Origin of the sequence: Methylobacterium bullatum, assembly GCF_014845095.1 — a bacterium.
GTDB lineage: Bacteria > Pseudomonadota > Alphaproteobacteria > Rhizobiales > Beijerinckiaceae > Methylobacterium > Methylobacterium bullatum.
In genome coordinates this window covers 1-46,336 of record NZ_NKUG01000079.1, presented here as the reverse complement: position 1 = coordinate 46,336, position 46,336 = coordinate 1, and the positions used below count along the sequence as shown (strand labels likewise).

Here is a 46,336-nt window from a genome sequence, read left to right as displayed (position 1 = left end):
GAGAGGGGACGGCGGGCGGGTGCGGTTTCCGGCATGGAAGACGCGTGCCAGGGGACGAGCCCGACGGCAAGCCTTCAGAGCATCGGAACGGGTATGCGCTCCTGTCCCGACCGGGTACTCGCGCGGGACGCGCTTCCGCCGATCAGAGGTCGATCGACATCGACGACAGAGCCGAGCTCTGTGACATTAATGCCATAGGATATATTCCCTCACGCCGTCTGTCTGCCTTCGTACCTAGCGGATACCACCACCTTCGGTAGAATGCAGGTGAAAGCAGTTAGGGGCGGGAAGTGGAAAATCCTTGTAATCGCAGCCCTAATTGTGTTGATCCCAGCTTTCATTGCTCAGAAAAAAGGGCAGTCGTTCGCGCTGTGGTGGTTCTACGGTGCGGCCCTCTTTATTGTTGCGTTGCCTCATGCGCTTATTATGAAACCTGCCGAGGGGAGCGAAGAGGCCAACAAGCAGAAAGCACTTGAATTGGCCAGCAAGGGGTTCACCCCTGTGCGTGAGTCAGCAGTGGACTTTGCCGCCGATGGTGTGATTGGCAGCACGCCCTACCGGAATGAGCCAGACGGTGGCGTGGTGGCAATCGTCAATGGCCGAACGATTAAATTCAAAAACCGTGAGGACTTAGAGACCATGCTTCGAGGAGCGGTCTCGTGAAGAAATCGCTCGCCACCCTCACTATTATGGCTGTCGCGCTTGTCATCGCTGCACAGTTCGTCACGATCTTCGTCATCCAGCCTATCGGCGCCATACCTGAAGGGCGAACCGTCATCATCTCACGGTTAACGAATCTAAACTTCATCGACAGCCCAGATGCATTCTGCGAGCGGGAAATGGGGAGTGTGAACCTCCTATGCCGAGGCATGGTCGCCGGTAGGGTAGCGAGCCAAGCAACCATCATTGCCCGACTGCCCTACTCTTCAATGCTGTACGGCATCAGCACCGGCGGAAAATCCTACGATCGTTAGAGAAGCTGTATAGGTCCAGTAATTCGCCCCCGTCACGTTCAGCACATTGGCGCGGAACTTTGTCCCGCGCTCTTCCAACAAGGCCGAGTAGCGGAGTCCGAAACCGAGACGCGCTCAATCCGGCAAGGTCTGAGCATTCGCCGTAGCGAGCAGTTGCCGCCCCGTGTGGATGCCAGCGCCATTCAGGGTCAGAACCGAGCCCCAGGGGAGATCCCGCTCCGCTCGAGACCGAGTTGCACGTCGGGTTGTGCTGATCGGACGATTGCTCACGGCTATCCGGGTCGCGAGCCCTCGCAAACGGGATGCTACCCTGCCCGAGAATCGCAGGTCGCCCCCTACATGGCCCGTCACGCCGCCGTTTCACCTTTCTCCACCTCCGTCCGCTGCGCCTTCTGGTGCAGCAGGTTGAGGATCAGCGCCGTCCAGCCGGTCTGGTGGGAGGCGCCGAGGCCGCGGCCGGTATCGCCGTCGAAGAACTCGTGGAACAGCAGGGCGTCTTCGGCGCCGGGGGCCGAGGCGATGGGCGGGCGATCGCCGAAGGCCGGCCGCTTACCGTCCTCGCCCTTGGCAAAGAGGGAGATCAGGCGGTCGGTGAGGGCGTCCGCGATGGCGTTGAGGGTCAGGAACGTGCCCGATCCGGTGGGATATTCCACCAGGAAGTCGTCCCCGTAATAGGAATGGAACCGCCGCAGCGCCTCGACGACGAGGTAGTTGACCGGCATCCAGACCGGGCCGCGCCAGTTCGAATTGCCGCCGAACATGTTCGATGTGGAATCGGCCGGGTCGTAGCGCACCGTGAACGCGTCGCCGAACCCGTTGAGGGAATAGGGCCGCTCCAGATGCGCCTTCGACAGGGAGCGGACGCCGTGGTCCGAGAGGAACTCGGCCTCGTCGAGCATGCGCCGCAGCAGCGCCTTCATCCGGTGCCCGCGCAGGAGCGACAGCAGCTTGCGGTCGCCGACGCCGCCTTCGTCCCAGCGCGAGACGAGGCAGGCAAGGTGGGGGCGGTTCTCGAGGAGCCAGTTCAGGCGCCGGGCGAAATCCGGCAGCCGCTGCAGCACCGAGGGCTCGATCACCTCGACGGCGAAGAGCGGCACCAGCCCCACCACGGAGCGGACCCGCAACGGCAGCATCCCGCCGCCGGGAATGTCGACCTCGTCGTAGTAGAACTCGTCCTCCTCGTCCCACAGGCCGAAGCCCTCGCCGCCCATGTCGGTCATCGCCTCGGCGATGAGGAGGAAATGCTCGAAGAACTTCGAGGCGGTGCTCTCGTAGACGTCGTTGTGGAGCGCGAGTTCGAGGGCGATGCGCATCATGTTGAGCGAATACATCGCCATCCAGGCGGTGCCGTCGGCCTGATGGATGCGGCCGAAGCCGGGGGGCGGGCGCGACCGGTCGAACACGCCGACATTGTCGAGGCCGAGGAAGCCGCCCTGGAAGACGTTGCGGCCGTCGGCGTCCTTGCGGTTCACCCACCAAGTGAAGTTGATCAGGAGCTTGTGGAAGACGCCCTCCAGAAAGGCGAGGTCGCCGCGCCCGCCGCGCCGGTCACGGTCGATCTCGAACACCCGGTAGGTGGCCCAGGCATGGACCGGCGGGTTGGCGTCGCCGAACTCCCATTCGTAGGCCGGGAGTTGGCCGTTGGGGTGCATGTACCATTCGCGGGTGAGGAGCAGGAGCTGCTTCTTGGCGAAATCCGGGTCGAGCAGCGCCAGAGGCAGGCAGTGGAAGGCGAGGTCCCAGGCCGCGAACCAGGGATATTCCCACTTGTCCGGCATCGAGAGCACGTCGGACCCGGCGAAATGACGCCAGTGGATGTTGCGCCCGCCGTCGCGCTCGCGCGGCGGGGCCGGCTGGAGCGGGTCACCCTTCAGCCAAAGCCGCACGTCGTAACAATAGAGCTGCTTCGACCAGATCAACCCGGCGGCGGCCTGGCGGAAGATGGCGCGCGAATCCGAGTCCGCGATGCCGTCCTGAAGGGCGTCGTAGAAGGCGTCCGCCTCGGCGATCCGGCGCAGCAGGATGGCGCCCTCGTGGTCGACCGGACGGGGCCGCGACCCCGCCGACAGCCTGAGGTTCACCCGCCGGGTTTCGCCGGGCTCGAGGCGGAAGGCGTAATGCAGGCCGAGCTTGGTCCCGCCATCCCGCCGCACGGCGGATTCGTCGCCCCCGACGATGGCCGCGTGGAGCCCGTCCTTGAACGGGCCGGCTGCATCGGGCTGCCAGCCATGCAGGCGCAGGTTGGTGTCGTTCTCGCAGAACAGCACCTCCGGCTCGCCGTCATGGGAGAGCCGGTATCGGCCGAGGCGCGGATGCTCGCAGGCGATGCTCCCATCGGGCTGGACCGCCATCTTGGGGCGCGATTCCGCCGGTCCCTCGCGCCACGACCAGATGTTGCGGAACCAGAGCTGCGGCACGAGGCGCAGATCGGCCGCCTCCGGGCCACGGTTGGTCGCCGTGATCACCGCATGGATGTCGTCGATCTCCTCCTTGGCGTATTCCACGGTGACGTCGAAGAAGCGGTCCTCGGCGAAGGCGCCCGTGTCCTCGATCTCGTATTCCGGCTGGTCCCGGCCCCGGCGCAGACCCTCGCGGACGAGCTCGTCATAGGGATAGGCGGCCTGCGGATAGCGGTAGAGGAACTTCAGGTAGGCATGGCTCGGGGTCGCGTCGAGGTAGTGATAGACCTCCTTGACGTCCTCGCCGTGGTTGCCCTCCTCGTTGGTCAGGCCGAAGAGCCGTTCCTTCAGGATATGGTCGCGGCCGTTCCACAGGGCGAGGGACAGGCACATCTGCCCACGCTCGTCGCAGATGCCGGCGAGCCCGTCCTCGCCCCAGCGATAGGCGCGCGAGCGTGCCTCCTCATGCGTCAGCGAGCGCCAGGCATTGCCGTCGCGGCTGTAATCCTCCCGCACCGTCCCCCATTGGCGCTCGGCGAGATACGGCCCCCACAGGGACCATGCGCGCTCGCCCCGCGCCTGCTCGGCGATGCGGCGCCGCTCGGCCCAGGCGTCGAGCTCGCTCACGCCGATTCCCCTCGTGCCGGACCACGCTGGACGCAGGCGCCGAACGGACATGACCGGCGCGCGGCGGGCAACGGCCGGCAAGGACGGGGGATCGTGCGGCGGGGAATTGTGCGGCAAGGAATCGTGCAGCAAGACGTGGAGGGCGACTTTTGGGCGGTCATCGGTCCCGATGGGCTTTGGCTCAGTGGGAGCCGAGATGCACCATTAGCGCCAAGCGCCGATATGTCTTGGAGGAACATGCCGCCAGGGGCGGTCCTCGACCGGCCGCCGGAGAACGGTCACGCGGGCGTCACGGAATGGTGCGCGTGATCCGCCGCGAAATCCGGCGGCGGCGGGCCGAGCACTCTGCTAGCCTGCGCCACCGCCACGACAGCCTGATTCCGGTGCCATGACCAGACCACGCACGAACACGGCCCGCACGCTCGGGCTCATCGCCCTCCTCGCCCTCGCGCCCGCTCACGCGCTGGCACAATCGGCGACGAATCTGGAAGCTGTGCGCGGGCTGGCGCCGGTGAGCGCCCTGGCGGCGACGGCGGAGGGCAAGGCGGCGCTGGCGGCGAACCTCACGGTCACCGGCGACATCCAGATGGGGCGGCACGACCAGCCGCTGCTGCTGCCCTTTCCCGAGCAGCAGCGCCTCGCCCTGCGCGATTGCTTCATCACCGACGGCAACGCCGCGCAGCTCGCCGACGGCCTCGGCACCGCCCTCGGGGAGGCCTATCAGGCCAAGGCGCGCTACGAGGACTTCAAGACCTTCACCAGCGTCTCTGGCAGCATCGCCCGCCTGATCGGCTACACCAACAACATCACCAAGTCGGATTCGAATGCGGGGAAGTACTTCTTCGCCAATGCGACGACGAATGGGGAGGCCCCCGTCTCCGAACCCGCCCGCGCCATCCTGACCAGGATCGGCGGTACGACGGATGTCTTCGGCAAGGCCTATGGCCGTCCCGCCGGGACGCCGGGTGCCGACGCCTTCGGCAATTCGCGCCCGTTCCAGACCGAGCCGAGCCTTCTCGCCTATCGCGGCGAGGATTATTTCGGCGCCGCCTCGCACAGCATCGACTGGCTGCGGGGGCCGAAGCAGAACCTGACGGACAGCCCGTCCTATCCGAGCGGCCACACCACCTACGGCTATACGGAATCCCTGCTCCTCGCCCTGCTGGTGCCCGAGCGCTACCAGCAGATGATCGCGCGCGGGGCCGAGTACGGCAACAACCGCATCGTGGTCGGCGCCCATTACGCCATGGACGTGCTCGGAGGCCGGAGCGTCGCGCTCCACGCCGTCGCCCATCTGCTGGCCAACGACCCCGCCTATGTGGGCCAGACCCGCGCGAACCCGGCCATCGACAACGAGATGAGCCGCGCCACCGACGGCGCGGTGACGATCACCGATTATCCCGAGGCCCTGAAGGCGGCCCGCGCGGAACTCCAGGCCGTCCTTCGCGAGGGCTGCGGCGACACGGTGGCCGCCTGCGCCGCCGCCGACCGGAGCCGGTTCAAGGATGCCGCCGCCAACGGGGCCTTCTACGCCTCCACCCAGACCTACGGCCTGCCGGTGGTGCATCGGGACCGGTCGGGCCAGGCGGTGGATGTCGCGCGGGTCGCGCCGGAGGCCGGACATCTCCTCACCGCCGCCTTTCCGGCGGTGACGCTCGCCGAGGCCAACGCCATCCTCACCGACACCCTCGGCCCGGCCGGCGGCTTCCTCGACGACGGCTCGGTCTTCGGCCTGTATTCCCGGCTCGACCTCTACGCGGCCGGGGGCAAGGCGGCGGCCCTCGCCGCCACCCGGCGGTCCGCCGCCCCGTAGCACTCACCGCGCCGGCGCATGGGGTGGCGGACGACGGGCCGCGCATCCTCACTCGGACACGCGCTTGACCATGTGGACGATGCGGGAATGGCCGGACTCAGCGTCGGGATTTCGCAGCTCACGCATTCCCGGCGCCCGGCCGGTGGTCAGGAAGACCAGGACCGTCAACGCGAGGACCCATTTGGCGGACATCGCCCTTTTCCTTCTCGGGGGAGAGAGGAAGGCTCTACGCCGGGAGGCGGGCCGACGGGTTGCGCCGGCGCACATCCACGCGAACGCGCCCTGGTGGGTGCTTCGACATGACGAGGGGACGGTACGGGCCGTCGTCTCGCGGACGTTCAGGCTTTCTTAGCCGTGCCACGGGAGAATGGCCCATCATCAGCCTGCCGCGAGGGCCTCGTCCGTGCTCGACTTCATCCTCTACATCAGCGCTTCGGTCTGTGCCGTGGGATGCCTGGGGCTCTGGGTGCTGCGCGAGCCGCCGGTCTCCTATCCGCGGGTGGAATGGGACGACGACGTCATCGGCTGATCGCGGCCCCGCCCCGGACGTCCACTGCGTCGTTCCGCGCGATGGCGTCACCGGGACGGCTGAGGCAGCACTTTCGTCGCGAGCGACGCCCGATCGTGAGGGCGGAACGGGGACCCTTCGGATGCGCGACGGCCGCCCCCCAGATGGGTTAGGGAGCCGACCGCAGTCTCGACCGTTGGGCTCCCTCGAGCCCGGATGAACGCGGCGGCCGGATGGGAACGGGCGGTATGGAGGACGACATCGACCGGTTGCGGCGGCGCGAAGCCGATCTCGAAGCCGAGATCGCGCGGCTGAAGGCGGAGATCGCGTCCGGCATCCATTCCCCGGAGAGCGGCCAGAAGACCTCGGCGGCGGGGCCGGAACTGCTGTTCACGGCGGCGGAGAAGACCCGCATGCCGCAGATCATCACCGACCCGAACCAGCCCGACAATCCCATCGTCTTCGCCAACCGCGCCTTCCAGGACCTGTGCGGCTACTCGGCGGAGGAACTCGTCGGGCACAATTGCCGGTTCCTGCAGGGGCCGGGAACCGACCCGGCCGACGTGGCGCGCCTGCGCGACGCCATCGCGGCGCGGCGCGACGTGGTGGTCGAGATCATCAACTATCACCGCGACGGGACGCCGTTCCGCAACGAACTCTATGTCAGCCCCGTCTTCGACCGGGACGGGCGCCTGCGCTACTTCTTCGGCAGCCAGCTCGACGTCACCCGCTTCCGCACCGAGGAGGGCAAGCTCGCCGAGAGCGAGGCCCGCTACCGGACGCTGTTCGACGCCATCGATGCCGGGTTCTGCATCGTCGAGATGCGGTTCGACGCCACGGGCCGCGCCATCGACTACCGCTTCATCGAGGTCAATCCCGCCTTCGAACGGCAGGCCGGCCTCGGCGACGTCGAGGGCCGCTGGGTCAGCGAGGTCATTCCCGGCATCGAACCCCGCTGGCTCGACACCTATGGCGAGGTCGCCCTGTCCGGCGAACCCGTCCGGTTCGAGAGCGGGGCGGTGACGCTGGGCCGCTGGTTCGACGTGCACGCCCTGCGCATCGGGGAGCCGGTCCAGCGGCGCGTCGCCATCCTGTTCAACGACATCACCGACCGGCGCGAAGCCGAGACCGTGCTGAGGACGACGGCCCGCGAGCGCACCACGGAGCGGGACCTCGTCTGGCGCGCGAGCCGCGACCTCCTCGTGATCTGCGGCTTCGACGGTATCTACCGGTCGGTCAATCCGGCCTGGAGCGAGATGCTGGGCTGGCCCGCCGAGGCCCTGGTCGGCGCGCGGTTCGACGCTTTCGTGCATCCCGAAGACCGCAAGGCGGCCGAGCAGGCCATGGACCGGTTGCGGAGCGGCGCCATCCTGGACAACCTCGACATCCGGCAGATGGCGGCCGATGGCAGCGAGCGCTGGATTTCCTGGAACGCGATTCCCCAGGGCGACCATTTCTACGCCGCCGGCCGCGACGTGACCGAGCGCAAGGCCCTGGAGGAGCAGCTCCGCCAATCGCAGAAGCTCGAAGCCGTGGGCCAGCTCACCGGCGGTGTCGCCCACGACTTCAACAACCTCCTGACCGTGATCCGGTCCTCCACCGACCTCCTGCGCCGTCCCGACCTGCCGGAGGAGCGCCGGCGGCGCTATGTCGACGCCATCTCGGATACGGTGACCCGCGCGGCCAAGCTCACCGGCCAGCTCCTGGCCTTCGCCCGTCGGCAATCCCTGACGCCAGAGGTCTTCGACGTCGCCAAGGGCGTGGCCTCCGTGGCCGACATGGTCGGCACGCTCACGGGCGCGCGCATCCAGGTCGTGACCCAGATCGAGACCGGCCGGGACGATGCGGGACAGCCGCTGGCCTGCCTCATCGACGCCGATCCGAGCCAGTTCGACACGGCCCTCGTCAACATGGTCGTCAACGCCCGCGACGCCATGGACGGCGAAGGCCGGCTGACCATCCGGGTTCGCCGCGCGTCGATCATCCCGGCCGTCCGGGCGCATCCCCGCATCCGGGGGGATTTCGTCGCCGTCTCCGTCGCCGATACCGGCTCGGGCATCGCGCCGGAGGTCCTCGACCGGATCTTCGAGCCGTTCTTCACCACCAAGGGCGTCGGGCAGGGCACCGGCCTCGGCCTGTCCCAGGTCTTCGGTTTCGCCAAGCAATCGGGCGGCGAGGTCGTGGTGGAAAGCCGCCTCGGCCAGGGCACGACCTTCACCCTCTATCTTCCGCGCGCGGCGGGGGAGGCCGTGGCCGCCGAGCCGGTGCGCGAGCCCCCGCCCCTGGCCGAGCGGCACGGCACCCGCGTGCTCGTGGTGGAGGACAACGCGGAGGTCGGCGCCTTCGCGACCCAGGCCCTGCAGGAACTCGGCTACGTCACGCATTGGGTGACGGATGCGCAGCAGGCCCTCGACGCCCTGGCGCGCGACTCCGCCGGTTTCGAGGTGGTCTTCTCCGACGTGGTCATGCCGGGCATGAACGGCATCGATCTCGGCCACGCGATCCGTCGCACATGGCCGGACCTGCCGATCGTGCTCACCTCGGGCTACAGCCACGTCCTCGCCGAGGAGGGCAGCCATGGGTTCGAGCTCCTGCGCAAACCCTATTCGGTGGCCGACCTGTCGCGCATCCTGCGGCTCGCCGTCTCGCGCTGACGCGGCCCGCCGGGCGGGCGCGACCGGGCGACGCGGCAACCTCTGTTGCAGTGCAACGTTCCCTCCTCATGAAAGCCGGCGCGTGGTCACCGGGGCGATGGGGCACGTCTGTCGTCACCGCACGGCCCGTCATCGCCGCCTCGCCCGGTTCCCGCGCATTCCAGGCCGGCACCGAACGACGCCCGCCCGATACGGACATCCCCATGAGCATCGCCTCCGCCCTCGGCCTGACCTCTTCGAAAAAGGTCCGCTACGCCTTCGTCGCCCTCGGCGACATCACGCAGGAAGCCATGCTGCCCGGCGTGAAGCACACCGGCAATTCGGAGATCGTCGCCTTCGTCACCGGCGACCCGGAGAAGGCGCGCGGCGTCGGCGCGCAATACGGCGTCACCGATACCTACGGCTACGAGGAGTTCGACGCGCTGCTGGCCTCGGGCACGATCGATGCGATCTATCTCGCCACGCCGAACTGGCGCCATGCGGAGTTCGCGGTTCCCGCCCTGAAGGCCGGCATCCATGTCCTCGTGGAGAAGCCGCTGGAAATCTCGGCGGAGAAGTCGAAGGAGATCATCTCGGCCCAGACAGCCTCCGGCGCCAAGCTCATGGTGGCCTACCGGCTGCATTTCGAGCCCTGCACCCTGGCGACCATCGACCTGATCCGGTCCGGCCGGCTCGGTGACCTCCTCACCTTCTCCTCGACCTTCACCCAGATGGTCTCGCCCGAGAACCACCGCGCGACCAGCGGCATCGAAGCGGGCCCGATCTTCGACATGGGTCCGTATCCGATCAACGCCGCCCGCACCATCTTCGGCGACGAGCCGACGGAGGTGGTCTCGGCCGTGGGCATCCGCCACCCCGAAGCCGGTCTCGGCGATTTCGACGATACCGTCGCGGTGACCCTCCGGTTCCCGCAGAACCGCATCGCGCAGTTCGTGCTGTCCTATTACGGCAATACCCTCGACAGCTATTCGGTCGTCGGCACCAAAGGCAGCGTCGAGGTCAACCCGGCCTACATGTACGGCAAGCCTCTGGAGCACACGGTCACCATCGGCGAGGACAAGAGCCACGCCAGCTTCAAGAACACCGACCATTTCGGCGGCGAGCTGAAATACTTTTCGGATTGCATCCTTCATGACCGCGAGCCCGAGCCCGATGGCGAGGAAGGCTTGGCCGATCTTCGTGTGATCGAAGGCATCGTCCGCGCCCTGCAGACCGGGACGTCCCAGACGCTCGAACCCTTCACCCGCACCAAGCGCATCGACACGAAGGCCCAGGAGCAGACGCTCCCGGCACAGAAGGCGCCGGAGCTCGTCAACACGTCGAATCCCGGCAAGGGCAAGGACAAGGTTCCGCTGAACTAGCCCGGCCGTTTCGAGACCGTTCCCGTCCCTCGCTCCACAAGTTCTCGCGATGAATGACCGAGCCCAGGCGGGCACCGACCTCACCGTCGATGCCCGGCGCGTCGACCCGGACGGCACGGAACACCCGATCCAGGACTATGCCGCCCTGGGCGACGGCCGCTCCGTCGTCCTCGTCGGGCCGGACGGCGCGGTGGCATGGTGGTGCGTCCCCGAGATGGATTCGCCGCCCCTGTTCGACCGGCTCCTGGAGCCGGACAGCGGCGGCTATTTCCAGGTTCGCCCCGAGGGGGCGTTCACGATGGAGCGGCGCTACCGCACCGACAGCAACGTGCTGGAGACGATCGTCACCACGGCGACCGGCACGGCCCGGATCACCGAATCCCTCAACAGCAGCCGCGCCGGCCGCCTGCCCTGGTGCGAACTCGCGCGCCGGCTGGAGGGAGTCTCGGGCACGGTGACGTTCCGGATCCGCGCCGTCTTCGGCACGCGCGGCGACTCGCTTTCGCCCTGGCTCCAGCCGAACCCCAACGGCTGCGTCTTCCATGTGGGACCGGTGCTCGGGGTGATCCGCTTCAGCGACAACATCCGCATCCTCGAGGAAGAGGACCGCACCATCGCGGCGACGGTGACGCTGGGGGAGGGGGAGCGCGCGCTGGTGGCGCTTCTGGCCGGTGAGGACGAGCCCCTCGGCATCCCCACCATCGCGGAGATCGACGAGCGCATCGATGTCAGCGACGACGCCTGGCGACACTGGGCGGAGGGCCTGCATTACGACGGCCCGCACCGTTCCGAGGTGCGGCGCAGCGGCCTCGCCCTGAAGCTGCTGCTCTACTCGCCGACCGGGGCCATCGCCGCGGCCGCCACCACCTCCCTGCCCGAACGGATCGGCGGGCCGAAGAACTACGATTACCGCTACGCCTGGATCCGCGACGCCGGCTACACCGTCAACGCCTTCCTGCGCGTCGGCGCGATGCCGGAGGCGAAGGCCGCCTTCTCCTGGCTGATGAAGCATCTCGGCGCGCATGGGGCGCAGGTCTTCTACACCCTGCGCGGGGGAAAGGTGCCGGAGGAGACCTCTCTCGACTTGGCCGGCTATCGCGGGTCGCGCCCGGTCCGGGTCGGCAACGCGGCGGCCCGCCAGCACCAGCACGGGATCTACGGCGACATCTTCGAGACCGCGACCCTGTTCGTCGCCGACGGCAACATCCTCGACCAGAAGAGCGCGACGGTCCTGGCGGACCTCGCCGACGAATGCGCCGACCGCTGGCGCCAGAAGGATGCCGGGATCTGGGAACTGGAAGTCCCGCAGCATTACACGATGTCGAAGATCAGCGCCTGGCAGGCGCTGGCCCGCGCCGTCGAACTGGCGGAGGCCGGCCATATCTCGGCGACCTGCGTGCCGCGCTGGTCGCGGGAGCGGGATCGGATCCAGGCCTGGATCGAGGAGCATTGCTGGTCGCAGACGCGCCGAGCCTATACGTTCTATCCCGGCACCGACCGCCTCGACGCCTCCCTGACCCTGGCGGTCCGGTTCGGCTTCGACGGGCGCGACCGCCTGTCCTCCACCCTCGACGCGATCCGCGAGGAACTCGGGCGCGGCCCGCTTCTCTATCGCTATTCGGGAGCGGAGAGGGAGGAGGGCGCCTTCGTCGCCTGCTCGTTCTGGCTGGTGGAGGCCCTGGCCGAGCTCGGAAGGCAGGACGAGGCCGAGGCGGTCTTCACCGGCACGCTGAGCGCCGTCACCCGGGGCGTCGGCGTGATGAGCGAGATGGTCGATCCCGACACCGGCGACCATCTCGGCAACACACCGCAGGGCCTGAGCCATCTCGCCCTGCTTCACGCGGCCTGTTCCCTGCGTGGCGACCGCGAACGAGACTTGAAAGCGGCCCGATGACCGGCACCACCCTCGATACCCGTTCCGGCGCTCTCAGCCTGCCGGATGCGGCGCCCAGCCGGCATCCCGGCCTCGTCCTCACCGCCCTGGCCATGGGCGGCTTTGCCATCGGTACCACCGAATTCGCCACGATGAGCCTGCTTCCGGCCTTCGCGCCCGATCTCGGCATCGACGCGCCGACCGCCGGCCATGTCATCAGCGCCTACGCCCTCGGCGTGGTCGTCGGCGCGCCGGTCATCGCCGTGCTGGCGGCCACCATGGCCCGACGGACGCTCCTCGTCGGGCTGATGGTTCTGTTCGCGCTGGGCAACGTCCTGTCGGCCCTGGCCCCGAACTATCACGGGATGCTGCTGTTCAGGTTCCTGGCGGGCCTGCCGCACGGGGCCTATTTCGGCGTGGCCGCTCTCGTCGCCGCCTCCCTCGTCCCACGGGAGCGGCGGACCCAGGCGGTCTCGCGGGTGATCCTGGGTCTCACCCTCGCCACGGTGGCCGGGGTGCCCCTCGCCAACGGGATCGGCCAGCTCGTGGGCTGGCGCTGGAGCTTCGGGCTCGTCGCCGTCCTGGCGATGCTGACGGCGGTGGCGGTGCGGGTCTTGGCGCCCCTCGGCCGTCCGGCGTCGGGCGCCAGTGCGCTCCGCGAACTCGGGGCGCTGCGGCGCGGGCAGGTCTGGCTCACCCTGGCCATCGGCGCCATCGGCTTCGGCGGCCTGTTCTCGGTCTATACCTATCTCGCCTCGACGCTCATCGAGGTCACCCATGCCGCGCCGGTGGCGATCCCGCTGGTGCTCGCCGTGTTCGGCCTCGGCCTCACGGCAGGCAACCTCGTTTGCGCCTGGGCCGCCGACCGCGCCCTGATGCCGGCGGCCGGGCTGACCCTGGTCTGGGCGGCGGCGGCTCTCGCCCTCTACCCGTTCGCGGTGGAGAGCGTCTGGACCCTGGCGCCGGTGGTGTTCCTCATCGGTTGCGGCGGCGGCCTCGCCACCATCCTGCAGACGCGCCTGATGGACGTGGCCGAGGACGCACAGACCTTGGCTGCCGCGCTCAACCACTCGGCCTTCAACTTCGCCAACGCGCTGGGTCCGTGGCTCGCCGGCCTCGCCCTCACCGCCGGGTTCGGCCTGCCCTCCACGGGGTGGGTCGGCGTCGCCCTGGCGCTGGGCGGGTTGGCCCTATGGGCGGTCTCCGCCTCCCTGGAACGGCCCCGCGCCGCCTCATCGACGGTCCGGTAGTGGGTCAGTTTGAACGCTGCATGTGATGCTGAGTGCCCTCGTAGCTCAGAATCGCTTGGCAGGCGGCCATCATCGGCTTTGCAAGGCGATCCTCTGCCTCAGCCAGTTGCGCTCGCTTCTGAGACCGGACGTCCGGGTGCCATCTCTCCTCGTAATCTCCCAGGAAGCCGATTCGATCTGCCTCGTCGGACGCGGCGTAGATGGCAGAGAGCGGGCCTGTGGCACCGTTCGTGGCTAGCCAAACAGGTTGCCAAGCATCGACATATCGCAAGATCGCAATAGCCGCGCTCAGCGGCCTGATACGGCCCTCCAAGTATGCGGTAGCGATTTCCGTAGCGCTCAAGAAATCGTTCGCCTTCTCAAACTCACACGCCAACGACACGCAGGGCACCTCGGCGGACAGCATAGGCGAAGAACGCCGAGCCATGCAGGTGGTGCCGAGCAGAAAGCCCGAAGCGGATAGGGCCGCGCCGCCTACGACGTCAGCGGCTGGATATCGAGCTGCATGCCCCGGCCCCTGAGGACGCGGACGAGGCGGCCTTCGAGTTCGTCGTCGAGCCCGTTCACCTGCATGTGCAGGCGGCTTCCCTTCGCCGTGCCCGTCACCCAGAGACGATAGACGAGCCCCTCCTCGCGCAGCTGCGTCAGAAGTCGCTCGGAGCCGATCCGGTTGGCTTCGTCGTTCATGGCAATGAGGCTCGCGTCCATTCAGGTCTCCCTTTCCGAAAAGGACAACGTCCCAGGTGTCTGTTTCGTCCTGATGTCTCGGGTGTCATCTGCGAACGAGGATAACGATCGGGACACGGCGGGCCTTCGGTCATCGACGGGAAGCGTGGTCCAGCGACCCGACCCGACGCCGATGGATGGAGCTTAGCAATGGGCGGGCCGGCGCGGCGGCGGCCCCACATCCGCCGGTCGACCGGAGGCGGGCGCGGCCTCACCCGCGCTGTCCCGCCCGATACGCGGACGACCATGCATGCGCGCAGAATTCGAGAAGCGCTCGCCCGCATCGGCGCAAATTACGGTCCTCGCGAGCCTGTGTTAATCGTTCTTCAGCATGGAAATTGACTGGTCTTTATTGCCCGCGGCTCGATAACCTCCGGCGACGGAGCCGACACGGCGCCTGGAGGCATGAGATGAAGTTCGGATCCGCTATCCTGCTGGGGCTCTTCGCGGCGTCCCCGGCCGCCGAGGCCCTGGCCCAGAGCCCCCGCGACGTGCCGATCACCCAGGATCTGCGCCGCGAGGAACGCATCGAGCGCCGCCTCGACCGGACCATGCCGCCGCCGGTGGACCCCAACGTGTCGCCGGACAATCCGGACGGCGTCGTCGGCTTCGACGGTCCGCCCGGCATGTTCGAGAACGGGGTCGAGAACGGCAGCCCGATCCCCTCCGGATCCCCCGTCGACGACGACGACGATTGAGCGCCGCAGCGGCATCCTCTTTCGCGGGGGCGCGCGCGCGCCGGTCACGGTCCGTGCCCTCCCGTTCGATCGGCGTCCGTGTCCTGTCCCACGGCATCCGTCGTCGCCGCCTGCGAGGCGGATCGCCGGGCAAAGGTCCGCTCCGCCACCTTTCCGAGCGGCTGGCCGCTGTTGCGGATCGACCATGTCGTCGTCGGGCCGGTCCACGGACCACCTGCCCCTCCTCGTCGAACCGGGAATCGGCCCGACCTGAAGCCTCGAACGCCAGGGAGGATGGGGGCGGTCCGACCGCTTGCGGTTTCGCAAGGAGAAACGATCGCCGCGGTTGTATGATGACGATGGCGTGAGGGAGCAAATTACGGCCGTGCGGCTTGTCCCCCCGGCGATGCGATCGGCATCGCCCGTGTTCAGGGATCGATCAGGAATTGCATGGCCGAGGATGTGACGTCGACTGGCTACGAGTGGACGCTGGCGAGCTTCACCGACACCATCCATCGTGGCGGTGTCGCCCTATGGGCCTGGTCACCGACGCGTAGGCTGGCCCAGCTCGATGGGCTCTGCCGCGAGTTCTGGGGAACCTCCGAGTCCGTCGTCCCCATCGACGACCTGTTCGAGCGCGTGAACGCGGAGGACCGCAGCGCGATGATGCGCGACTGGGCGGCGAGCGAGACGGATTCCCACCCCTACAGCTTCGACTTCCGCATCGGCGACGGCCCTCACGCACGCTGGGTCTCCGCCCGCGGCGTGGGTGGGGAGGCCGGTAAGGTCGGCGAATGGGTCCAGGCCATCTTTCTCGACGTCACCCGGCAGAAACGCGCCGAAGAAGCCGAGCACCTCCTGACGGCGGAGCTCGCCCATCGCGTCTCGAACATGTTCTCCGTCGCCCGGGCGCTGACCGCCATCGTCGCCCGGGGCGCCACGTCGACTCCGCACTTCGCCGAGGACCTGTCGCAACGCTTCGGCGTCCTGCACGAAGCCACCACCCTCGCCACGCGGGCACAGGCCGGCGACCACGGCAACGTCAGGCTGCGGACGCTGGCCGAGCGGATCCTGTCCCCCTATCTCGACGGCGGCAACATCGCGATCGACGTCGAGGAGGCCGCCGTGGCGCCTCCCGACAAGGTCAACGACTACGCCATGATCCTGCACGAGCTCGCCACCAACTCGGCCAAGTACGGCGCCCTGTCGGGAGGCGGCACGCTGACGGTGACGGGCCGCGTTGCGGACGGCACGCTGACGCTCGATTGGAACGAGACCTCGGCGTCCTCGGGGGCGGTCGCGTCCGATGGCGGCGGCTTCGGATCCCGCCTGTTGAAACAGACCATCGAGCGCAGCCTCGGCGGAAGCTTCACCCGCCGGATCGACGAGGCCGGTCTCGGCTTCGCGATGCACGTCCCGGTCGCCTGACCGATCATCCGTCCCTCTTCACCTCACCCACCAGGAAACCGGACATGGCCCACGTCCTCGTCATCGGCGCCAGCCAGGGCATCGGCCTGGAAACCGTGAAGGCGGCCCTGGCGGCCGGCCATCGCGTGCGGGCCTTCGCCCGGTCCGCCGCGACCATGTCGCTGTCGGGCCAGGGGCTGGAACGCTTCCCCGGCGACGCCTTGAACGCCGCCGATATCGCATCCGCCCTGGAGGGCATCGACGTCGTGGTGCAGGCGCTGGGCGTGCCGGCGAAGAACCTGCTCGGGCCGGTGACCCTGTTCTCGGCGGCCACCAACGTGCTGGTGCCGGCCATGGAGACAGCCGGCGTGCGGCGCATCCTCTCCGTGACGGGCTTCGGCACCGGCGACAGCCGTGACGCCATCGGCCTGCTGCAACGCATCCCCTTCCGCCTCGTGTTCGGGCGGGCCTATGACGACAAGGACGCCCAGGAGATGCGGATCCGTCGAAGCGGCCTGGACTGGACCTTCGTCCGGCCCGGCGTGCTGACGCCCGGCTCCGCCACGGGACGCTACAGGATCCTGACGGAGCCCGCGTCCTGGCGGAACGGCCTGATCTCCCGGGCCGACGTGGCGCATTTCATCGCCGGCGAGATCGACGGGCGATCCTACGAGCGCAAGGCCGTCGTCCTCATCGGCTAGAGCGCTCTTCGCCGAAGTGGATGGTGGTTTGGGGAGAAAAAGCGCGGCGCAACAACGGTCGCTTGGACGGCGGCGACCGAATTGTGAAAGCGGTCGTCTCCCTGCCGAACCGCTTTTACCAGATTCTCCGAACAGGTGTTGACCCTCCACTCGGTGGAGGCCGTACTCGGGTCGCCATGGGAGCGAAGACGTACACGATAGGCGATCTGGCGCGTCTCACTGGGCAACCGGTCAGACGTATCAGGTTCTACTCCGATAAGGGCCTGCTGCCGCCAGCATTGCGCTCTGCGTCCAACTATCGGTTCTACACCGATGAGGACGTGGCCAAGCTCGATCTCATCCACGCATTACGCGAGGCTGGGGTCAGCCTGGACACGATTGAGCGTCTCTTGGCACGCCGTCTGTCCTTGTCGGACGTACTGCAAACCCGCCTTGACGTCCTCGAAGCGGAGATTGCAGCCATGCAGCGGATGGCCGCAGTTCTTCGTGCTACGCTTCGTGTCCCAAACCCTGCCGATAGTGATCTGAGGAGGATTTGGACCATGAGCAACTTGAGCAACCAGCAGATGACGGTACGGATTGAACGGTTTATCGACCGCATAGCCGCAGGCACTACTCTCGATAGCGAGTGGCGGCGTCAGGTCTTAGAGATGAGTTTGCCTGAGCTGCCCGATGCCCCCACGGTGGAACAGCTGTCTGCCTGGGACGAGCTTGCGGGCTTATTGTCCGACCCCTCGTTCGAGCACGAGGTCCATGAAGGCACGAAGGCTTTCTGGACCGATAACCTCGACGCTGCTGCGTACAAGGTTGCCTCGACCAAAGCGTACGCGGCAGCGCTTAAAGGGATCGTTGACGGGCTGTCGCCGCAGAGTGTTCAGGCTCAGGCCGTCGCCCGTGAGTGGCTGGAAGGATCTGCCCGTGCTCTCGGACGAAAGCCTGATTGTGCATTCCGCGAATGGCATTTCACTCAGTACGACAGGAACGCCGGTCGCTTGGGGCGGTACCGGGAGCTTGTCATCATCCTCCATGGCGACACACCAATTGCCGCGGATCGAAAGGCCTGGGCTTGGCTCAACGACGCGATGAAAAACCTTCAGCTTTCCGACTGAGGTTCTGCGGTCGAAGGTCTGCCTACCGATGGCTAAAACCTGGAAGCAGACCTTCGGCTTTCCACCCACCCCGGACGTGGGTCATCCTTAATTAAGCTGCCGCGAAGCGGACCTTCCGAGGATCTGTGAAGGGTCCAGGCTGTGTAAAAACGTCAGCACGTCGCAACGCAGGAGAGCAATGTTTCATGGCAGCTAGAGAAACATAAGGCCGAATGGCCGCAATAGCGACTTTCGAGGACTGTTGCAGAAAATCGTTCTACTTGTATCGGCCCGAGACGCATTTTCACACAGCCTCGGTCGAAAGCAGCCCCGGCAGCGTGGACCAAACGTCAGATTTTCACCACCAGAGCTGCACCCACCCCAACGCGGTCGCGCGCAGGTCTAGGATCGCGGTTTGCCCCGGAGCGTGATGCGCGTCAGCTCGGACGATGTCCCGAGCCGCAAGGCGAAGCCGGGCCATAGCCCCGTGCCGTTGTTGACGTAGAGCGTCATGGCGCCGACCGCGTAGGGGCCGGAGACGAAGCCGGCATTGGCGCGCGCGACCAGGCGGTCGAGGCCCTGGATCATCCCGCCATGCGTGTGCCCGGAGAGTTGGAGGGCCACCCCCTTGGCGGCCGCCCGCGCCGCATCCTTCGGCTGATGGTCGAGGAGGACGATCGGGGCATCGGACGGCGCACCGGCCAAAGCGGCGTCGAGGTCGTGCACCGGCCGGCCCGAATGCGACGCCGACAGGTCGGTCACGCCCGCGAGGACCAACGCATCGGCGCCGCGCCTCAGGATTGTATGCCGGTTCTCCAGCACGCCCATGCCCAGCTCGGCATAGCGGCGCATCCACCCCGCGTAGTCGAAGAAATACTCGTGGTTGCCGGGGATCACCCAGACCCCGTCCGGGGCACGGAGACCCCGCAACGGTTCGACGTCGGCGCGGCGCGATGCGAGGGCCCCGTCGATCAGGTCGCCGGTGATGACGATGAGATCGACGCCGAGCGCGTTGGATCGCGTCACCACCTCCCGCGCCCAGGCCGCCGGGAACAGGCGGCTGAGATGCAGGTCCGTCAGCTGGAGCAGGGTGAAGCCGTCGAAACCGGCCGGGAGGTTCTCGATCTCGACGGTGACGTCCTTGAGCGGCGGCACCCGCACCGCCTGCTGCACCGCCACCGCCGACAGGAGCATGGCCAGCGCCGCCTCGGTGTAGCGCCAGCCGGCCGGGATCGCCCAGCCTCCGCCGGGCATGACCTTGGAGGCCAGCTCCACGACGTCGAGGGCCAGCTGCATCGCCGCCAGGAGGACGATCGCCCCGAAGGCCCAGTTGAACAGCACGATCAGCAGCCGGGGAAACTCGGGCGCGAAGACCGAGCCGGACGAGAGGCGGCTCCACAGATGGTACTGCGACGCGACGAGCAGCAGGACGGCGACGCCGGCCTTCACGGCGAGCGGCCATGGCAGGGGCCAGAGTACCCTGGTGATGACGTACAGGCAGGGCAAACCGAAGATCAGGTGAAACATGCTCTCGTATCGGCGACGGTGGACGATCGGCACGGAGCCGATCCTGCTCCCGCGTGGAACGAGGCCATATCATCGACCGCGCGGCGCGGGACGCATCGATCCACCTCGCACACGCCATCACGTGCTTCCGAGCACACTCGCTGTCGCCGAAGGGGGCGGGGGATGTCACGTCCGACGGCCCGTTCTCGTCCTGCGACCCGCCCGGGTGGAGGACGCGCGGAAAGAGCCCTCCCGTACGGTCCATCTCCCTCCCGCGGGCGCGCGCCCGCCTCTTGCATGTGCGACAACGGCGCCGAGGCGCCCTGGCTCGAGATGGACCGTTGTCGATCGGGGAGCCGTCGCGGGGAATGGCCCGACATCGGTCCCGCTCTTGCCATGTGTGAATGTCCCGGCGCCGGGGCCATGCCATGGCCCCATCCACATCACACGCGACAGACGCGAAACGAGGCCGGCGGGGAATGCTGAAACAGGGTTCGGATGAGGCAGGATCAGCACGAGGCACGGCACAGATGATGCGGGATGCGACGGCCCGCGCCACTGGGCCGACATTCGATCAGATCCGCCGGCGCGCCTATGAACTCTGGGAGCGCAATCACCAGCCGATGGGGTTCGAGATCGAGTTCTGGCTCATGGCCGAGAAGGAGTTGCGGGCCGAGCGGGACCGTGCGGCGAAGGCCGAGGCGACGGAGGGCGGCGATTCCCTCCCGCCCCAGCAAGCGTGAGCGAACGGCAAGACGATCTTGCCCGTAACCGCATTACCCGAACATAACGCTCATGTCAGAAATGCATGATCGCATGACTAAATTCGGGCAATTCTTGCACGATGATAGTCAAAATGCACAACGCGCGATCATGTGCCCTGGGTTTTGGCGACAAATCTCGAACAGGGCCACCGCTCCGCTTTAAGAATTATTTAGATATTTTGCGCACCTTCCGGTCGGATACCATCCAGAGATGGCTTCCCGTCACCGGAACGCTTTTCATGCTGAGCCGCCTTTCCCTGCGCGCGCGCCTCATCGGCGCCTTCTCGATCACGACGCTGCTCCTCGTGGTCATGGGGGCCGTGGCCTTGACCGCCACCCGGACGATCAACGGACATCTGGTGAGCGTGCAGTCGGACGCTCTGCCGAGCGTCGCCAAGGCCGGTGAGATCTCCGGCTGGATCGGGCGCTACGCCATCAGCATCTATCGCCATCTCGGCGCGATCGATCCGGATTCGAAGACGCGCTACGATGCCGAGATCATCGACCGTCAGGGCAAGGTCACCCGCATCCTGGCCGAGTATGCGAGTCTGGCCACCTCCCCCGGCGAGAGGGCCGTCTACGACACGCTCACCACGACCTGGCTCGATTACCAGAAGGAGAACAAGGCGATCCTCGATCTCTCGCGCAGCGGGATGAACGAGGATGGGCTCGAGCGGCTGCAGGGGAAGTCCACCGAACTCCAGCGCCTGTGCACCTCCCTGGCGGACCGGCTCGTGGCCATCAACAACGAGGTGGCGGAGACGTCCCGCCTCGCCAGCCGGCAGGCCTTCGACCGCACCGAGACCCTCGTCCTCGGCGCGGGCCTCGGCGGCCTCGTCCTGTCGGCCTTGCTCGCGTTCTGGATCATCCGCGGCGTCACCGGGGGCATCGCCTCGGTCGTCGAGCCGATGCAGGCGCTGGCCTCGGGCGACCTGTCCGTGGCGATCCCGCGCCAGGGGGAGGGGACCGAGATCGGCACGATCGCGGATGCGGTGCAGGTGTTCAAGACGCGCCTCATCGAGATGCGCGCCCTGGAGGAGGAGACCGTGCTCGCGCGCGCCGGCGCCGAAGCCCAGCGGCAGGCCGCCATGCACAGGCTGGCGGGGGATTTCGAACGGGCCGTGGGCGGCATCGTCGGCACCGTGGCGGCGGCGGCGAGCCAGCTCCAGGGGACCGCGCGCGCGATGACGGCGACGGCCACGCACACCGCCTCGCAATCCCTGACTGTGGCGGCGGCGGCGGAAGAGGCGGCCTCCAACGTCAACACCGTGGCGGCGGCGGCCGAACAGCTCGGCTCCTCGGTCCAGGAAATCGGCCGTCAGGTCGACGGATCGGCCAATCTCGCCACCCTCGCGGTGAACGAGGCGGCACGGACCGCCTCCCTCGTCGAGGAACTCAGCCTGGCGGCGGGCCGGATCGGCGACGTGGTGTCGATCATTTCGGAGATCGCCGGGCAGACCAACCTGCTGGCGCTGAACGCCACCATCGAGGCGGCGCGGGCCGGTGAATCGGGCAGGGGCTTCGCCGTGGTCGCCGCCGAGGTGAAGCAGCTCGCCAGCCAGACCAGCCGCGCGACCCAGGAGATCGGCGACCAGATCGGCCGCATCCAGGCCTCGACGGGACAGGCGGTCTCGGCGATCGGAACCATCACCACGCGGATCGGCGAGATCAGCACCGTGGCCACCTCCATCGCCGCCGCCGTGGAGCAACAGGGCGCCGCCACCCAGGAGATCGTCCGCAACGTGTCCCAGGCGGCCATGGGGACGGGACAGGTCACCGCCAACGTCGCCAGCGTCGCGAACGCGGCCGAGGAGACCGGCGCCGCCGCGAGCCAGGTCCTGGCCTCGGCCTCGGCGCTGTCGCAGCAATCCGACCATCTCGGCACGGAGGTGGCCCGGTTCCTCGCCACCGTGCGCGCCGCCTGACCGGCCACGCGGGACGCTCTCCGCGCCGATGCGGCACGTGCGTGATCTGTGGCTTTCGTGCCTTGAGGCGAGGCGGAACGGTCCTCGCCCTGCCTATGGGTGAGGCATCCGGCGCGCTCGCCCGACCTTGCCCGTAATGTGAGATTTGTTGGCATCGATCTTGTTACGTCACTCCGGCGCGGCCGGCGGCGATCGTCCGTGCAGACGGCACGAAGCGGAGTGATATCGATGACCAAGGGCACGATGAACCGTCGCCATGCGCTCAAGCTCGGTTTGGCAGGGGCGGGCGGCGCGGTGGCGATACCGTTCTTCGCGCGCAACGGCCTCGCGGCGGAGCCGATCAAGCTCGGCAGCCTCCTCGACGGGACCGGGGCGCTCGGGCTCGAAGGCAAGCGGATGATCGAGACCACCGAATACACGGTGGAACTGCTCAACAAGGCCGGCGGCCTGCTCGGACGGCCGATCAAGCTGATCGCCTACGACACCCAGTCCAACATGCAACTCTATACGCAATACGCCCAGACCCTCGCCCTGAAGGACAAGGTCGACGTCATCCAGGGCGGCATCACCTCGGCCTCGCGCGAGGCGATCCGGCCGATCTTCGGCCGCTCCAAGACCCTCTATTTCTACAACACCCAGTACGAGGGCGGCGTCTGCGACCGCAACGTCTTCTGCACCGGCTCGACCCCGGCCCAGACCGTCAACCACATCGTCGATTACGCCCTCAAGAACTGGGGCAAGAAGGCCTACATCGTCGCCGCGGACTACAATTACGGCCACATCACCGCGAGCTGGATGACGAAGTTCATGAAGGATGGCGGCGGCTCCGTGGCCGGCACCGACTTCTTCCCCCTCGACGTCACGAACTTCTCCTCCGCCATCAGCCGCATCCAGCAGGCCCAGCCGGAGATCGTCCTCTCCGCCCTCGTCGGCGCCAACCATTCGGGCTTCTACCGCCAGTGGGACGCCGCCGGCATGAAGGGCAAGATCCCCATGGGCGCCAGCGTGTTCGGCCTCGGCGACGAGTTGACCACCATGGACACCTCCACCACCAACGGCATCCTCACCTGCTACGGCTGGTACAACGACCTCGACACGCCCGCGAGCAAGGCCTTCGTCGCCGGCATGCAGGCCAAGTTCGGCGCCGACGTCACCGATCTGAGCGAGCTCGACACCGCCACCTACGAAGGCATCATGTTCTGGGCGGAGGGGGTGAAGAAGGCCGGCTCGATCGAGCGCGACGCCGTCGTGGCGGCGCTGGAGAGCGGCATCAGCATCGACTCGCCCACGGGCAAGGTGACGATGGATCCGGGCACCCACCACACCATCCGCAACACCTATCTCGCCCGGCCCAAGGACCGGAAATGGGAGCAGCTGGCGACCTTCCCGGATTCGTTCCCGGCCGATACCGGCGGCGCCTGCGACCTCGTGAAGAACCCGCGCATGAACAAGCAGTTCACGCCCGACCTGAAGGGCTGAGGCGCCTCTTCATGGATCTCGCGGGGCTCCTGACCTTCAACGTCCTCACCGGCATCGCCACCCTGGTCCTGATCACCCTCGGTCTGGGGGTGATCTACGGCATGATGCGCATCATCAACCTGGCGCATGGCGAGTTCATGATGCTCGGCGCCTACACCGCCGTGATGGCGAACGGTGCCGGGGTGAACATCTGGATCGCCATGCTGGTCCTGCCGCCCCTGGTGGTGGGGGCGGTGGGGCTGATCCTCGAACGCACCGTCATCCGCTTCCTCTACGGGCGGATGATGGACACGATGCTGGCGACCTGGGGCATCAGCCTCGGGCTGATCGGCCTCATCACCACGCTCTACGGCAACGTCGTGCGGGGCGTCTCGACGCCGGTCGGGAGCTTCGAGATCGGCCGCTACGGCGCCAGCCTCTACAGCCTCGTCATCGTCGCCACGGCGCTCGCCGTGCTGACGGGCATGTTCCTCCTGCTGCGCATGACGAAGTTCGGGCTGATCCTGCGCGCCACCATGCAGAACCCGCGCATGGCCGCAGCCATGGGCGTGTCGCCCGACCGCATCTACATGGCGACGTTCGGCCTCGGCGCGGCCCTCGCGGGGCTGGCCGGCGGCGTGCTCGCGCCGATCTCCGGCGTCTCCCCGTCCATGGGGGCGGCCTACATTTCCCGCGCCTTCATCACCGTGCTCGGCGGCGGGCCGGCCATCGTCACGGGCACGGGCCTCGCCTCGTCGGTGTTCGGCGTCATCAACGAACTGGTCTCGTTCAGGACCACGCCCGTCATCGGCGACGTCGCCCTCCTCGTCGCCGCGATCCTGCTGATCCGCGTGCTGCCGCAGGGCATCACCGGCCGCTACCTGAGGCGCAGCCTATGAATCCCGTCGCCCGCCGCTCCGCCATGGGGTTCCTCGTCACCCTCGGCGTCATGCTCGGCATCCTGTTCGGGGCGCCGCACGCCCTCGACACGTTCGGCCTCGTCCAGGCCACGGGCTTTGCAGCACTCGCCATGTTCGCCCTGAGCCAGGGCTTCATCTGGGGCTATGGCGGGGTGATGTCCTTCGGGCAGGCCGCCTTCCTCGGGCTCGGGGGCTACGCCTACGCCGTCTCCGTCATCAACATGGGCGACAGCACGCTGCCGATCCTCATCGCCATCCTGGTGCCGACCCTGTTCGCGGGGCTGCTCGGCTACTTCATGTTCTACGGCCGGATCTCGGACGCCTATATCGGCGTCATCACGCTCACCGTCTCGGTGATCCTGTTCCAGCTCGTGAACACCACCTCCGGCAGCCAGTACCGGATCGGCGAGGCGGAACTCGGCGGGTTCAACGGCATCCCGGCGATCCCGGCGCTGAACAAGCTCGGCGACGCGGGCAACCCGCTCGACAATGACGGCGTCTGGTACGCCGCCATGGGCGCCCTGATCCTGGTCTACGCGTTGTTGCGCTGGGTGCTGGCCAGCCGCTTCGGCCGCGTCGTGGTGGCGATCCGCGAGAACGAGACCAGGGCGCAACTCATCGGCTACGATCCGCGCCTGTACAAGCTCCTCGCCTTCATGATCTCGGGCGCCGTCGCCGGGCTCGCGGGCTGCCTCTACGCCAATTGGGGCGGCTTCATCAGCCCCACCGTGTTCGGCCTGTCGATGTCGGCGCAGGTGATCATCTTCGTGCTGGTGGGCGGCCTCGGCACCCTCGTCGGCCCGATGCTCGGCGCGGTGCTGATCCAGTGGCTCATCATCGAGGCCGGCTCGCAGAACGTCGTCGATTCCAATCTCGGCCTCGGCATCGTCCTCGTGGCGTTCGTCCTGCTGATCCCGCAGGGGCTTTTGCCGGTGGTGAGGACCCTGCTGATGCGCCTTCCCGAACTCCCCGCCAAGCTCTTCAAGGCCAAAATCGTCGAGGCGAAGGCGGGCAAACCCGCCGATCCCGCCCGCGAGGCGCTGGCAGGGGAGGTCCGGCCATGAGCATCACCACGACAGCGGCGGCGCCGGCTTCCCCGGTCCGCCCGCCGCTTCGCCCGCTCGTCGAGGCCAAGGGCGTCACCATGCGCTTCGGCGGGGTGACGGCGGTGGGCAATGTCGACTTCACCCTCGGCGAGGTGGAGCTGCGCTGCCTCATCGGCCCCAACGGCGCGGGCAAGAGCACCTTCTTCAAGATGCTCACCGGGCAGTTGACGCCCACCGAGGGCCGCATCCGCTTCCGCGACACGGACATCACCGGGGCCGAGCCGCACCGGATCGCGAGGCTCGGGGTCGGCATCAAGACCCAGGTGCCCAACGTCTTCAACGGCCTGTCGGTGCGCGAGAACGTGTTCGTGGCGGCCGGGCGGCGCAAGTCCATCGCCCGGACGCGGTCCATCGTCGACGAGACCCTGACCCGGCTCCAGCTCACGGCCATCGCCGAACGCAATGTCGGCCAGCTCGCCCACGGCCAGCGCCAATGGGTCGAGATCGCCACCGTGCTGGCCCAGGAACCGGAGCTGATCCTCCTCGACGAGCCCGCCGCCGGCATGACCCATGACGAGGTCCACCGCACCGCCGAGCTCATCCGCGAGATCAACCGCACCCATGCCCTCATCGTGGTGGAGCACGACATGCCCTTCATCCGGATGATCGCCAGGACCGTCACCGTCTTCAACCAGGGCCGCATCCTGATGGAAGACAGCGTGGAACGGGTGCTCGCCGACCAGCGCGTCCGCGACGTCTATCTCGGCAAGCAGGCCGCATGAGCCGCGCCATGAACGCGATCGAAACGCTGCCGCTCTCCTCCAGCCCGGACGCCAACGCCATGGCGGCACGGCCCGCCCTCCTGTCCGTCGAGGGCCTGCATTCCGGCTACGGCCGCATCCCGATCCTCGGCGGCGTATCGCTGACCGTGGGGGAGGGCGAATTCGTGGGCATCCTCGGCCATAACGGCATGGGCAAGACGACCCTGCTGCGCACCCTGATGGGCTACCTCCCCGTCACCGCCGGCCGCATCCGCCTTGGGGACGAGGACATTGCCCGGCGCTCGCCCACGGCGCGGGCGCGGCTCGGCATGGGTTTCGTGCCGCAAGGGCGGGAGATCTTCGCGACCTTGAGCGTGCGCGAGAACCTGCGCATGGGCTGTCTTCTCTCCGACAGGGACGAGGACGAGACCATCGCGGATAGCCTCAGCGTCTTCCCCCGGCTGAAGGCCTATCTCGACCGGCCGGGCGGGGCACTCTCGGGCGGCGAGCAGCAATTGCTGGCGCTGGCGCGCTGCCTGTGCGGCAATCCCCGCATCCTCCTCCTCGACGAGCCGACGGAGGGCATCCAGCCCTCGATCATCGAGGAGATCATCGAGACGCTGCAGGCGATCGGCCGGGCGCGCGGCCTGACGATCCTGCTCGTCGAGCAGAACCTCACCTTCATCGCCGGCCTCTCCGAGCGGGTGCTGATCCTGCAGAAGGGCGTCGTCACCCGTGAGATCCCGCCCGAGATCGCCCGCGACCGGGCGATGATCGAGGAATTCGTCGGCATGGAGTGAGGCCGCCGGCCTCATCCCGTACAGTCCTTCCATCCATTCCAACCAAGGAGACATTGCGCGATGGCCGCCGCCCCGACACCAAGCCCCGACCTCGACATCGTCGAGATGACCCTGGCCGACGTGGCCGACGCTTTCGCCAGCGGCGTCACCTCGGAGGCGTTGACGCTGGCCTTCCTCGACCGGATCGCCGCCTACAACCCGCATTACAACGCCATCATCGTCATGAACCCGCAGGCGCTGGACGACGCCCGCGCCATCGACGCGCGCCGCGCCGCCGGCGAGGCGCTGGGACCGCTGGCCGGCGTGCCGGTGGTGATCAAGGACCCGATGGACATGGCCGGGCTGCCGACCACGGCGGGCTGGCGCTTCCTCAGCGCCAAGGCCGGCGGCGTCGACCTGATCCCCGAGACCGACTCGCCCGTCGTGGCGCGGATGCGGGCGGCCGGCTGCGTCATGCTCGGCAAGACCAACGTCCCCGTCCTCAGCGCCACCGGCAGCCACGCCAACGACAGCTGGGCCGGACCGACCCTGAATTCGGCGGCGCCCGATTGCCTGCCCGGCGGCAGCAGCGCCGGCACGGCCACGGCGGTGGGCGCCAGCCTCGCGGTGCTCGGCCTCGCCGAGGAGACCGGCGGCTCGATCCAGAACCCGGCCTCGGCGCAGGGACTGGTCGGCATCAAGCCGACCTTCGCCCTCGTCCCCAATGCCGGGGTGGTGCCCCTGGCCGGCAGCACCCGCGACGTGGTCGGCCCCATCGCCCGCTGCGTGCGCGACGCGGCGCTGACCCTCGACGTGCTGGCCGGCTACACCGCCGCCGACCCCAAGACCGTGGCCGGCATCGGCAAGCGGCCCAAGGGCGGCTACACCTCGAAGCTCGACAGGAACGGGCTCCAGGGCAAGCGCCTCGGCCTGTTCGGACCCGGCTGGCGCGACCTGCCGCTCTCGGCGGAGGCGACGGACCTCTACGCGCGGGCGCAGAGCGAGATTACCGCCTGCGGCGCGACCCTGGTCGCCGATCCCTTCGCCGGCACGGGCTTCGCGGCCCTCGCCGAGCCCACCGAGGGCCTGAACTATTTCGATGCCCGCGGCATGGAATCCGTGCCCTACGACCTGCATCTCTACCTGCAGCGCCTCGGGGGGAGCGCCGCGCTGCGGAGCGTCGCGTCCTTCGCCGAGGCGACGGCGGAGGAGGATGCGTTCGGCCCCAAGGGCGTGCTGCGCTACCTGCACCAATATCCGGTCTTCGAGGCGATCCTGGCCGACCCGACGCGGCCGCCCGACCTGTCGGACTTCCTCGCCCTCAGAGAGGCTTATCTCGACATCTTCAACCAAGTGATGGACGAGAACGGGCTCGACGGGCTCGTCTTCCCGCAGATGCGCGATGAACTGCCGCCCCTGCATGGCGGCCTCGCCATCAACGAGACCACGGTCTGCGAGATCAACATCGCCGGCCTGCCCGGCGTCACGCTGCCGGCCGGGGCCTATGCCAGCGGCTCGCCGTTCAACCTGATCTTCGTGGGCCGGATGTGGAGCGAGGCCGACCTCCTCGGCTTCGCCTATGCCTACGAGGCGGCCACCGGCTACCGCAAGGCGCCGAGCCTGGTGAGGCCAAGCTGAGGACGGAGCGCGCCTGACCAGAGGCCCTCCTTCCCCTTGTGGGCTACGATAGTCGCACCTCTCGCGGGCAACACGGGTCCCCTCTCCTGGAAGGAGAGGGAGCCCGTGACGCCTCATGACGAACCCTCTTGAACAGAGGCAACGGCTCTCGACCAGATTTCTGAATCGAGAAGCCCACAAGAGAGATTGGACCTCCCTCAGTCGAGGGTGACACCATCCGCCGTGGCGATCGTCCCGCCCTCGACGACCTCGAGATAGATCCCGAGGTCCACATGCCCGAAATGCTTCATGATGGCTTTCGGCAGGTTCGCGTCGCGCTCGGCGGTCTTCGGGTTGACGTTGACGGCGCCGCAGCGCGGCGTGCGGGCGAGGCCGCGCAGGCGCACCGGGCCGATGCCGAGCGCGCGCCCCACCCAATCGAGCTCCTGCCACGGCTCCAGCCCGTCGAGATGGATGTTGGCGCGGAAGCGCAGGGGATCGAGCTCCCGCCCCGTCGCCTCGGACAGCGCCCGCACCGAGGCGAGGTTCACCACCGAGATCGCGCGCATCATCACCGGTGAGAGCACGCTGGCATCGGTGAACTTGTGGTTCTCACTCCGCACGAGGCGGGGTCGCCCGCGGGTCTCCTCGCCGAGGTAATCGGCGAAGAACGCCTCCGTCCCGGCACGCCCGGCCTCCGTGGACAGGTCGGCGGCGAACACCTCCTCCCCGCCGCGCCGGATCGTCAGGCGATGGCTTTCGGGGTCGAGCCGCGTCGAAAGGGCCGCCAGCGCCGTGTTGTTGCGCAGCATCAGGAAGAAGCCCTTGTCCAGGGGCTCCGGCTTCTCCGGATCGAACCGGGTGGTCCCCAGCGCCAGGGCGTATTCCCGGTCATGGGCGAGCCCGTCCTGCGGGGTGACGCTCAGGCGTGTCAGGGCCTCGGCCGACAGACCCTTGATCGGATAGCGGTAGAGGGCGTCGACGGCGGGCATGGCGGGTTCCTTGGGGATGTTCCCCCCTCGATGCCGGGGGCGGGGCCGATACGCCATACGCTGTTTTGCGCAGGATCCCCGGTGCGATCCCGGCCGTCTCGGCGACGGCGCGGACCGCGGTCGGGCTCCCCCGGATCAGGCCGGCGACGCGGCGGCGGGGGCCGGCCGCGATGCCGCCATATGGGCGTCGATCGCCGCCAGATCGTCGGGGGAGAGGACCCGGCCGGGGATCGGCACGAACACCCGCGTTCCCAGCATGAGAAGCGTCATGTCCGGGGAGGACAGGCGGGAGGTGAACGCGCTCCAGAGATAGCGCGTCTCCCCCTGCGAGGTGGCGATGGTGAAGGCCTCCGGCGCGATGATCGCGCGCCAGGGATGCCGGAACCGCTCGTCCCGCCTCACCGTCATGCCGGCCTGCCAGGGGATCAGTACCCTGGTGATCGCGTGCGGCAGGAGGAGCGCGACGAGGCAGACGATGATGACCCAGCTGACGAAGCCGACGACGTCGTTCTGGGCGAAACCGAAGACCACCATCATGGCCGCGCAGCCGATCAGGAACAGGCGCAGGCGCGGTCGTCTCATCTGGGCCCGGAACGTCGTGCGACCCGCCTCGACGAGGTCGGCCTTGAGAACCTCGTAGACCAGTTCCGTCCTGTTTGCGGCGCCGGGCGCGGGCCGGGACGTGTTCGTTTCGAGCATGACGGGACCTGACGTCCGAACGACGCGATGCGCGCAATGCCGACCTTCTGCCGCGACGGGATCGGTGGTTCAACCCGCCCCGGACCCGCCTGCCTTCTTCCGGCGCGCAGCCGCCCCAAAACGAGAACGGATCCGCCGCCGATCTGCGAGACCGGCGGCGGATCCGTAGCCCTGTCGTCGGTCGCGAGACGCGGTGCCGCGTCTCGGACGGATGAATCAGCCCGGCGCCAGGCCCAGCAGCGTGCCGAGGGGAACGACGAGGGTGAAGCCGCCGTAGAACCCGTCCTTGGCGCGGCGGGCCGTATAGGGGTTGTAGAAGGAATTCGGGTTGACGACGTACTGGACCACCGGCTCGAGGACGACGCCCGCGCCGAGATCGAAATGGGCGTTGACCTCGAACACGAACTTGTCACGCGAATAGGGCTCGCCGGTGCCGCCCGAGATGAAGTTCGCATCCGACAGGAAGTCGGCATAGTTCTGGTTCAGCCGCTGCCAGTTGGCCTTGATGCCGTAGGTGTCGTTGGGACGGCCCTGGTCGGGCGCCGACAGCAGCAGGCCGGCGAAGGAGTTGAAGCGGATCGGGATCGTCGGATCGAAGGCGTAGCCGGTGCCGGTATAGGCCGAGATCGCGGTGGGATGCGGGTTGCTCGCGTCACGCCCGCCATCGGCCCGCCACAGGGTCTGCGTGCCGGTGAGGACGACGCCCGACGTGCCGGATTTCTGCAACGACGGAGTGCCCGGATTGAGGCCCTTCGACGTGCCGGCGATGGTCTTGAAGTTATCGTCGTGGTCGGCGGTGTTGTAGAAGCCGGTGAGCGAGACGCGGCCGGGATAGGCCTCCATCGTGTAGTCGGTCTTGCGGCCGATCTCGGTCATCACGACGGCGCCGGACAGGCGCTCGTAGCCGAAATCGTAGCCCGACAGGACGTTGGTGTTGGGGTTCACGCTGAAAGCGCCGGCCTGGATGTAAGTCGTCGGCGAGAGCTTATAGGCGATGTTGGCGCCCCAGACGCCGAAGAGCGGCGAGGTGAAGCCGGCATTGAAGTAGAACATGTCCTGGAAGCAGGAATTGATCGAGTTGCACGGCGGCAGGCCGTAATATCGGTCGGGATGCGTACGGCCGACCTCCACCACGAGGCGGTCGTCGAGGAGCTTCTGCTGATAGGTCAGCAGCGAGAGGCGGGTGCTGTTGGGCGTGTAGGGCGGCTGGTAGCCCACCGTGGTGTCGCCGATGTCGCCGGCCATGTTGAGGTTGCGCACGAGGCCGAAGAAGGTCTGGGTGAAGTTGATCGAGCCACCGGCGATGCCGGCGAGCTTCTGCATGTCGGCCGTCATGCTGAGCACGAAATAGGCGGCGTTCGATTGCTCGCCCGTGCGCAGGCCGGCGCTCGGATTGGCCTGGTAGAAATCGTAGATGTTGACGTCGAAGGTCAGTCCCCGCGCCGCCATGTCGGTGGCCCAGGGCGCAAGCGGCCCGGTGCGCACGGGATCGGCGGGTTTCGAGGCGATGTCCCGGTCGGTGCGCGGCTGCGTCTGGGCGTTGAGTTCGCCGACGGGCGAGGCGGTCTGAGCCTCGGCGGACAGCATGCCCGCGGCGAGGAACGCACCGCCCAGGAGAACCGGAAGCCCGGTGCGGCGAGCGGAGCGCGCGACGGCGGCGCTCGCGGGTTTCTCTGTCGCGTCTCTCGGCATCGTCGAACGTCCCCCTGCTGCTGTTCCCCGCGCCTTTCGGGTCTCGTGCTCGTCGGAGGAGCCCAGGCGCGGGGAATTGTGAGATTGGGAGGGTTCCGCAAGGCCAGTGCCACAACGGGGAGCGCACTCGAGAAAAGTTCCATTTCTCACCCGAATTCTTTGCACGACACCGGCAGATTGTGTTCTCGACGCTAAACGATTGATATTCAACCAGAAGAAGCAGGCTCAAGAAGCCTGACGCAGCGGACCTGCGGGAGCCGGACGGACAAACCGGGCACGGAAACGGGCATGTGTGATCCCACAGATGGCATAAGGCGGAAAATTCAGGCAAATACTCATAAATCCCACATTTCGGTCAGAATCAGATTGACAGGCGACCTGCGCCGGGGACCTTTCCGCTGAGGTCCGGCCGTCACGTGTCGTCATGGAAAGCGACGCCGGCATCTCTCGTCATCTCGGCTCAGGCAGCGTGATTCTGGCGGCATGATCAATCGGACAGGACAGGCCGCCGCGTTGGATCTGCCCGATCCCGCCCATCCGGCTCCAGCGCGGCTCCCGATCGCCGGAGGGTTCCGGAAACCGGCATCGCTGGCGGCTTCCCCCGGCACGAGCGACGCGATTGCCATCTCCGTGGGAAACACCCTGTGGGACACGTGTTTTCCTGCGGCCTCGGCTCACCAAAATCGCTACTCTTTCGCGGATTGGGGAGACGCCGACGCCGATGCTGACCGACCACCGCTACCAGGAGATCCTGTCCCGTCTGAACGGGACGGGGCGGGTCGGCGTCTCCGACGTGGCCGCTTATCTGCGGGTCTCCGAGGAGACCATCCGGCGCGACCTCAAGGTGCTGGAGGAGCGCGGCGTCCTGCGGCGGATCCACGGGGGCGCCGTGCCACCCCGCCTGGACCAGGACCGGCCGCTCCAGGAGCGGGGCAAGACCAACCCGCGCGAGAAGGCGAAGGTGGCAGCCAATGCCGAGGGGCTGATCCGCGACGGGATGTCGATCTTCATCGACACCGGCACCACGACGCTCGCCTTCGCCCGCCGCCTCAGCGGCCGCAACCTCACGGTGACGACGAATTCCATCGACGTGGCGCTCCATCTCGGCAGCGGCCCCGCCCGGGTGAACCTGACGCCGGGGATGCTGCGGGCGCGGGACAACGCCCTGGTGGGCTACGAGACGGTGGCCTACGCGCAGCGGTTCTATTTCGACATCGCCTTCATGGGTATCGCGGCCTGCGACCTCACCCATGGCTGGATGGATTACGAGGAGCACGAATCCGCCCTGCGGAAGGTGCTGCGGGGCCAGGCGCGCCAGAGCGTGCTTCTGGCCGATTCCCGCAAGTTCGGGCGTCAGGCGAACCTCTGCACCTTCGGCCTCTCGGAACGGCTCACCCTCGTCACCGACCGGCCGCCGCCACAGCCGTTCCTGGATCATTTCACCCAGCATGACATCGATCTCATCAGCTCCTGACGCGGCAGCGACGGCGCGCGCGTTCCACGCGCTCTTCGCGGAGATCTCCGCCTGCGGGGCGACGCCGGGCGGCGGCATCACCCGGCTCTGCGCCTCGGCCGAGGACGGGCAGGCCCGTCGCCTCTTCGCCAATTCAACCCGGGAGGCGGGGGCCGACATCCTCGTGGACGGGGTCGGCAACCAGTTCGCCATCTTCCCCCTCGCGGACGGTCCGGGCGCCCCCCTGGTGATGCTGGGCTCCCATCTCGACAGCCAGCCCAAGGCCGGCCGCTTCGACGGGACCTACGGCGTGGTCGCGGCCGCCGCCATCGGCGCCGCCCTGATGCGGGCGCGGCGCGCTGGCGAGACCTTCGGGGCGGATTTCTGTGCGGTGAACTGGACCGGCGAGGAGGGCGCGCGCTTCCGGCCGAGCCTGCTCGGAAGCGGCGCCTATGCGGGCGCGCGCCGGATCGAGGAGGCCTTGTCCAGCCGCGACGATGCCGGGATCACCCTTCGGGAGGCCCTGGACGGGATCGGGTTCCTCGGCACGGACCGGCCGCCGCCGCTCCCGGCCTGCTATCTCGAACTCCACGTGGAGCAGGGCCTCGTCCTGGAGAAGGCCAAGGCGAGCATCGGCATCGTCACCCGCAACTGGGGGGCGGCCAAGATCGACGTGGTCTTCACCGGCGAGCAGGCCCATACCGGCCCGACCCCGATGCCGCGCCGGCGCGATGCGCTGCTCGCCGCCGCCTATCTCATCGCCGAGGTGAGGGAGATCGCCGAGCGCTGGCCCGGCCGCTTCCATTCCTCCGTCGGCCGCATCCTGGTCGAGCCCAATTCCCCCAACGTGGTGCCCGCGCGGGTGGAACTGAGCGTGGAACTGCGCTCGGCCGACAATGCCCTCCTCACCGATGCGGCCCTCATGGCGGAGGCGGCGATCACGGAAGCGGCGGAGCGCGCAGGCGTCGTCGCGGCGATCCCCGGCCGGACCCTGCGGCCGATCCGCAGCCTGCCGGAGGCCGTGTGCGATCTCGTCGCCGCCTGCGCCGAGGAGACCTCCCTGCGGTCGCTGCGCATGGATACCGTGGCCGGCCACGACGCGATCAGCCTGCTCGGCCAATGCCCCACCGGCATCGTCTTCGTCCCCAGCGTCGGGGGCATCGCGCATAACGAGGCCGAGCTGACGCGGCCGGCCGATCTCGAAGCCGGGCTCTCGGTGGGACTGCTCGCCGCATGGCGCCTGTGCCGCGCCGGCGGATCTCCGGAACGGGCCTTGCTCTTCAGGCGGCCGAACGACGCGTTCGGAGGGGAGCGATGATAGCCTACGGCGAGGCCGGCACCACCTTCGACCACCGCGTGGAGGCCGTCATCGCCACGCGGCCGGACTGGATCGCGCGCCAGCCTCGCTATGGGCTGGCCGCAGCGCCGGTGGCGTCCCCGACTCACCGGGCCGTGGCGTCGGATTGCGTCCGGATCACGTTCCGCGAGGGCGAGCCGGTCTTCCTCAAGCTCCGCCACGCCGACATGGCGGACGACGTGACGCCCGTGGCCGGGCTGGCGGCCCGCAAGGCCGCGCGCCTCGGCGTCGCCCCGGAGGTGGTCCACGAGGCGGACGGAGCGCTCGGCCTCGCCTACCTGCCCGAGCCCTGGCGCTATGCCCGCGTCGGCGACCTTCAGGACGGGGCGGTCCTGGCCGAGGTGCTGGACGCCAAGAAGCGGCTCCATGGTGACGGTCGTCTCGGCCATCGATTCTGCCCCTTCGGGCGGATCGAGAGCCTCGCGGCCGAAGCCCGCGCCGCCGACGCGCCGCTTCCCGACGGGACCGACCGGCTGGTGGCGACGATGGCGCTCGTGCGCGAGGCCATCCATGCGTCGGGGATCGACCTCGCCTTCTGCCACAATGACGGCATCGCCTCGAACGTCATGATCGGGGAGGGCGAGATCCGTCTCGTCGATTTCGACCTCGCCGGCGACAACGACCCCTGGTTCGACGTCGGCGCCCTCCTCAACGAGGCCTGCGCCTTCGAACCCGAGCGGCGCGAGGCGGTGGAGCATTATGCCGGCCGGTTCGACGAGCGCCTCTACAACCGCTGCCGCCTCTACGGCGCGGTCGACGACGTGATGGGCGGCCTCTGGGGCGTCACCCGTGCGGTCACCTCGGCGCGCAGCGGAATCGAGTTCTACAAATACGGAACCTGGCGGCTCCTGCATGCGCGCACGACCATGGGCGCACGCGATTTCGAAAGCTGGCTGCGCCGGCTGTGACTCGATCACTCAAGACGGGGGGCACCGAACGGCGATGAGCTGGACAGGCTTGGGCGACGGCATCAGCGAGGGCGAGCGCGCCCTGGAGGGCGTGCTCGCCGGCATCGCCTCCTGGCAGGGCCGGCCGATGCGCTACCGGCCGGTGGCGGGTGGCATCAGCAACACCAACTGGCACGTCGCCATCGGGGACGCGCGGGATGTCTTCGTGAAGATGCCCGGTCGCGGCACCGAAATGTTCATCACCCGCGACCACGCCAACGAAGCCAGCCGCCGCGCCCATGCCTGCGGCTACGGCGTCGAGGTGATCGACTACCTGCCCGAGGCCGGCGTCGAGATCTTCGCCTTCGTCGAGGGCTACCGCGCCTCCTCGAATCTCGACTTCCTGCGCCCCGCCGTGCGCCACAACGCCGTGCGTGCCCTCAAGGCCTTCAACGATTCCGCGCCGCTCGGGCTGACGAAGACGATCTTCGCGATGATCGAGGAGCATGTGGAGCAGGTCGCGGAGGTGGGTGGCCGGCTTCCCGCCGACCAGGCCCATCTGATGCGCTGCGTGGCCGAGGCGAAGGCGGCCCTGACGGCCTCCGGCCTCGATCTCGTGCCGTGCATGAACGATACGCTGGCCGGCAATTTCATGATCGACGCGGCCGACAGGGTGCTGCTCGTCGACTTCGAATACGCCTCCAACAACGAGCGCGCCTACGAGCTCGCCCTCTGGTTCGACGAGATGGCGTTCCCCGACGCCATCGAGCGCGAGATGATCGAGGCCTATTTCGGCCGCTGGAGCCCCGAGATCGACGCGCGCATCGCGGTCCTGAAGGCGCTGGGCGATCTCAAATGGGCGACCTGGGCGATGATTCAGGAGGCCGTCTCCACCCTCGATTTCGACTATTACAAATACGGAACCTGGAAGCACATGCGGGCCCGCACCCTGTTCCACCATCCCGACTGGCCGCTCTGGCTGAGGCGCCTGTGATGGGCGTGGACGCATTGGCGATCCCGTCCGGGGACGGGGCGACGAAGGCGGATGTCATCGCCTTCGCCCATCGCCTCGCCGATTTCGCCGCCCCCCTCGCCCGGCACTATTTCCGCACCGAACTGCCGGTGGAAGCCAAGGCGGATGCGAGCCCGGTCACGGCCGCCGACCGCGCCATCGAATCCCTGCTGCGCGCCGAGATCCGCAGCGTCTATCCCGACCACGGCATCCTCGGAGAGGAGGAGGGCGGCGATTTCGAACGGCCGCTCACCTGGGTGATCGACCCGATCGACGGGACCAAGAGCTTCATCACCGGCATGCCGCTCTTCGGCACGCTCATCGCCCTGGTCTCGGAGGGGCGGCCGATCGTCGGCGTCATCGACATGCCGGCACTCGGGGAACGCTGGTGCGGCACCGGCGACGCGGCGTGGTTCGGCGCTCTGCCCGCCCGGACGAGCGACAGGCACCTTCACGAGGCCCGCCTGTTCGCCACCTCCCCGGACATCTTCGTGGGCGCGGATGCGGAGGCCTTCGCACGGCTCAGCGGAGCGGTGGGCCTGCGCCGCTTCGGCGGCGATTGCTACGCCTACGGCCTCCTCGCCAGCGGTCATTGCGACCTCGTGGTGGAAGCCGGGCTCCAGGTCTACGACGTCATGGCCCTCGTGCCGGTGGTGGAAGGGGCGGGCGGCGTGATGACAGACTGGGACGGTCGCCCCCTGACGCCCGCCTTCGACGGACGGGTCGTGGCCGCGGCCAATGCCGGCCTCCACGCCGAGGCCCTCCGGCGCCTGCGAGCCTGATCCGCGCTCCTGTCATCCCTCGCTCAAGCTGGTATACTCAATGCCAGATTGACGAGGGGAGATGTCGATGACCGTCCTGTTCCATCATGCGGCCGCGTTCGAGCATCGCACGCCGCACGGACATCCCGAGCGGCCGGAGCGCATGAAGGCGGTCCGGGAGGCCCTCGGGACGGCGGACTTCTCCGGCCTCGACCGTCGCTCGCCGGACGCCGCAGCCCTCGAATCGGTGTTCCTCGCCCATCCCGAGGAATGGGTCCGCGCCATCCTCCGCTCGGTGCCGAGCGAGGGGCTTGCCCATCTCGATTCGGACACGGTGCTCTCGCCGGGAACGATGGATTGCGTCCTGCGCGGTGTCGGCGCGGCGGTGCAGAGCGTCGACCTCGTGATGACGGGTGCCGCCCGCAACGCCTTCTCGGCCATGCGGCCACCGGGGCATCACGCGGAACGCACCAAGGCGATGGGTTTCTGCGTCTTCAACAACGCGGCGATCGCCGCCCTTCACGCCAGGACGGTCCACGGGGCGGAGCGCGTGGCCATCGTCGATTGGGACGTGCATCACGGCAACGGCACGCAGGACATCGTCTGGTCGGACCCGTCGGTGCTGTTCTGCTCCACTCACCAGATGCCGCTCTATCCCGGCAGCGGCGCGGTGTCCGAGGAGGGCGAGCACGGCACCATCGTCAACGCGCCGCTCAAGCCCTTCGCCGATGGCGACGCCTTCAAGGAGGCGATGCGAAGCCGCATCCTCACCCGTCTCGAGGCGTTCAAACCCGACCTCATCGTCATCTCCGCCGGGTTCGACGCCCATTGGCGCGACCCGCTGGCCAACCTGATGCTGGAGGCCGAGGATTTCGCCTGGGCCACGGCCCAGGTGATGGAGATCGCCGACCGCACCTGCGACGGCAGGATCGTGTCGCTGCTGGAGGGCGGCTACGACCTGAAGGGGCTCGGCGATTCGGTCGCCGCCCATGTGTCGGTGCTCATGGGGGCGTGAGCGGAATCGATCCGGGACAGTCGCTCCCGTCAGTACAGCCGAGCTTCGATCAACACAATTCTGTTTGTATGAAAGTACACATATAAGACCGGCAAACTATGTGTGGCGTCGATATGGCAAAGCTGCGTAGAGTCACTAAATAAATCCTCGCCCCACCTTCGACGGGCGGCAGATTTCCTCCCGCATCGTGTCTCCACACGGCGGGATGGGGGTCGGCGAATCGGCTCCTACTCGGCCGCCCAAGAAGGATTGTCTTTCGGACACGCGGTTCGGGGGATGCGGGAGGTTGGCCGTTCAGGTTTCCGACGGCCTACAGACGCTACAGAATGGACGTATGACGCAACTGAGTGCCCCCCGGACGGTCGATCCGGCCCTGGATCCTCGCCAGGACGGTGACGTCTCGGATCTCGGCCCAGATCTGACCGTCTGCGACCGAGAGCCGATCCATGTCCCGGGGGCGATCCAGCCGCACGGGCTCCTGCTGATCGCGGGCGCCGAAGACCAGAGGGTGGTCGGCGGCGCCGGCGACATCGAGGGAATGCTGGCCACGGAATGGACCGGCCGGACGCTGTCGGAACTTCTCGGCGCGACCCATGCCGCTCTCCTTGTCGACGCGCCGCAGGACGAGACCGTCGTGATCGGCCGGGTCGAGGGCCTGCACGCGGCGATGGATGCCACCGCCCGCTTCCAGGACGGCCAATGGCTGGTGCAGCTCGAGCCGCAGGCCGCCCAATGGACCGATGCCGCCAGCCTGCTCGGCTGGCTCGACCGTGCCGGGAGCGCGCTGGAGCGGGCCGCCGACCTCAAGACGCTGTGTGAACGGGCGGCGACGTCGTTCCGTGAGGTCACCGGGTTCGACCGGGTGATGGTCTATCGCTTCCTCGACGACGATGCGGGTGTGGTCATCGCGGAGAGCCGGGTCCCCGAACTCGGCAGTTTCCTGCACCACCACTTCCCGGCCTCCGACATCCCGAAACAGGCGCGGGCGCTCTACATCCGCAACCGCGTCCGGGTGATCCCCGACGTCGCCTATGTGCCGCAGCCGATCCGGCCGAAGGAGCTGTCCCGGCTCGACCTCAGCGATGTCGACCTGCGCAGCGTCTCGCCGATCCACCTTCAATATCTGCGCAACATGGACGTGGCGGCCTCGGCCTCGATCTCCATCGTCAAGGACGGCATCCTGTGGGGGCTCGTGGCCTGCCACCACCGCACGCCCCGCACCCTCGCCTTCGGACAGCGGATGGCCTGCCAGGCCCTGGCGGGGAGCGTCGCGCGCCAGATCAGGTCGCGGGAGGAAGCCGAGGATTACCGCGAGCGGCTCCAGCTGCGCAGCGCCGAGGACGTGGTCTCCGGAAAGGTCCTGGGCGAAGCGCCCCTCTCGGACATCCTCATCGAGACGAGCGAGGACCTGCGCCGCATGCTCGGGGCCGATGGCTTCGCGCTCCTGCAGGGCAGGGATCTCCACCGGACCGGACGCTGCGCCGACGAGGCCGACCTGCGCGAGATCGCCGCCTGGGTCCGAACGGTGGGCGGCGCGCAGGCCCTCCACACCCACGCCCTCAGCAAGCGGTTCCCGCGTGCCGACGCCTATCGCGCCCTGGCGAGCGGTCTCCTCGCCGTGGTCCTGTCGGGGGATGAGCCGATCATCCTGATGTGGTTCCGGGCCGAGCAGATCGAACTCGTGAACTGGGCGGGCAACCCGCACAAGGCCGCCGTCGCCGTCGGCGACACCCTGAGCCCCCGCGCCTCCTTCGAGGCCTGGACCGAGGAGGTCCACGGCCATGCCAAACCCTGGACCCTTCCCGAGATCGAGGCGGCGCAGCGCATCGTCCGCGAATTGTACGAGGCGCGCCAGACCCGGCGCATCCGCGAGCTCAACCGCGAACTCGGCGCCACCGTGGCGGACAAGGAAAGCCTGCTGGTCCAGAAGGACTACCTGATCAAGGAAGTGAACCACCGCGTCCAGAACAGCCTTCAGCTCGTCTCCGCCTTCCTGTCCCTGCAGGCGAGGTCGGAGGGCAACGCGGATCTCAGCAAGTCCCTGGGCGAAGCGCAGCGCCGTCTGTCCGCCGTGGCCCTGGTCCACCGGCGGCTCTACAGCGACGACAATGTCGAGATGATCGATCTCGCGCGCTACCTCGAGGATCTCGTCACGGAGATGAAATCGTCGATGGGACCCGACTGGACGGATCAGTTCAGTACCGATTTCGCCCCCGTGACCATTCCCACCGATGCCGCCGTGAGCATCGGGCTGATCCTGACCGAGCTCGTCATCAACGCCAACAAATACGCCTATGCCGGTGCCGTCGGGCCGATCGCCATCAGCCTCGAACAGCATCGCAACCGCTTCCGCCTGATCGTCGCCGATCAGGGCCAGGGCAAGACCGGCACGCGGAGCGGATTCGGGACGCGGATGCTCAACGCCATGGTCGACCGCCTCGGCGGCACCATCGAGAACACCAACAATCACCCGGGGCTGAGGGTGATCATGACCGCCCCGATCGGCGCGCCCGAGCCGGCCGGCCTGCCGTGAGCGGCGCGGCCCATGCGTCCGCGGCCCCGTCATTGAGCGAACGGCTGCGGGAGGAGACGCGTGACCGTCACGAGGATCTGGAACACCGGCTCGACTGGCGGCGGCGGATGGCGACGCGAGAGGGATACCTCGCTCTCCTCACCCGCTGGTGGGGGTTCCACCGGGTCTTCGAGCCCGCAATCGCCGCGAGCTTCGAACCTGCCTTCGCGCAGCCGCGCGGCAAGCTGCACCTGCTGGAACGCGATCTCGTCCATTTCGGACTGACGAAGGACACGATCGAGGCGCTGCCGCGCTTTGCGGCGGGCACCGGCTTCCATTCACGCCCCGCCCTCCTCGGCGCGCTCTACGTCACGGAGGGCTCGACCCTGGGCGGGCAGGTCATCGCCCATCACCTTCACCGCAGCCTCGGGGCGGAGATCGCATCGGGCGGGTGCGCCTATTACGAAGGCTACGGCAAGCGGGACACGGGGGCGATGTGGGCCTCGTTCCGAACCTTCCTCGACCGGTCCGGCGAGGAAGGCCCACCGCATCACGTGATCGAGGGCGCCCGTTGGACCTTCGACGCCCTCAAGCTCTGGCTCACCGCCGGCCTCCCGCCGGATTCCGGTCGGGCCGAGCCGTCACAGCGCTGATCGTCGAGCCGGATCAGACGGCATCGATCGCGCGTCCGCCATAGGTCTCGAACGACGTCATCACCTTCTCGGTCAGCCCCTCGTCGAACGCGACGGTGACGCGGATCTCGCCCTCCAGGGCGGGCTCGCCCTCGGTGCCTTCCTTCAGGCGGCCATCCTCGATATCGGCCCGCGCCGCCTCGGTCCCGGCGGTGTTGTCGTCGCCGGCGGGGGCGATGGTCACGGCGCTCCGGTCGATCCCGTGTTCCTGGACGATGTGCTCGACTGCGGTCTCGGCATCGCGGCGGCTCTTGAAGTCGGCGGACATCGTCTTCGACATGATCACGGTTTCCGGGGTGGAGGTTGCCTCGAGGCTTTGTGAACCCGCGGCCGTGGGAAAGGTTCAGCACGCGACCTTAGCCGTCCTCGCCGGACAGCACGGGGCGGAGGTGAAGTACGCAGGCGCTATTTCATCTTGGCCACACTCCGGTGGAATCTTGTGTTTCAGGGTCATTCCCCACCAACAGGGCGTCAATTTCGGTGCAAACAAATGTTGTCCATCGCGCAACACGCGGTTAAGTGCGGTTCATGCTTAAGCTCGAATCTCTCCTGGACCGTCTCAAAGCTCGTCAGCGCGCCCTGATCCTGGAAGCGGCGGAGCATGAAACGATGCCGGCCGACAGCACGCTACGCCGCATCGCGGAGCTGGAAAATGCGATCGCCGCGGTGGAAGCCGTCCTCGACGAGACGCGGGCCCTTGCCCGCTAGCGAGCCTCGGACGACGACGTATCCTCGACCGGGCCGCCAGGCAGCGACTCAGGCCCTGATGGCGGCTGCCTTCGTGGCGGGCCTCGCGGCATCGGCGGGAGCCTTTGCTCAGGAGGCGATGGCTCAGGAGGCGCCGGCAGCAGGCGCCGATCTCGATCTCCTGGAGCGGCGCTGGCACAAATGCGTGCGCCAGGCCTTTTCCGGGCAACCCGCCGGCCTGCCGACCCATGCCGCGCAGAAGGCCGCTTTGGCCGAGTGCAAGACCCTGGAGAACAGTTACGTCTCGGCGATGCTGGTCGCCCAGGCGGCCGAGGCCGAGGCCCGTCGACAGGGCAAGCCATCGATCGGCGCGAGGGCCAGGGGCTGGGCCACCTCGCTCCTGTCCTACGTGGTCGACCCGGTGACGTCCTGGATCGACGCCTGGCGCAAGTAGCGCCCCTCGCGCGTCAGGCCACGTCCATCTGCAGGCCGGGCACGGCCGAGAGCAGATCCCGCGTGTAGGGATGGTCCGGCCGGCGGAACAGGTCGGCGGTCGGCCGCTGCTCCACGATCTCGCCGCGATGCATCACCGCGATCCGGTCGCAGATCTTGGCCGCGACGCGCAGGTCGTGGGTGATGAACAGCATGGCGAGGTTCAGGCGCTGCTTCAGATCCTCGAGAAGGTCGAGCACCTGGGCCTGGACCGACACGTCGAGGGCCGAGACGGCCTCGTCGGCGACCAGCACGTCGGGCTCCATGGCGAGCGCCCGGGCGATGCCGATGCGCTGGCGCTGGCCGCCGGAGAAGGCGTTCGGATATCGCTCGGCGGCGCTGGGCGACAGGCCGACGAGATCGAGGAGTTCCCGCGCCCGCTCCCTTGCCTCGCGGACGGGCGTGCCATGGGCGATCGGCCCGGCGGTGATGATCTGCTCCACGGTCCGGCGCGGATTGAGGGAGGCGAAGGGGTCCTGGAAGATCATCTGGATGCGCTTGCGCTCGGCGCGGAGCGCCCGCGGCCCCAAAGCCGTGTAATCCAGCGCGCCGAGGCGGACGGTGCCCCGGTCCGGGTCGATGAGCCGGATGGCGAGGCGCGCCGTGGTGGATTTGCCCGAGCCCGATTCGCCCACGAGCCCCAGGGTCTCGCCGCGCCGGACGTCGAACGCCACCTCCTTGACCGCGTGGACGATGCGCGGCGGCCCGAACAGGCCACGACGCGACGTGTAGGTTTTCGTCAAGCCGATGGCCGAAAGGGCGATGGGCGCGCCCTCCCGTGATGCGCGCTCCGGCGGCACGATGCTCGGCACCGCCGCCAGCAGCGCCTTGGTGTAGGGATGCTGCGGGCTCCTCAGGACCTCGTCGGCGGAGCCCGATTCCACCAGCTTGCCGCGCTGGAGCACCGCCACATGGTCGGCGATGTCCGCGACGACGCCGAAATCGTGGGTGATGAACAGGACGCTCATGCCCCGCCGCCGCTGCAGGTCGCGGACGAGCTTCAGGATCTGCGCCTGGGTGGTGACGTCCAGCGCCGTGGTCGGCTCGTCGGCGACGAGGATCGAGGGCTCGAGGGCCAGGGCCATGGCGATCATCGCGCGCTGGCGCTGTCCGCCCGACAGCTGATGCGGATAGGCGCGCACGATCTGCGCCGGATCGGGCAGGCCGACCTCGGTGGCGAGCGCGATGGCCTTGGCCCGCCGCTCGGCCTTGGTGAGGAGGCCGTGCGCCTCGAACATCTCGGCGATCTGGTCGCCGATCCGCATGACCGGGTTGAGCGCCGTCATCGGCTCCTGGAACACCATGGCGATGCGGCGACCGCGCAAGGCACGCCAGTCGCGCTCGCCGAGGGTGAGGAGATCGCGCCCCTCGAAGAGGATGCTGCCGCCGACGGGGGTCAGGGCGCGCGGCAGCAGGCCGGTGAGCGCATAGGCGCTCATGGACTTGCCCGAGCCCGATTCGCCGACGACGCAGAGGATCTTGCCCGGCATCAGATCGAGGGAGAGATCCTCCACCGCATGCGGCCGGTCCGCTCCCTTGGGCAGGGCCAGGGTGAGGTTGCGGATGCTGACGACAGGCTCGCTCATGGTTCAGGTCTCCCGTTTGGCGTCGCGCTGGCCCAGGATGCCGGGTCCGGTCTCGCCGAGATCCCAGAACAGGCCGGCCATCAGCATCAGCGCCTCGCGGCTCATCGGCCCGAGCAGGTGCTCGTCCGGACCGTGCTGAAGGCAGGCCGGGTAGGAATGCGGCACCCACAGGGTCGGCAGGCCGAGGATCTCGGAAAAGGCGTCGTTGGGCAGCGAACCGCCGAGATTGGGCAGCAGGGCCGGGCGCTTGCCCGTGCTGGTCTCGATGGAGGCCAGCGCCCAGCCGACCCAAGGGTCCTCCACGGGCAGGCGGGTGGCGCGGAACACTTCGGAGCGGGCCGCCCGCACCTCGACCATGGGAAAGCCCTTCGCGTCGAGATGGGCGCGCACGGCCGGGATCAGGCCCTCCCAGTCGGTGCCGACGACGAAGCGCAGCTGCAACGTCGCCTTGGCGTGGGGCGGCACCGCGTTCAGCGGGCCGTCGGGGTCGCCGGTCTTGAAGGCCAGGACTTCGAGGGTGTTCCAGCCGAAGACGCGCTCGGCCGCCGTGAGGCCGGGCTCGCCCCATTCCTCGTCGATCCTCGGCGCGGTGGGGTCGGTGCCCACCGCGATGTCGGCGAGCGCCGCCCGCACGCCCTCGGGGATCGCGGGTGGCCGCAGGGCATCGAGGAGAATCTTGCCGCGCCCGTCGACCAGGGTCGCGATGGCGTTGGCCAGCACCGTGCCGGGGTTGCGCAGCAGGCCGCCCCAATTGCCCGAATGGTGGCTGCCCTCGCGCAGGTTCACGATGAGTTCGAACGTGTAGCCGCCGCGCGAGCCCAGGAAGAGCGTGGGGCGTTCCGCGCTCACCCGTGGCCCGTCCGAGGCGATGAGCACGTCGGCGGCGAGGGCGCGCGCCTCGGCCCGGCACAGGTCGCGCAGACCCGGCGAACCGGATTCCTCGCCCATTTCGATGAGGAGCTTGGTGTTGAAGCCGAGGCGTCCGCCTCTCGCCGCCATCACCGCCTCGAGCGCTCCGAGATTGATGATGTGCTGGCCCTTGTTGTCGGCGGTGCCGCGACCGTACCAGCGGTCGCCCTCGACGACGATCGCCCATGGGTCGAGGCCGTCGCGCCATTGTTCGGGGTAGCCGCGCACGGTGTCGCCGTGGCCGTAGATCAGCACGGTGGGCAGGTCGTCGCCCTCGTGCCGCTCGGCGATGAGGAAGGGGCCGTGCTCGCCGTCGGGATTGTCGAGGATGCGGCCGGTGAAGCCCAGAGGCGCGATGGCGGGCATGAGGAAGTCGGACAGGTAGGCATGGAGCGCCGGCAATTGCCCGGTGGTCTGGCTCTCGGTGGGGCGGGCGACGGCATCCTGCAGGACGGCGCGGAAACCGCCTCCGTCGTAGTGGCGCGCGGCATGCGCGATCGCATCGTGTCGGGACATGGATCCACTCTGTGTCGGGGGAGAATGGGAGCCGAGGGGAGCGCTCAGCGCCGCCCCTCGGGTGCCGTGACGTCGCGCAATCCGTCGCCCAGGAGGTTGATGGCGAGAACGAGGACGAGGAGGGCGACGCCCGGGATGGTGATGACCCAGGGCTGGAAGAACATGTACGGCTTGCCCTCGGCGATCATCAGCCCCCAGGAGGGCAGGGGCGGCTGGACGCCGAGGCCGAGGAACGACAGG

The 46,336-nt window shown here is 68.2% G+C and carries 40 protein-coding genes and 1 pseudogene; 30 read left to right on the top strand and 11 right to left on the bottom strand.

The genetic code is table 11. The annotated features are described in order from the left end of the window. Positions 1–261 precede the first annotated feature (261 nt). The gene (locus tag MBTS_RS23530; protein WP_210245944.1) at positions 262–663 is read left to right on the top strand and encodes a hypothetical protein; all 402 of its coding nucleotides are present in this window, start codon (positions 262–264) and stop codon (positions 661–663) included. Continuing rightward, positions 660–974: a hypothetical protein gene (locus MBTS_RS12510; protein WP_056146857.1), complete on the top strand. Its 315-nt coding sequence runs from the start codon at positions 660–662 to the stop codon at positions 972–974. The genes MBTS_RS23530 and MBTS_RS12510 overlap by 4 nt, the downstream gene beginning before the upstream one ends. A 347-nt stretch (positions 975–1,321) precedes the next feature. Here the strand turns inward: MBTS_RS12510 and MBTS_RS12505 are convergent, their stop codons facing one another. After that, on the bottom strand, positions 1,322–4,051 hold the full coding sequence (locus MBTS_RS12505; RefSeq protein WP_056147171.1) for an MGH1-like glycoside hydrolase domain-containing protein: 2,730 nt from the start codon (positions 4,049–4,051) through the stop codon (positions 1,322–1,324). Between the two features lie 337 nt (positions 4,052–4,388). On the opposite strand from MBTS_RS12505, the gene MBTS_RS12500 reads away from it, so the two are divergent. Next, positions 4,389–5,813 carry a phosphatase PAP2 family protein gene (locus MBTS_RS12500; RefSeq protein ID WP_056146855.1) on the top strand — a complete coding sequence of 475 codons (1,425 nt, stop codon included), beginning with the start codon at positions 4,389–4,391 and terminating at the stop codon, positions 5,811–5,813. Between the two features lie 48 nt (positions 5,814–5,861). On the opposite strand, the gene MBTS_RS12495 is transcribed toward MBTS_RS12500, so the two are convergent. Then, the gene (locus MBTS_RS12495; RefSeq protein WP_018043307.1) at positions 5,862–6,005 is read right to left on the bottom strand and encodes a hypothetical protein; all 144 of its coding nucleotides are present in this window, start codon (positions 6,003–6,005) and stop codon (positions 5,862–5,864) included. 211 nt (positions 6,006–6,216) lie between these two features. On the opposite strand from MBTS_RS12495, the gene MBTS_RS24000 reads away from it, so the two are divergent. The 5 genes from MBTS_RS24000 (at position 6,217) to MBTS_RS12475 (ending at position 13,459) form a co-directional block, all read left to right on the top strand. Beyond that, positions 6,217–6,342 carry a hypothetical protein gene (locus tag MBTS_RS24000; protein WP_274533767.1) on the top strand — a complete coding sequence of 42 codons (126 nt, stop codon included), beginning with the start codon at positions 6,217–6,219 and terminating at the stop codon, positions 6,340–6,342. Positions 6,343–6,569: 227 nt separating this feature from the next. Next, on the top strand, positions 6,570–8,975 hold the full coding sequence (locus tag MBTS_RS12490) for a PAS domain S-box protein (RefSeq protein ID WP_192215789.1): 2,406 nt from the start codon (positions 6,570–6,572) through the stop codon (positions 8,973–8,975). A 203-nt stretch (positions 8,976–9,178) separates the two neighbouring features. Next, on the top strand, positions 9,179–10,336 hold the full coding sequence (locus MBTS_RS12485) for a Gfo/Idh/MocA family protein (protein ID WP_192215788.1): 1,158 nt from the start codon (positions 9,179–9,181) through the stop codon (positions 10,334–10,336). 49 nt (positions 10,337–10,385) lie between these two features. Beyond that, entirely contained in the window at positions 10,386–12,230 is a 1,845-nt protein-coding gene (locus tag MBTS_RS12480) for a glycoside hydrolase family 15 protein (protein WP_192215787.1), read from the top strand. After that, the gene (locus MBTS_RS12475; RefSeq protein WP_192215786.1) at positions 12,227–13,459 is read left to right on the top strand and encodes an MFS transporter; all 1,233 of its coding nucleotides are present in this window, start codon (positions 12,227–12,229) and stop codon (positions 13,457–13,459) included. The genes MBTS_RS12480 and MBTS_RS12475 overlap by 4 nt, the downstream gene beginning before the upstream one ends. 474 nt (positions 13,460–13,933) lie before the next feature. Here the strand turns inward: MBTS_RS12475 and MBTS_RS12470 are convergent, their stop codons facing one another. After that, positions 13,934–14,167 carry a hypothetical protein gene (locus tag MBTS_RS12470; protein WP_056250904.1) on the bottom strand — a complete coding sequence of 78 codons (234 nt, stop codon included), beginning with the start codon at positions 14,165–14,167 and terminating at the stop codon, positions 13,934–13,936. Positions 14,168–14,595: 428 nt separating this feature from the next. On the opposite strand from MBTS_RS12470, the gene MBTS_RS12465 reads away from it, so the two are divergent. The 4 genes from MBTS_RS12465 (at position 14,596) to MBTS_RS12450 (ending at position 18,079) form a co-directional block, all read left to right on the top strand. Then, positions 14,596–14,883 (top strand): hypothetical protein, encoded by a 288-nt coding sequence (locus MBTS_RS12465; RefSeq protein ID WP_018043316.1) that lies wholly within the window; start codon positions 14,596–14,598, stop codon positions 14,881–14,883. 429 nt (positions 14,884–15,312) lie between these two features. Continuing rightward, positions 15,313–16,290: a sensor histidine kinase gene (locus MBTS_RS12460; RefSeq protein WP_192215785.1), complete on the top strand. Its 978-nt coding sequence runs from the start codon at positions 15,313–15,315 to the stop codon at positions 16,288–16,290. Positions 16,291–16,334: 44 nt separating this feature from the next. After that, positions 16,335–16,970, top strand: a complete 636-nt coding sequence (locus MBTS_RS12455; protein ID WP_192215784.1) for an NAD(P)-dependent oxidoreductase — start codon at positions 16,335–16,337, stop codon at positions 16,968–16,970. A gap of 20 nt (positions 16,971–16,990) precedes the next feature. Beyond that, on the top strand, positions 16,991–18,079 hold the full coding sequence (locus MBTS_RS12450) for a helix-turn-helix domain-containing protein (protein ID WP_238253925.1): 1,089 nt from the start codon (positions 16,991–16,993) through the stop codon (positions 18,077–18,079). Positions 18,080–18,460: 381 nt separating this feature from the next. On the opposite strand, the gene MBTS_RS12445 is transcribed toward MBTS_RS12450, so the two are convergent. After that, positions 18,461–19,585, bottom strand: a complete 1,125-nt coding sequence (locus MBTS_RS12445) for a metallophosphoesterase (RefSeq protein WP_192215783.1) — start codon at positions 19,583–19,585, stop codon at positions 18,461–18,463. Between the two features lie 509 nt (positions 19,586–20,094). Here MBTS_RS12445 and MBTS_RS12440 point away from each other — a divergent pair. The 8 genes from MBTS_RS12440 (at position 20,095) to MBTS_RS12405 (ending at position 28,855) form a co-directional block, all read left to right on the top strand. Next, on the top strand, positions 20,095–20,307 hold the full coding sequence (locus tag MBTS_RS12440; RefSeq protein ID WP_192215782.1) for a DUF2934 domain-containing protein: 213 nt from the start codon (positions 20,095–20,097) through the stop codon (positions 20,305–20,307). A 260-nt stretch (positions 20,308–20,567) separates the two neighbouring features. Next, on the top strand, positions 20,568–22,253 hold the full coding sequence (locus MBTS_RS12435; protein WP_192215781.1) for a methyl-accepting chemotaxis protein: 1,686 nt from the start codon (positions 20,568–20,570) through the stop codon (positions 22,251–22,253). A gap of 228 nt (positions 22,254–22,481) precedes the next feature. Then, complete coding sequence (locus MBTS_RS12430; protein WP_192215780.1) at positions 22,482–23,732, top strand: urea ABC transporter substrate-binding protein; 1,251 nt, start codon at positions 22,482–22,484, stop codon at positions 23,730–23,732. 11 nt (positions 23,733–23,743) lie between these two features. Then, positions 23,744–24,610 carry a branched-chain amino acid ABC transporter permease gene (locus MBTS_RS12425; protein ID WP_056146837.1) on the top strand — a complete coding sequence of 289 codons (867 nt, stop codon included), beginning with the start codon at positions 23,744–23,746 and terminating at the stop codon, positions 24,608–24,610. After that, entirely contained in the window at positions 24,607–25,695 is a 1,089-nt protein-coding gene (locus tag MBTS_RS12420; RefSeq protein ID WP_056146835.1) for a branched-chain amino acid ABC transporter permease, read from the top strand. The genes MBTS_RS12425 and MBTS_RS12420 overlap by 4 nt, the downstream gene beginning before the upstream one ends. Next, positions 25,692–26,459: an ATP-binding cassette domain-containing protein gene (locus MBTS_RS12415; protein ID WP_056146833.1), complete on the top strand. Its 768-nt coding sequence runs from the start codon at positions 25,692–25,694 to the stop codon at positions 26,457–26,459. The genes MBTS_RS12420 and MBTS_RS12415 overlap by 4 nt, the downstream gene beginning before the upstream one ends. Positions 26,460–26,518: 59 nt before the next feature. Then, positions 26,519–27,238, top strand: coding sequence for an ABC transporter ATP-binding protein (locus MBTS_RS12410; protein ID WP_056147164.1), 720 nt, complete (start codon positions 26,519–26,521; stop codon positions 27,236–27,238). 60 nt (positions 27,239–27,298) lie between these two features. Further along, positions 27,299–28,855, top strand: a complete 1,557-nt coding sequence (locus MBTS_RS12405) for an amidase (protein WP_147833177.1) — start codon at positions 27,299–27,301, stop codon at positions 28,853–28,855. A gap of 197 nt (positions 28,856–29,052) precedes the next feature. Here the strand turns inward: MBTS_RS12405 and MBTS_RS12400 are convergent, their stop codons facing one another. From MBTS_RS12400 to MBTS_RS12390, 3 genes are all read right to left on the bottom strand, one after another. Next, positions 29,053–29,826, bottom strand: a complete 774-nt coding sequence (locus tag MBTS_RS12400) for an MOSC domain-containing protein (RefSeq protein WP_192215779.1) — start codon at positions 29,824–29,826, stop codon at positions 29,053–29,055. A gap of 135 nt (positions 29,827–29,961) precedes the next feature. Next, positions 29,962–30,525, bottom strand: a complete 564-nt coding sequence (locus MBTS_RS12395; RefSeq protein ID WP_192215778.1) for a YcxB family protein — start codon at positions 30,523–30,525, stop codon at positions 29,962–29,964. A gap of 216 nt (positions 30,526–30,741) precedes the next feature. Next, a complete protein-coding gene (locus MBTS_RS12390; protein ID WP_056146824.1) occupies positions 30,742–32,217 on the bottom strand; it encodes a carbohydrate porin in 1,476 nt (491 codons plus the stop codon). A 721-nt stretch (positions 32,218–32,938) separates the two neighbouring features. On the opposite strand from MBTS_RS12390, the gene MBTS_RS12385 reads away from it, so the two are divergent. The 8 genes from MBTS_RS12385 (at position 32,939) to MBTS_RS12350 (ending at position 41,867) form a co-directional block, all read left to right on the top strand. Next, the gene (locus MBTS_RS12385) at positions 32,939–33,691 is read left to right on the top strand and encodes a DeoR/GlpR family DNA-binding transcription regulator (protein ID WP_056250938.1); all 753 of its coding nucleotides are present in this window, start codon (positions 32,939–32,941) and stop codon (positions 33,689–33,691) included. Next, positions 33,666–34,988, top strand: coding sequence for a Zn-dependent hydrolase (locus tag MBTS_RS12380; protein ID WP_192215777.1), 1,323 nt, complete (start codon positions 33,666–33,668; stop codon positions 34,986–34,988). Before MBTS_RS12385 ends, MBTS_RS12380 begins: the two co-directional genes overlap by 26 nt. Next, positions 34,985–35,935 (top strand): phosphotransferase family protein, encoded by a 951-nt coding sequence (locus MBTS_RS12375; RefSeq protein ID WP_192215776.1) that lies wholly within the window; start codon positions 34,985–34,987, stop codon positions 35,933–35,935. Before MBTS_RS12380 ends, MBTS_RS12375 begins: the two co-directional genes overlap by 4 nt. Positions 35,936–35,969: 34 nt before the next feature. Beyond that, complete coding sequence (locus tag MBTS_RS12370) at positions 35,970–36,908, top strand: phosphotransferase (RefSeq protein WP_192215775.1); 939 nt, start codon at positions 35,970–35,972, stop codon at positions 36,906–36,908. Beyond that, a complete protein-coding gene (locus tag MBTS_RS12365; RefSeq protein ID WP_192215774.1) occupies positions 36,908–37,708 on the top strand; it encodes an inositol monophosphatase family protein in 801 nt (266 codons plus the stop codon). The genes MBTS_RS12370 and MBTS_RS12365 overlap by 1 nt, the downstream gene beginning before the upstream one ends. Positions 37,709–37,775: 67 nt before the next feature. Further along, positions 37,776–38,702, top strand: coding sequence for a histone deacetylase family protein (locus MBTS_RS12360; protein ID WP_192215773.1), 927 nt, complete (start codon positions 37,776–37,778; stop codon positions 38,700–38,702). A 334-nt stretch (positions 38,703–39,036) separates the two neighbouring features. Continuing rightward, positions 39,037–41,235 carry a histidine kinase dimerization/phosphoacceptor domain -containing protein gene (locus MBTS_RS12355; protein WP_192215772.1) on the top strand — a complete coding sequence of 733 codons (2,199 nt, stop codon included), beginning with the start codon at positions 39,037–39,039 and terminating at the stop codon, positions 41,233–41,235. Between the two features lie 32 nt (positions 41,236–41,267). Further along, positions 41,268–41,867 (top strand): biliverdin-producing heme oxygenase, encoded by a 600-nt coding sequence (locus MBTS_RS12350; protein ID WP_210322779.1) that lies wholly within the window; start codon positions 41,268–41,270, stop codon positions 41,865–41,867. A 13-nt stretch (positions 41,868–41,880) separates the two neighbouring features. Here the strand turns inward: MBTS_RS12350 and MBTS_RS12345 are convergent, their stop codons facing one another. After that, positions 41,881–42,186: a hypothetical protein gene (locus MBTS_RS12345; protein WP_192215770.1), complete on the bottom strand. Its 306-nt coding sequence runs from the start codon at positions 42,184–42,186 to the stop codon at positions 41,881–41,883. Between the two features lie 248 nt (positions 42,187–42,434). Between MBTS_RS12345 and MBTS_RS12340 the strand changes: the two genes are divergently transcribed. Continuing rightward, positions 42,435–42,614, top strand: a complete 180-nt coding sequence (locus MBTS_RS12340; protein WP_056146803.1) for a hypothetical protein — start codon at positions 42,435–42,437, stop codon at positions 42,612–42,614. Positions 42,615–42,672: 58 nt separating this feature from the next. Continuing rightward, positions 42,673–43,047 carry a hypothetical protein gene (locus MBTS_RS12335; protein WP_056146802.1) on the top strand — a complete coding sequence of 125 codons (375 nt, stop codon included), beginning with the start codon at positions 42,673–42,675 and terminating at the stop codon, positions 43,045–43,047. Between the two features lie 13 nt (positions 43,048–43,060). Here the strand turns inward: MBTS_RS12335 and MBTS_RS12330 are convergent, their stop codons facing one another. The 3 genes and pseudogenes from MBTS_RS12330 to MBTS_RS12320 all read right to left on the bottom strand — a co-directional run. Continuing rightward, positions 43,061–44,671 carry an ABC transporter ATP-binding protein gene (locus tag MBTS_RS12330; RefSeq protein WP_056146800.1) on the bottom strand — a complete coding sequence of 537 codons (1,611 nt, stop codon included), beginning with the start codon at positions 44,669–44,671 and terminating at the stop codon, positions 43,061–43,063. Between the two features lie 3 nt (positions 44,672–44,674). Then, a complete protein-coding gene (locus MBTS_RS12325) occupies positions 44,675–46,096 on the bottom strand; it encodes a M20 family metallopeptidase (RefSeq protein ID WP_192215769.1) in 1,422 nt (473 codons plus the stop codon). A gap of 44 nt (positions 46,097–46,140) precedes the next feature. Beyond that, positions 46,141–46,336 (bottom strand): annotated as a pseudogene (locus tag MBTS_RS12320) (ABC transporter permease); the annotation flags it as partial.

Coding starts and splice junctions, on each gene's coding strand:
- MBTS_RS23530 (WP_210245944.1), top strand. CDS start 262: ATGCAGGTGAAAGCAGTTAGGGGCGGGAAGTGGAAAATCCTTGTAATC.
- MBTS_RS12505 (WP_056147171.1), bottom strand. CDS start 4,051: ATGTCCGTTCGGCGCCTGCGTCCAGCGTGGTCCGGCACGAGGGGAATC.
- MBTS_RS12500 (WP_056146855.1), top strand. CDS start 4,389: ATGACCAGACCACGCACGAACACGGCCCGCACGCTCGGGCTCATCGCC.
- MBTS_RS12495 (WP_018043307.1), bottom strand. CDS start 6,005: ATGTCCGCCAAATGGGTCCTCGCGTTGACGGTCCTGGTCTTCCTGACC.
- MBTS_RS12490 (WP_192215789.1), top strand. CDS start 6,570: ATGGAGGACGACATCGACCGGTTGCGGCGGCGCGAAGCCGATCTCGAA.
- MBTS_RS12485 (WP_192215788.1), top strand. CDS start 9,179: ATGAGCATCGCCTCCGCCCTCGGCCTGACCTCTTCGAAAAAGGTCCGC.
- MBTS_RS12480 (WP_192215787.1), top strand. CDS start 10,386: ATGAATGACCGAGCCCAGGCGGGCACCGACCTCACCGTCGATGCCCGG.
- MBTS_RS12475 (WP_192215786.1), top strand. CDS start 12,227: ATGACCGGCACCACCCTCGATACCCGTTCCGGCGCTCTCAGCCTGCCG.
- MBTS_RS12470 (WP_056250904.1), bottom strand. CDS start 14,167: ATGGACGCGAGCCTCATTGCCATGAACGACGAAGCCAACCGGATCGGC.
- MBTS_RS12465 (WP_018043316.1), top strand. CDS start 14,596: ATGAAGTTCGGATCCGCTATCCTGCTGGGGCTCTTCGCGGCGTCCCCG.
- MBTS_RS12460 (WP_192215785.1), top strand. CDS start 15,313: ATGGCCGAGGATGTGACGTCGACTGGCTACGAGTGGACGCTGGCGAGC.
- MBTS_RS12455 (WP_192215784.1), top strand. CDS start 16,335: ATGGCCCACGTCCTCGTCATCGGCGCCAGCCAGGGCATCGGCCTGGAA.
- MBTS_RS12450 (WP_238253925.1), top strand. CDS start 16,991: ATGGTGGTTTGGGGAGAAAAAGCGCGGCGCAACAACGGTCGCTTGGAC.
- MBTS_RS12445 (WP_192215783.1), bottom strand. CDS start 19,585: ATGTTTCACCTGATCTTCGGTTTGCCCTGCCTGTACGTCATCACCAGG.
- MBTS_RS12440 (WP_192215782.1), top strand. CDS start 20,095: ATGATGCGGGATGCGACGGCCCGCGCCACTGGGCCGACATTCGATCAG.
- MBTS_RS12435 (WP_192215781.1), top strand. CDS start 20,568: ATGCTGAGCCGCCTTTCCCTGCGCGCGCGCCTCATCGGCGCCTTCTCG.
- MBTS_RS12430 (WP_192215780.1), top strand. CDS start 22,482: ATGACCAAGGGCACGATGAACCGTCGCCATGCGCTCAAGCTCGGTTTG.
- MBTS_RS12425 (WP_056146837.1), top strand. CDS start 23,744: ATGGATCTCGCGGGGCTCCTGACCTTCAACGTCCTCACCGGCATCGCC.
- MBTS_RS12420 (WP_056146835.1), top strand. CDS start 24,607: ATGAATCCCGTCGCCCGCCGCTCCGCCATGGGGTTCCTCGTCACCCTC.
- MBTS_RS12415 (WP_056146833.1), top strand. CDS start 25,692: ATGAGCATCACCACGACAGCGGCGGCGCCGGCTTCCCCGGTCCGCCCG.
- MBTS_RS12410 (WP_056147164.1), top strand. CDS start 26,519: ATGGCGGCACGGCCCGCCCTCCTGTCCGTCGAGGGCCTGCATTCCGGC.
- MBTS_RS12405 (WP_147833177.1), top strand. CDS start 27,299: ATGGCCGCCGCCCCGACACCAAGCCCCGACCTCGACATCGTCGAGATG.
- MBTS_RS12400 (WP_192215779.1), bottom strand. CDS start 29,826: ATGCCCGCCGTCGACGCCCTCTACCGCTATCCGATCAAGGGTCTGTCG.
- MBTS_RS12395 (WP_192215778.1), bottom strand. CDS start 30,525: ATGCTCGAAACGAACACGTCCCGGCCCGCGCCCGGCGCCGCAAACAGG.
- MBTS_RS12390 (WP_056146824.1), bottom strand. CDS start 32,217: ATGCCGAGAGACGCGACAGAGAAACCCGCGAGCGCCGCCGTCGCGCGC.
- MBTS_RS12385 (WP_056250938.1), top strand. CDS start 32,939: ATGCTGACCGACCACCGCTACCAGGAGATCCTGTCCCGTCTGAACGGG.
- MBTS_RS12380 (WP_192215777.1), top strand. CDS start 33,666: ATGACATCGATCTCATCAGCTCCTGACGCGGCAGCGACGGCGCGCGCG.
- MBTS_RS12375 (WP_192215776.1), top strand. CDS start 34,985: ATGATAGCCTACGGCGAGGCCGGCACCACCTTCGACCACCGCGTGGAG.
- MBTS_RS12370 (WP_192215775.1), top strand. CDS start 35,970: ATGAGCTGGACAGGCTTGGGCGACGGCATCAGCGAGGGCGAGCGCGCC.
- MBTS_RS12365 (WP_192215774.1), top strand. CDS start 36,908: ATGGGCGTGGACGCATTGGCGATCCCGTCCGGGGACGGGGCGACGAAG.
- MBTS_RS12360 (WP_192215773.1), top strand. CDS start 37,776: ATGACCGTCCTGTTCCATCATGCGGCCGCGTTCGAGCATCGCACGCCG.
- MBTS_RS12355 (WP_192215772.1), top strand. CDS start 39,037: ATGACGCAACTGAGTGCCCCCCGGACGGTCGATCCGGCCCTGGATCCT.
- MBTS_RS12345 (WP_192215770.1), bottom strand. CDS start 42,186: ATGTCGAAGACGATGTCCGCCGACTTCAAGAGCCGCCGCGATGCCGAG.
- MBTS_RS12340 (WP_056146803.1), top strand. CDS start 42,435: ATGCTTAAGCTCGAATCTCTCCTGGACCGTCTCAAAGCTCGTCAGCGC.
- MBTS_RS12335 (WP_056146802.1), top strand. CDS start 42,673: ATGGCGGCTGCCTTCGTGGCGGGCCTCGCGGCATCGGCGGGAGCCTTT.
- MBTS_RS12330 (WP_056146800.1), bottom strand. CDS start 44,671: ATGAGCGAGCCTGTCGTCAGCATCCGCAACCTCACCCTGGCCCTGCCC.
- MBTS_RS12325 (WP_192215769.1), bottom strand. CDS start 46,096: ATGTCCCGACACGATGCGATCGCGCATGCCGCGCGCCACTACGACGGA.